Raw genomic sequence first — 50,623 nt, forward strand, 5'->3', positions numbered from 1 at the left:
CACAGACGATATTGAGGCGCAGCGCAGCTTGCGAGCAGCGAACAATATCGTTGAGGAAGCGGAATTTAAAAATGGTTAATGCCGGTGATGGCAAAGTTATCTAAAAATGTAAGCAATCGCATTGAAACAGATTGAAATAATGAGTGCGGTCGACGTGATGATAATAGCTACCCAACTTTTGTCGTTAACAAAACTGCAGTTTGTCGAAACATCTTCTACCTGATTTCCCAGTTGATTGAGTTGCTTTTTGGCATGACTGATGGCTTCAGATATCCCACCTGTTATTTCATTTTTTATCGCGCAGCGGATCTCAAGTTTGGCTTCATCCAGTTGATTGTTGAGTATATTTCGGTGCTTAACGTTAATTTCTGTATAACTTTTTTCTGCCTCTTCTAATCCGACAATCAACTTTTCCAATGAGGCTTCAATCTTTGTCGGCAATTCTTCAATTGCGTTAATTAAACATTGGTGTTTATCCTCTAAATCCGAGATGAGCATTTTGTTGATTTCAGCGTTAATTAACGCGAGTGCAAAAACCGGATCGTTTTTGTCATACATCACGCCCGTGGACTCATAGATTTTGATGGCTATTTTTTGTCGCTGTTCATCATTCATTTTTTTGCCTGCTATTTTATGTTCTTAACAAACTACCAGTTGATGGTATCGAGTTGGTGGAAAATAGCATTAAATACTGTTTTTAACCGTTGTTTTTCCATCAGACTAAATGTTGGGGATTGTAATACTTCGGTGAGCGTCAACCGATTGGCATTCATGCGTTTGATATCATCCCCAAAGGTTTGATGATTTCTATGGTGTAGAACAATAATTCCCGCTAACCGGTTTTCATTCTTTTTGTAGACTTTCAATTCTTCGAGTTTTTCACCGGTGGGTAATGATAACGCGCCGAAGTGTTCGTTAAGCCACAAAATAATCGGCGTATTGGTTACCCCTTCTGCAATCGAATTGAAGCCAGTCGCGGTATCAACCAATGTGTCGCCACCCCCAATCACGGTATGAATATAGACTTTTTTCCCGCTCTCTCGCAGTATCTCAAAACCGTCATTTTCAATTAAATAAGCAAGAAGGGGTGAAAAGGTATTTGCACCATTATCAATCACACAGCATTCATCGGATCCAATCAGTTTTTCCATCAACACATCGAAATTTTTTGCGTCGATCACTCTCGACTGGTTCATTAAGGGGATGTGTTCAACCTCAAGCGATTTGTAATGAAGCAGGGTTGTATTTTCCTGGTCGGTATCAAAGGGTTTTACCGCGCCAAATTTTGATTTGAAATATTGCGACAGTGAAGACGATATCAATGATTTTCCGATACCGCCTTTTCCTTGTAGAACAAAATGAATCGAATGATTGTCAAGGGTGTCGGTTTTTTCATTTGTCATTTTTTCAGCTTTTGTGTTCATTATTATTCCTTTGTGAAAAGTTCGTTATCTGATTGCGGATTGTGCTTAAAGGTTTTCTCTTCCGGTATTTGGAAATTTCCAAATCTTTTGGGATTTTTATTTGATATTTCATCCTTAATCAATGGAGATTTTGGGTGTTTTTTGTAACCAGAACGGAAGAGAAGATTTTTAAAATATTGAAGGGTTATTTTTGTATTCTGATTTAAATGCAGATTGATTGCATCAACGATTAATTTGTTGGGGACGCCCTCATTTTTGCAATCGATAATGGTAGATAAATATTTATTAAAGACATGCTGCTTACTTGCGAGCGTATTGACCATCTCAACGGCAAACGGTTTTACTTTCTCTACCAGTTCATCTTTTGTCATCATTCCACCTCGTACTTAATCAATTTAAGTATTATAGGCATGAAAACGTCAGTGCCATCGATTAATTGCTAACCATACGCTATTTTATTGCTATCTTAATGGTAAATAGTTGGTGATATTTTGCTATCAAAACGGTTCTTATTGCTATTATTTAGCTATATAAATGCTGTTTATCTGCTAACTTCATGTCTTGTAGTAAGAAACCAGAGGCACGTCACCGATGTTTACAATGGGCGAAAGCCCACTGTAAAATCGACCGTGCCAAAGGGTCCCCTTTGAAACCCCAGACAAAATCTAGTTAATTTTTCTGTCAGAAAAATGGCGACGATCAGGCCACCTCTGGCCCGTCATAATCGGCGTCCGATTGCGGTGTTTCGGTTTCATTTTCATGGTGTCTATCGATAGGAGTGGCTTGCCAAATGCGGCGTTCACCGGATTTGTTCACCGACTTGCCATCGGCTTGCGTTTCTGTCCACTTAACCGGGGTAACGCCTTTATCTTCAAGCCGAATTGGCTCATTCGTTTCAAGGCCCGCAACGGCATCTTCCAGCCCAACACCCCACAAGGTCTTGACGCTGCCATCATCAAGTTGCAATTTAACAAAATAACTGTCATTGCGTTTTTCTTCCGGTTTGCTCATGTCGGGTTTAAATTTAAAGGGGCTGCGCCGTGTTCAACCAGATAGCCTTCAAAACATTCAGCTTGTCTGTTGAGTCTGATTGTGTTGCCTTTTCTGGCTCATCTGACGCTGCTTTTTGATTCTCGGGCGTTGTTTTTTCTGTATCAGCAGTATTGTTTGGCCGCTCAATCCGTTGACCTGTTTTTTCAATCGCCAGTTCTGCTTTTCTGGCTGCCAGTTGCTGATTCATCCCCTTGTCCGTGAAATGAATATCCAGATTGTTTTTAGCTACCACCTCAATTATTTGGTCTTTAAATTTCTGACTCCCCTTAATCGTTAAGGTGCTGCCAAACTTTTCTTTGGCAAGTGTCAGGGCAACCATGAGTGCTGAATCGGTCATGGCGGCTTTTCTCACCGTGATGGCATTACCCGTATCAACAAACAGGGTGAGATCGGTTTTTTTATCCAGAAAATGTACGTTTTTACTTAGCTTTGCTCGCTTGGTGTAAAGATCGAACGCCGAGATTGTGCGTTTCTCATTATCTGCGCTTTTCTCTCTAATTGCGCCTGTAAATGCCGAATAAACAATTCAAAGCGCGATTTCGCCGGCATGGCCCTGTCATCAGGTACAGCGCCGCTAATTGAATTATCCGGCGTACGGGATGAGGGAATTAATTGACGAACAGTTTTACTGTTCATATCGGGTTTCTCCATTTCAAAAGGTAGATTAGGGTGCCTGATGGCATGATGCGCTTTCAGGCGTTCGAATGTTAATACTGACAGGAATTGACTTTTTTCTTTGCGCGTTAAACGCGCATCCCGCATGATGGTCCGCCGAACAGTGAAAAATTGATTGTCGATGGCATGGATTGCGTAACGATGAGCCGGTTCAATCCGGTTTTCTGTTGCGCGACGTAAAAAATAGGCGGCGACATGGGAAGCATTTTTGTTTGTTTTTGGCATAACCCGACGAACAGATGAAACCACTGTTGATTTTTTCTGACCATTTTTCTGCTGGAACAGACGCTCGCCACGCTGTTGTATCTGTTCAAAGGTGGCGACTGCATGACAATTTAGGGCATAAGGGGGAAGTGTCAGCGAGACGGCGTCGACGCCTCCTATTCCTGCCCTGATTCGATATCCGGCTCGCTCGAGGGATTCGGTGAGACTAGGAATGCGGGTAAACCAGTCTGCATCGGTATATTTTCTTCTCCTTCCTGCCCCTGATAAATCAGATCGCAATCCAGCACTTCGTCCTGATGTTGACTGTCCCACGTGAAAGTGTGCATCACCCGGCAAAAACACCGTATGCTCGGCTGTGAGACCGTGCCGGTGAGCTGCCACATGGCCGCCGGACACACTTTGCAGGCCATCGGCAAATGCGGTAATGCATCCTGTTTGAGTTTCAGCAAGACTTCGCTGGTGATCGTTTTGCCGTTTGGCAGGGTGTAACTCATGCTGCCCCCTATATTTTTCGTAAAAGTCAATTTGCCGTTTCGCCAGTAATAATCGTTTCTCTGCCGGCGTGGCAGACTGGTAAAGTTTGATGAATTTGGATGAGGCTTTACTGACATATTTGATTTCTTTCGCGCGCTGTGGCCAGCACATTAACCGCTCCTGGATAACCTGTTTATCCAGTGAGGTTTTTTTCAGTTCGCGACGGACAATAAAATCATCCTGGAAGATGGTTTCTTTTAAATTGGTAAACTTGGTATCCCCTGGCAATTTAACGGCAATGTATTCGTTCTCTTTGCCTTTATTGCGAATGCGCGTGTCGCCATAATCAGCAACCAGGTTATAAAAATCGTGGCGGGTATGTATCGCTTTATCGACAATCTCAGTGACGAGTCTCTTTTTAAAATCGCGGTTTTTACTCAGAAAATCATCACCTTTGTAACGCGATAGCACCTCCGCGGCATTGGTAGGATTGATGCGCACATGTTCACGTGGGGATTGAAGCTGGTATTTCTGGTTAATGTATTCCTGAAAGGCTTCAAAATAGGAAACATGGGAATCACACCATCCACTAGGATTCATTTCCCTGCCGGATAACAGATTTTTTCGGGGAACCAGAATATGAATATGCGGCTTTCTTTCAATCATTTTGCCGGTCTTTTGGTCGGGCAAAAATTTGATTTTCGGAATATGCGCCTCGGCATAAAAATTGTATTCTTCTTCTTCATAGGCGTACATCAGAAAATCTTTAAACTCTTGTGTGATGGCGAGTAAAGTTTCATTAGCCACATATTCTTCACGAAAAGAAAGAGTAAAAGAGACGTAACGTTCCTGCCCCTTATCGGGGATCTGGCGATAAATCATTTGCGTTAAATCCAGATCCCCATAAAGAATAACGCGATCATCCAATTCCTCGCGCGTCAAATCCCGCCCGTTTTTTTTGCCTTCTTCAAGATATTCCTTACCGCCATCGTTGTAACCTTTTACTCTAATTAACATCGTGCACCCCTGATAACAGCAGTTCCCTGATATCAATCAGCCCGTTATTCACCTGACGGTAAAGGCGTTCAGAGACTTTTTGGGTGAGATGAGCAATATTGACCTGATGGGCGATTTGATTCAGGTTGTTGCTGGCTTTGTTGTAGAGGAACGTGAGGTGTCGTAATTCCTTTGACGGTAAAGATTGCACGGTGAGATTCACGTTAGCCTGTAGAAATACTTCACGAAAAAAAGCCGATTTTGTCATCTGAGATTTGAGCAATTTCTCCTCAAAATGCGCAAAATCTTCCTGAGACAGACGAAAAGCGACCACTTTATCTTTTAATTTGGACATAACAGCATCCTTTGAAAATGAGGCAAAAAAATCGCGAGGGAAAATAAAGGATGAGGAAGGGATTTTTTAATTAGAAAACAACTTAAAATCTTTTCCGACAGGGAACAGTGCGGTTAAATTCAAATCCCACTTTTCCGGTGGGTTTATCTTGCAAAATCAACATCGCATCAAAGGTTTTCCCTGCTTTGCTTTTAAAACCTTTAATTATGCCCGTTTTCCCTTTCTGAATCAGGGTTTCAACCTGTTTAGCGGTGAGCTTTTTTTCTGCTACTGTACCCCAGATTTTAAAGTCACAACCCGTACAGGCAAACAGTTTGGGACGCACCACAATATCCTTACCGCAATTGGGGCAGGGTGTGGTTAATCTTTCTACCTGTCCGCTGTTGGGTTTTACTTCACCTTTGATTTCACCCACGCTGACTGTATTGACGAGTTGGCGCAAGTCGTCGAATAGTGCATTAACAAACTCATCAACGGTTTGATTACCCTGCTCGATATCGCTTTGTTGTGCTGACCAGAGTGCGGTCATATCGGGCAAGGTTGCTGACTCTGGTAGTGCACGGAAAAAGGCCACGCCAGTTTCTGTGGGAAGCAGTTTGCCTTTTTCTTCACGGATGAACTGACGGTTTTTCAGTTTTTCCAGCATATCCGAACGGGTGGCTGGTGTTCCAATGCCGCCGTGCTCATCCTTTTTGTCTTTATCCTTGTCTTTTAGCAGTTTTTTGATTTTTTCATCTTCAACAAAATCCGCTACCCGCACCAGCGCTGCCAGTAGTGTGGCTTCGGTGAATAATGGCGGTGGTGTGGTTTTCTTCTCATTCACCGTGACGGCGTCACAATTACCCCGTTGTCCCGTGCGTAATGCCTGTAGCACCTCAAATGCGCTGTCCGGCATCACCTCATCGCTGACGTCAGACGCGTCACCTTTGAGAAAGGCGCTAAATCCGGCATCCACCGTTTTTGTTGCGCGTGCGCTAAAGGTTTCACCGTCAACCTCAACGACAACTGAGGCTTCCAGATAACGCTTGTTGTGCATGAACTGCACGAGATAATGTTGCGCGATAGCCAGATAAACCAGCCGTTCATGCTCACTGAGGGCGGTTAATACCAGTACATTGGCGGTCGGGATAATCGCGGTATGTGCCGTGACCTTGCCACTGTCAAACGCCTTGCTTTTCTGGCTCGTGACAAGTGAAAGTCCGTTAAAATCGCTAATGCCTTGCAGCGCCTCAAGCACCTGTGGCGCTTCATTAAACTGCTCATCAGACAGATAGGAACAATCAGAACGGTTATAGGTGATGGCTTTGTATTTCTCTCGTAGCTGCTGGGTGATTTCCAGTGTTTTTGCGGCTGTCATTTTGTGCTGACGGTTCATTGTCTGCTGCAATCTCACCAGATTGAACGGAAGTGGCGGCGAGGTTTCTTTCTCCTGTACGCCAGCGGCCTTTATATCGGCATCCTTGCAGCGCAATCTTGCGGCGAGGTCATCAGCATAACGTTTACTGGTAAGACGCTTCTTGTCGTCCTGAGGCGCATTTTCGTTGACCTTCCAGTTGGCTGAAAATTGTTGACCGTTCACCAGAAAATCACCAACCAGTGAGTAGTAAAAGCTTGGCGTGTGCGACTGATTGGCGAGGTAGCGGCGCACTATCAGCCCTAAAATGGGCGTTTGTACCCGTCCTACCGACAAGACACCCCGATATCCGTTTTTGCGTCCCTCGATGGTATAGGCGCGCGTCATGCTCAAGCCGTAAATCAAATCGCCCGCAGCGCGGGCTAAAGCTTTGCGGTAAACCCCTTTAAACTGGTGATTGTCTTTCAGTTGGGCTAGCGCCTTTTTAACGGCAGCGTCGGTGTTATCGTTAATCAGCAAACGTTTAACGGGTTTTTGATTCCCAGCGTACTCAAGTAACTCTTCGACCAGCAATTGCCCCTCATCGTCTGGATCGCCTGCGTGGACAATCACATCTGCCCTTTTGATGAGGTTAATCACCGTTTGGGTATGCCCTTCCTTGCCGGCTATCGGCTCATAGCGCAGCGGGTAAAGCTGCAAGGGTAAATCTTCGGCTTTCCACTGCGCATAAGTGGAATTATACGCTTCTGGCTCAATGGATTTAAGCAAATGCCCATAGCACCAAGTCACAACATTATCGGCGGACTCAAGATAGCCGTCTTTTTTCTGGAAATTGCCCCCTAGCGCTTTGGCAATATCCTTCGCCACAGCGGGCTTTTCTGCTATATATAGGTTCATTTTTTTCTCTCTTATTTGGTTTGTTGGATTTCTTGATTTTCATTTTCGATAAAATCAAGGGAGAAAAATCTTTGTGTCAGTTCGTCGTCAATAAAGCGCAAATCATTTTCATTGCTCGTTAAATACGTGGTTGAAAATAACCTAGCTTTATTGAGCAAATCATTGGTGTTGGTGAAGAAATAAGGTGCTCGTTGATTAATTTCATTAAGAACATGATTAACATTATCGTTTTGTTTTTTAATTGATTTTTCATCAACGCTACAGGCAGAGCTTCTATCTCGGATATCGCGGTGCTCGTGGGTTTCAGCGTATATTCATAAGGCGCAACATTTGCGATGAACGCATCATCAGGAGAAGGGAATCGTTGATTCCCTTAAAAAGGTACTGTAATGCGTTGAGATTCAATTGTGGGTATTGGAAAGAATTCAGTTCTTTCATTGATAAAACCGTCATCACTAACCAAATTATAAATTAGCCGCTGTTGTTCTCGTTGACTTTCTTTCTTATTTTCAAGAATCGGCAACATGCGCGGTTGATTAGTTGCAGGTAGCCAGTTTTCATGGATTTCGCTTTTTCGTGATAAAAACGGGGTGTCATAAAATGCATTCCACATCATGATTTCAGAAGTGATAGCATCAAAATCTGAGTCAAGAATATGAAAGTGTATTTTGTGGGTAGCAATTTCTCCGTTAACCGCCCATCGGGTTATTTGGGTGAAATTGGTTAGTTTTTATCGGTTTCAATAAAAATACCGTTAATAGCCTTACGCCCTTTTTTCCGGCAAGCAATTTGATAACATTTATTTGGGTAGGGTGTACGGGCAACAATATCAACGCCACCCTTTAATGTGAGGTTTAATTCGGGTACAGATACATCAATCAAATCAAGTTGCACATCACTGTAGCGTAAGTAATACCGTGGCGAAAGATGTAGTAGCATTTCAATCATCCTTATCATAGTTAGGCTGGATTCAATTTCGATGGAAAGCTAATCACAAATTCATCAGCATCTCCTTTGCCGAGACTAAAGAGAGGCTTTAGGCGTTCTTCTAACTCAAATTCATTTCTGAAAGCGCGCACATCACGAATAAAGCAGGACATATACAGGTACTTCTCATCTTTGAACATGCCTTGCAAATCCTCTCCATGCAAAAGTACATAATTACTGATGCGGTCGTACAAATCAGGATCTTTTACTGTAATTTCTGCGCCAATATCTGCTATCACTTTATCTGTTTTCAAATAGTCCCATAGGATAACTTCCTGCCAATCCGGGTATTAAAGCGTTCTTTATCGGATTTACTGAATTTTCCATTCATTTTTCAACCTCTCATTTTGCCAAATTGTTTCATGATGTCGCTGACAACAGCCGGATCTGCTGTTGGACATCCGCCAAGAAAATCTCGCCGTTTAACAAAAGTTTTCCATGGACGAAAACCATGCCGACCAAATTTTTTAAGTGAAAAAAATTTACGCACAGCGCCATTGCATTCACTTTGATTGTTACCTTGTAATTTTCCGTACATACACAACACAACGGTACACGGGTCATCAGAATCAATTTTTTCCTGGGCAGAAAGGGGGTAACTGGCTGCAAGTAATAGCCATGCAGCCGATAAAAAGGTTTTTTTCATAACAACTTTCCTATTTGGTTTGTTTGAATTACGCTGATTGCGTATTTGATGCAAAATGCTTATAAGGATGACGAGACATGAAAATATTGAGAAATCTCTATTTACTAATATCTTCTTTGCTATCTCTGTCTTGTAGCGTGTCGGCGCCAAAGGGTGTAAAAGCTGTAGAAAATTTTGATTTGAATCAATATCTCGGGCTCTGGTACGAAATTGCCCGACTAGACAATCGTTTTGAGCGTGGCTTAGAACGGGTTACCGCCAATTACATGCTTAATCCCGACGGGAGCGTGAAAGTCATTAATCGGGGATTTTTGCCCGAGCTGCATCAATGGCGAAAAAGTATAGGTAAAGCAAAATTTATAGGTTCCCCGAAAAAGGGGTCACTGAAAGTTTCTTTCTTCTGGCCGTTCTATGGTGGCTACCATGTGATAGCGCTCCATCCAGAATATCGTTATGCCTTGGTGGCAGGACCAAGTCGAAACTATTTATGGCTGCTTTCACGCACACCCAGGCTCGAGACGGCGGAAACGGAGTCTTTGCTAAATCTTGCCAGAGAACTTAATTTCCCCGTTGATAAATTGATATGGGTGAATCAGGATGCGTAGAATTTTTTAATTAATGCAAATTGCTTCACATTGGAAGTGCACAAAACTCGGCGGGCTACCCGATAAAATCCAGTTTTTATGCTCATCTGGTTTCACATGACAGGCGACATTGCTAAAATATTGCCCCGGCAAGTTAAATCCAGCAATCGCACAGAACTCGTGTGAGCCAATATTTTTAGCACCTGAATTGGTTTTATGATAGGAAACAGGACCCAGTCCAGTCGTTTTGGTCCACCTGCCGGTTTGACAGGAAAGAACTGCCCCTTTAGCATCCCGACTCACTAATCCACTGGTTGGACAGGACGAACCTTCAACGACGACTTTCTCGAGCTGTAAAAAATCTCCGGTTGATAAGCGGCCCTCTGCGCGAACCGTACCGCCTTTTAACTGTCCTCCAGTATAAATACTTTTGTTGTTGACAGCGCGTATCCACTCTTTATCCGTCATATAAAATCCGCCCCCATGTTTGGTATTTATCCAACCTTTATTATCCTGCGTGACCAGCCAGCCACCCTGACTTTTTATATCCCCGTTTGCGGTGACGGTTTTACTAAAAACCCCTTCTTTGGCATTAACAGCATTGGCATTATTAAGATTGTTACCACCCATATCGATATGGGTGTGCATACGGTTTAACTCAGGCTTGTGCTTTACCTGAAAACGATACAGCCGGTCGCTTTCCTGCAACACGCTACCCAATATTTCTGACGATAGGGCTATGGCAATATGTCCAAATCGACAATCAAGGCCAAAATCCTTTGGCTGGCTTATCCAGCCACCGTAAGCCCCGATGGCGAGGTTTCTTTCATCCACAAACCCACCCATACCGTTAATTTGAGCGGCGATACGGCGCATCCCTTTTTCGGTTAGATTTTCACCATTAACACTACAGGTTAATGCCTGCAAGGCGGGAGGTCTTTTCTGGTTGTTTCTGACAATCCCAGTGACGTATTGTTGACCAAAGGGGTTTTTGTCGGAAAAACCTTTCTGGAGATATCCTTTTTTAATGAGCAGGGCATTATTAAGCGTAGATTTTGGTTGTGTTAACAGTTCATCATAATGGTCAGCGATATAGTGCTTCGCAGCTTCATTAAACTCGCTGAAATGGCGAGCGGAAACTATCCACTCCTGTTCTTCCAGAAATTCGCTGTATTTTTCAGCACCCCACAACGCGAGCAAGGCCATAATCACCAGGACGCCGAGAACTTCCAACGCGATAAATCCTCGGTCGATTTCTTTTATTCTGTTTTGATGTATTTTTGACATAGGTGTTCCTCGTAATTATAACGAATCGTTTTTTAAAGTGGACTTAAAGGAGGTAGGAAGGCGGCAACACTTAATTTGCTAAAATAGGATGCTATTTAACATAATGGTGGTTATCGGCACTTGGATTTTAGCTTTCAGGCAAAAATTACCGCGAAAGGCTTAAAAAGACACGTTTTCTCATCGGAAAAATACAATTTTTGAATATAACATTTTGTTAACAATTGACCGTTATTCAAGTTCACGCGATTTTGGGGCCAAAAGGGTTATTTTTGGGCACTTTCTCTGTTCATCCAGAAAAAATACGGAAATCCAGCGCTGACATAAAACCTTGAAAACACACATACCTTAATGTACACTTTTAAAGTGCACAAAAAGGAGGGTTTAACTATGCCTCAAATACCTGTTGAAAATAATGATCGTATGTCGTTACGTATAGCCTCAGAAGAAAAATCGTTGTTAATACGTGCAGCGGCTTTACAACACACCAACTTGACTGAGTTTGTACTCCGCAATGTGCTGTCAGTGGCACGGAAGATTATCGATGAAAATGAGCGGCTGAATCTGACCAGAAGAGACAGTTTGCATGTTATGGAACTTTTAGATAATCCTCCGGCACCTAATGACAAATTGATGGCTGCAGCATTTGCCTTACCTAAAAAATCATGACCCTGCCAATCTGGCACGAGGAGCCAATAGGAAAAAAACATAATCGGGGTGATTTCAACTGTGGAAATGAGGTGTTGAATCAGTTTCTATATCGTCACGCCAGGCAAAATCATGAAAAAGGTGGAGCAAAAACCTATCTTGCTGTTAACGAACACAATGAAAAAATATTGGGCTACTACTGCCTAAGTCCAGCTTCCATTGCTTATGAGGATGTCCCTGAGGTGATTAAACGCGGTCTGGCTCGACATGATGTGCCAGTCTTTCGACTTGGTCGTCTAGCTGTAGACTTTTCAGTTCAGGGGCTCGGGCTAGGCGGTCAGCTATTGCTGGCCGCTGGAAGAAGGTGCTTATTGGTTGCTACTCAGGTTGGTGGAGTTGCCTTAGTGATTGATGCCAAAAATGAACGTGTTGCACAGTGGTATGCCAGTTATGGAGCCATTCCATTATTGGATGCCAAGTCAACCTTAATGTTACCATTTAAAACGCTCCATGCAGCGCTGAGTGCCGCAGGGAAACTTTAAACTACAAGAAATCCCCTATTTGGGGCTCCGGCGTAGAACCCAATTAAGGAGGGTGTGAGCATAAGTTCTATTGCACTGGAATTCAAAACCACACGGCAAACAATTCTGCGAGTTAAAGCCAAAAAATATCTGCTATTTTAAAATAGTCTTAGTGTGCTATATTTTCCGAATTCTGAGGCGATCCCAATTAGAACTAACAAACCTCTTCTTTATTACAAGGAAAAGGTAAATTTATGTTTATAACTGGGTTATAGGATTTTAATCCTATTGTCTTTATTCAGGCTTGAACCCTGGTTTACCGTTTTGAGCCCGCCATTCTTTAATTATTCTTGTAATAGCTTCAGGAGTACTTTCTAAGTCCGATTTGGCATAATATATTAAATCCGAACCATCAGGATGTTCAGTTATTTTTTCAAAATGACTCAGTAGTAAATCTAATTTATCGTCTGTTTCTGCCATATTTTCTTTATAAATATCCCTTATGAACTCCAAAAATTCAGCTTCAGTGTAATCACTAATACTATCTTTCATTATTTTCCTCTATGAATATTGATATGTTGTTTAGGTGTTATCACTCTAAGATTATCTATATCGTAAACAGCCCCATTATCTTTTATATATTTTATATGATGAAGTTCAAAAGAACTTCTTTCCCCAACAGTATCTTTTTTTCTTGATTTTGGAGCCTTACCTACTTGCATTCTATCTCGGTTACCTTTTATAAACTGCCCACTCAACTCCGGATCTTTAGCTACCTCTTGCCAAAAAGTCTTACGGAACTGATCGAAACTGGCAAATTCTTTACCTCTTAATTTATCAGCTATCTGGCTAGGTATTGGCGCGCCAAGTTCGTCTCCTGCTTTATCTAACCAAATTCCAGTTATTGCCTTTCCGTTACCTGTCACCACTCCAGGCAGGTAGCGAGGGTTATTAAACATCACATAAAGGGGTTGATAACCGTTTTCAAGGGGAGGCACGGTGACCGGTGTTTCGACATCAGGCGGAATGAGATTAGGATAAACCCTGACAATGGGGGTTTTGACAGGTTGGTTGTTACCGGTGTTAAGTATTACCACCTGTTGTTTTTCAGGGTGCAGTAATGGTCCCAGTCCTTGAGTACCTGGGGCGTTAATGGGGCTGATTAATATTGTTCTTCCCTGGTTGCCCTGTTCATCAGGTAAGGTAATACCATACAGTCCGGTGGCGGGGTTAATAACGCTTTCTACTACCCAGACCCGCGCCTCCTTGCCACCCTTGCCTATTTCTGTTTCCCAATGACCCGGCTTATAGGTTTCCAGGCTGCCGTTAAGGGAGTTCCACTCATAAATCGTATCCCCTGTGGTATTTGTCCAGCGGGGTTTTTGACTCACGCCATCATCAAGTGGGGTTTTAGCAGGGCTTGCCTGTAAACCTAAATAATCGGTCAGTAATTGTGTGGCCGGCGGCGGATAATACGGGTTATTGGGGGACTTTATGCCTTGATTCGCGGTTAAAAGTTGGTTTAACTCATTTTTAAGTTTAGCTTCAGCAGCCGTTATACGTGCTTGCGCCTGCTGTCTGGAGGTTGTGAACGTTTGCAGTCTTGTTGTCTGTTGGCTTATTTTTTTATTAGTATCCAATAAACGTCGTCCGAGATTTTCATAAGCATCTTTGGTAATAACAATCCCCGGCACGTTGTTAAATGAAGCTTTACTGTTTTCTCTTTTCATTACCTCAGTGGAGTAGGCGCTTATTCCTTTTCCAAGCAAAATATCAACGAGAGATTTATCTTTAATGGCAATTATTCGCTGTGTCTTTGAAAGCTGTTGGGATGATTGTTGATAGGTTAATGGGTATTTTGCGGGATTAGATAACGTCCTACCTTCTGGTGTTGCTTTAAGTTTGTTTAGCGCCGCAAGTTCAGTTTGATATTGTCTGTTAAGGGTCGCGAGCGACTGATTGGCAATTGCTAATCCTTTTTGCGCCTGCTCGATAGTGTTTTGACTGCGCGCGCCATACATAACATACACCGGCTCCATGTTTGCTGCTTCTGGATAAACTAAAATAGCATCCTGAAAAGGGATGGCGCCTGATGCAGAAATTTGGGTGGCGTCTGAAAACGGTGAGCGAACAGAAACGGGCGTCCGAGGTAAGGAAGATACTAAAGGTGGCTGCCCCTCCAGTGAAGATGTTATAGAGGGCGCGGTCACAACCTGAATGCTTGCGGATTGGGCATTCGTCTTTGGCAGAGAATGAACATATAATCCGCTGGCAGCATCTTTTACCGCTGAGATGACTTTAACCGGGGTAGCATTCTGCGGTCTCACTGCCATCACCTCAACCTTATCATTGGACATCACAAGACGACCCCTTACCGGTAAGGCGATTTCACCGGTGGTGGTGGCCTGGTGAAGTTGTTGTTTATCGTTAAGGCCAATTGTTTTTGCAGGGATAGAAAGAGAGAGGAACTGGTCAAGGGTTTTGCCTTGTGCTAAATCACTGCCTTCTCCCGCTTTAGGTGGATAAAGAATAGAGGCTACCACAAACCCTCTTGATACCGCCATCGCGGCAGTGTCCGCTGCCGCACTTAATGGCGCAAGGTTAGCTGCTGCACTTGATAACAGACGAGAAGCCGATGCGTTAAGCGTATTTATCGCATTAGTAAATTGGTTGAGTAACGAAACGCCTGAAGGGTTGGTCAATACCAAACTGCCGGCACCAGCAGAAGACAAAACCGGTGCTATTTGAGCTGAGTTACCGATGATGGCTAATGAATTAGACTTTTTAAGTAAAGTGCGGGCATGATTTTCTTCTTCATTTAACTTCCCCTTCATGAAAGCTTCTTGTTTTATAGCATAATCAAACGCGGGATTACCAAATGTTGGATATAAATTTTCCAGACTGGAAAAACCGCTTAACGGATTTAAGGGGGTTACCGGCGATGCCCTTACCACGATAACGTCATCCGCCCCCCGTTTTACTCTTTTTTTCTGATTATCGACTGTACTGAGTATTCTTTCTTTTTGCCGCTGCTGATGCAATAAATAATCAGGCTGAAACCCGGTATTCCCTCTGCTTTCTTCATCGGATTTTTCTGGGGCTACTTCATAAGATGAGGGGGTGTTAGCAGGATTATTCTCATCCTTTTCTGTTTTGTTTTTGTCTTCATTTAAATAGGATGGATAACTAATCGGCGTGTGGGTTATTTTCATTATTATTTAATCTGTTACTGCTTTGAGAAACATAATAAAAATCTTATAACACAAGTTTTACAGGAAGAACCAGTAATTTAAAGTAACATCGCTATTTAGCGCATAAAACGCGACCACTGAACACAAAAACGGAGCAAAGGGAAGGTAGCGAAAGTCGTCATCCTGCTGCCACCGTTTTGGATACCTTAATCTTCTAACCAGTAAAACAAACCCTGCCAAAAAGACGGCGCCTATAATGACCCAAAGGACAATAGTCAAGGAAAGCCACACCCCCAATCCCGCCATCAGGTAGATATCACCCAAGCCAAACTTTGCGTGGCCATCTTGACGAAAAGTAAGGGTTCGCAGTCCCCACAGCATACCAAAAACACTTAACGCCGACAGTAGGGCGAGTAATACAGTCTCTTGGTATAACAGAAAACGAAAGCTGATGCCGATTAACCCAAACGCCAGCGTGAAACAGCGAGGTAGACAACGACTCGCCGCATCCAGATAGAAAAATAAGGCCAAAAACGCGTAAAATATTAACGAAAACAGGGTATGCGTTATAGTGGGACAACCGAGTGCAGACATAAAAGACAGTAGCGTAAAAACACCCCCTATCACCGGAAGGAAATTACCGAGGGTTGAAAGGGGTTGCTCCTGATATTTGTCGAGAAAGTGTTTTGCGGTGACAACGGCGGCGCCCTGCAGGAAAATACTTAAAAGAAGGAATGGCATCACTGAACGTACCTTTGGTAAATCAATTTTGCATAGCGTAGACGTTTGTGTTGGCTTCGTGGGTGAAAGCCGGCATTGTATGAGCCAAGACAGTGCCAGTTAACCCCACATCGTTGAAGATGTTGTGCCAGTATCCACGCGCCAATTTTCACGTTAAGACAAGGTTTGCTGAGCAAATCCTGATAGTCTGTGATGATGCCCAGCTTTTTAAGCTTTGGGATATGCACCGAATTCACCTGCATTAGCCCGTAATCCACGCTCAATACACGTCCCTGCTTGTCGCGATTGTGATTGACAGCTTTCGCAGACAGACTGCTTTCCTGCTGGGCAATCACCTTGAGCAGTTTTGGGTCAATTTGATATAACGCGCCTGCTTCATTAAAACAAAATGCCTGTGCCGTCCTGCTTAAACATATTGCAAGCCAAAAGGTCATCATTTTCACGATATCTACTCCCTGAATGCAGAAAAAGTAACCCCACCCCTTCTGCATTAAAAGGCGTTAAAAAGTTTAAAAGAGGAAGATTGCGTTAATTATTCGATTTAAAAATAAGGGTATTGACGCCGTTTGAGCCATTATCGGGTTTGCACTGGGTGGCGGCTTTCTCTGCGGTCACCACGCCAACATTGTTGCTGCCAGAGATAGAGACCTCGTTTAACAGTGTGCTGCTACTGAGTTTTGTTGCCATCTGTAGTGGTCAAGTAAATTTAGCTTGGACATCATTAATAATAATGATTATTATTAACATTAATGATAAATAATAGTATGGAGATAAGAATGAAACCCGTTTATTACACGGTTATCTTAGGATTTTTGCTGTTTTCTATAAAGATATTTTCTCAAGAATACCCTCTTGGTAAGCCTATTATCAAAGAAGGGATGGAAATTCAAGGTGTTTATCTTCAACCTATCACTATGGACACACCGAAAGTAAATCATGCTATGTCTCACCTCTCTGCAGACAAAGCTGATATTCATTTAGAAGCAGATATCCACGCCGTTGAAGAGAACCCAAATGGTTTTGCTGAAGGTGATTGGATTCCTTATCTAAGTATAGAATATACTATTACTAAACTCGGTGTGAAACAACAATCGCAATCAGGAATATTTATGCCAATGGTGGCTAGTGATGGTCCACACTACGGTGAAAATATCAAATTATATGGCCCCGGTAAATATCGTGTTACCTACAGAATTTACTCACCTTCTTACAATAAACAAGTCACATTTGGTCGTCATATCGATAAAGAAACTGGAGTGGCGCCTTGGTTTAAACCGTTTGAAGTTTCGTGGGATTTTCAATATGCGGGTATAGGTCGTAAAGGTAGTTATTAATACTAAAAAATAAGTTTTAATCGATTCGACAGGTTATATACCACAAAAAAACTCTTTCTGCTGATTAATTATTTAAGTTAATATAATGAAAACACTATTAAGTTTTTTCTTATTGGTCTTTTATGTATTACCACCGACCCGCGTTTTTGCTGCTGAAAAATTTACTGTTGAATTAGAAATGAAAAATGGTGATCTAATTCCTCGCATGTTAAAAGTGCCGTCAAGAACAATTATTCGGATCAAAATAACCAATACAGGGACTGAACCCTCTGAATTTGAAAGTGTTCAATTGCGTAAAGAAAAAGTGTTAGCGCCAGGGGCAAGTTCAGTCTTGGTAATTGCACCCCTTAAACCTGGTACTTATACCTTTTTTGATGATTTTCACCTCTCTTTCCCAAAAGGTGAGATAACTGCTATAGAATAGGATAAGTATATGGGGCAGGTTCTTTTTGTTGTTTGGCGTGAAAGCTTTGAAGCGCTATTAGTTATTGGTATCATTTATACTTGGGTTAAACGGCATCCTGACGCAGATAACGGAATTAAGTTTCTCTGGATCGGGGTTTTCCTCGGGATAGCTGTTTCAATATTATTAGCTTTAGTATTATATGGAGTGTTCAATGTTCTTAGTGATACAAGTCAATCGCTATTTATGGTCCTTATGGAGGTTTTTGCTTGTATTTTAATCATCCAAATGGTCTATTGGATGAACAATCAAGGCAGTTCAATTAAGTCTGAAATCGAATCAAGTATTAAAAATAAAATCGATCGTCATAATTGGTGGGGTGTCACATTAATTATCACAATTGCGATTGCTCGAGAAGGCAGTGAAATTGTAGTTTTCCTTTCTAGTTTTATTATGTCACTTACATCAACTACCGCGTCAGGATTCTTTTTTGAGGTAGCAGGCGGGATATTAATTGCAAGTTTAACTTTATATGCCTTCTTACTGACCAACCGTTTTATGTCTTGGCATATTTTCTTTAAAGTCACTGGTGTTATTTTGTTATTCCTTTCCCTATCACTACTACTGAAAGGGGTCGAAGAAGGTGTAAATTTATTAATTGTGTTTGATTACTCTATACCTGAATTTTTAATTTATCCAGCATGGAATACCAGTGCACTACTAGATGAATCAGGGATTATAGGCAATTTTATATCCTCATTTTTTGCCTACCGTTCACAACCTATTTGGCTGAGTGTAATCACTTTTATTTTTTATTGGATCTTTGTGGTTACGTTGTTTTTATGGAATAGAAAATATGGGTAGTTTTGTTAATCAAGCTCTAATGATTATTTGTAGTTTCATGTCGTTTTATGGAATTCCAACATCAGCATCTGTAAAAGAACTACGATCCCCAGAACAGACAGGTAAAGATATAATTATTGCTAAAGGAAATATTCCTACCCCTAAAAAATACCATTTAGCCATCGAAACATATTTGGATTTTGTTTCTACAGAAACTAATAACATGATTTTAGAATTGGAATTTTTAGAAAAAAAACTAAAAACAGGCGAAGTGAAGAAAGCAGAACAAGCATATATTCAAGCTCATCAACATTATGAAGCAATACGCCCAATTGTTATTTTATTTGGTAATACTGATCGTACGATTAATGCCAGGGAAGATTATTTTCTTCATGGTGTTAAGGACTATCGTTTTATGGGTTTTCATTTAGTTGAATATCAGCTCTTTGATCGTAAAAACATTAAAGCGGCTTTAGAAGCCACAGATAAATTATTAATAAAATCCCGAGATCTTAAAAAAAGGATCTCTGCAGACAATATTGACATTATTAATTTAGTGCAAGCATCCGTCTATTTTATTGAAATGATTCTTGAAACAAAATTAGCGGGTAAAGAAAATATTTATAGCCTCTCTGATCTAAATGATGTTGCCGCTAACTTACGTGGTTCTAAAGAAGTGGTTTCAGTGCTTACACCATTTATTATGAAAAAAACACTAAGACAAATTTTGCATAATTTTGAGAAAAGTAACAATATTCTCTCAAATTATCAACTTTCTAAGGGGAGGTATAAACCATACAGTCAATTAAGCACTAAAGACAAAATGACTCTTTACTCAATCCTCTCACAACAAGCCGAATTGCTTGCTGTATTGAGAACCCAATTAGATGTAAATGTATACCATAAATATTGAGGCAAAAATACCATGCAGATTAAGCATAATTATAAATATACTTCATTTAATTTTTCAAGGCGAAATGCGCTAAAAACCTTAGCATTTGGGAGCGTTGCTTTTGCTTCACCAACATTGGCTTTAAAACAAAGTAAAGAAAACTGTCATTCGTCTTATGATAAAGCTATCCCATTTAAAGGGTTTCATCAGTCTGGGGTTTTAACACCTGAACAAAAAAATTCATCCTTCATTGCTTTTAAAGTTACTGCAAGCACACTGGAAGAGTTACAAAGTCTATTTAAAATACTAACTCAGCGGATTAATTATTTAACACAAGTACAAAAATTAACTACAAATCAGAATGATAAGATCCCACCGATTGATTCTGGCATCCTGGGATCTTATTTAAAACCTGACTCATTGACGGTCACGATTTCCCTTGGTAACAGCCTATTTGATTCTCATTTTGGTCTAAAAAAAATCAAGCCAAATTTTCTTACAGATATGACTAGTTTCCCAAATGATCGACTGAAATCAGAGTGGTGTGGGGGTGATGTGTTACTACAAATTTGTGCAAATAGCCAAGAAAGCGTAATTTATGCACTCCGGGATATTTTACGACACACTTCAGCATACCTGTTCCCATTGTGGAAAATTGATGGTTTCCTACCTTCGCGTAATATTGATCAACATTTAACCCCTATTAATTTATTTGGTTTCAAAGATGGCACAGGTAATGCACCAAATGATGATGATGAATTAATGGATAAGATGGTTTGGGTGACAGAAGGGGATAGTGAACCACTTTGGTGTAAAGGCGGATCATACCAAGCAGTGCGTCTTATACGTTTTAATCTTGAATTTTGGGACAGAACACCGCTTGAAGATCAAGAAAACCATTTTGGCCGTCATAAAGAAACGGGGGCTCCAATTGGTAAAAAGCAGGAAATGGAGTCACCCGGATTTGAAAAAGACCCACATGGTGATCGGATTTTATTTGACTCTCACATGCGTCGTGCAGAACCTAGAAATCCTGAACGCTATACCGCAAAGTTAAGGCGTCGTAGCTATAGCTACTCATTGGGTATTAACGGAAATGGTTTACTAGATATGGGACTGATCTTTGTTTCTTATCAAAAAAACTTAAAAACAGGTTTTATTAATACTCAAAAACGTCTCAATGGTGAACCCCTTGAGAGATACATAAAACCATTTGGTGGTGGCTACTATTTTGTGTTACCAGGTATACAGCATGACCAAAATTTTTTTGCACAATCGATGTTTGAAGCATTAAAATTTTATCCATAAATTCCGCTTATGTTCAATGTTAATTTTAAGATCAATATTTAATGGTCAACTAATTCCGTACAAGTTATAAGCGGTATTTTTTAGCTCAATGTATTTTTAATGCAGTGTTAAATATCTTATAGTCGAATGGCAGTAACAATAATTGTAAAACTGAATGTAATCCTCAATTTCATTTATCACAGTATGATTTTAATAAATTATAAGTGATTCAGTCTTTATGTTTTAAGACTCTTGAAAAATCTCTCCATTACTTAGTCTATCCGAACAAAGGTACGTCAGGTCCTACAGAATAAAACTTAGGATTTAGCACAGTAAAACGTGTAGTTTGCGGGAAAATGCAGGGAACTACATTAACGGGTTCTACGCCGGAACCCAAGATTTTTCCGTTATCCCAGCTTCAGCCATTTTCTCAGGATATTTCTATCCATTGGAATATTGCTGAGAAGCCATTCGTGGCTAATGTGGTCGAACATCCTTTAATGTCACCTTCTAGCACTCATTTAGCAGATACCGCTCTCTTAAAGTTTTTGTATACTTATGCGATCGCGTCTGCCGTGCGTCTACAGGGAGAAAGCCGTAGCTGCTTTGGTCAGCACAGGTTTCCGAAACTGGTTCGAGAGCTAGCAGCCATAAGCCTTGCACAGCCCTATCAAGCATAACAGGGATGCCGAAAGGGCGTTTACCTACGTTACTTTTTGGAATCATTATCCAGCTAAGCGAAAGGGGTTTGTACCCTTTACCCTAATGCGCCGTAAAGCCCCGTCGTTTAGGGCGGGGATATAAGGCAAAAAGCCAGAAGGGTTTTAAAGATCAATCAGGCGTCTCCTGTTTTTCGATATATTGTTTGATTATTGAAAGAGGAGCCCCACCACAACTGGCTGCAATATAGCTCGGACTTCATAAAACACCTTTGTAGTAATAACGACTAGCAATATCAGGGCGATCACGACGTAGAAGTCGACTTGATACCCCTTTGAGACTATTCACTAAATTTGATACGGATAGTTTTGGCGGATAGTTAATCAACAAATGAACGTGATCTCGCTCCCCGTGCATTTCAACGTGCTTAACATCAAAATCAGCACATACGCTGGTAAAGTAGCCTTGTAGCTTTTCAATAGCGTCCTGATCAAATATCTTTCGTCGGTATTTAGCAACAAACACTAAGTGGATGTGTATCAGGAAAACACAGTGTCTACCACGGCGAATATCAGTTCCTTTTTTCATAGACCAGAGTATAATGTAACACATGAAACTTCTACAAGCCTTTAAATTCCAGTTAAGGCCAAATGGCCAACAAGAGCGTGATATGCGACGCTTTGCAGGGGCTTGTCGTTTTGTTTTTAATCGGGCTTTAGCGCTACAGAATGAAAATCACGAAATAGGGAATAAGTATATTCCTTACACAAAAATAACCTCGTGGCTCATTGAGTGGAAATCAGATCCTGAAACACAATGGCTGAAAGAGTCTACCTCACAGCCTTTGCAGCAGTCACTGAAAGATCTGGAACGTGCCTACAAAAATTTTTTCCAAAAACGTGCGGCTTTTCCCCGTTTCAAAAAGAGGGGAGTTAGCGATACTTTTCGCTACCCGCAAGGCGTGAAACTCGATCAGGGAAAAAGTCGTCTATTTTTGCCTAAGTTAGGATGGATTCGCTATCGCAATAGCCGTGAAGTAATCGGCGCGCTGATTGTCAGTGTTTTGCTCAAAAGTAGAGACCCGACAATAGGCAAAAGTTCTTGACATGGTGAACTTTTCTATACGAAATGGATGTACACATCCTACTACATATCCGAAATTAATTTCATTTACTTTCGTACATATTTATTAGTTGGCGTACGAAACCGGTCATTCAAACCCTTATTAAAGGAGAACTTATCTAATTGGGGAGCTGGACAGTTCATTTCCACTAACGATGGGTGGATATGATGACAAAGAGAGTGGATCATACAATTATCTGAAACTGTTTAGAGAGCGGTTATCACTTAATGTTTTTCTTAAAAATTATTTTTTGATATGTTTCTTTATTATTCACTTATTTTTGGTCTACAATGTTCATTCCCATTCTCATCCAAACAGCATATTTTCCCATTTTTTACATAACATTCTGGGTAATAATTATGTGACCATGAGCTCGTTGCGTAGCTTATATTAATAATAACGAAAGAAAGGAACGAAATTTTTTGTATTAAGCTCATAACTATTAACCCTTACATTAAATTAAACTAAAATAATTTACGTTTGAACATTAATATAATTAATAACATAATTTTTAAAATTTGCGAATATTTTTGGAATTTTTTTTAATTATTGATGTGTTAAGTAATTGTTATTATTCAATCACAACTGCTTAAAAAGGCCCCTATTTTGTCCATTTGAAAACAATTAAAAAGGCTCTTACTTATTTAGTTTTCCAAACAGAAAATGGATATATTAATTATAAGTCAAACTCTTTTCATTTGAATTTATATAAATCGTCATCTCACCAAATAGACCATCATTGATATCATTTGATAATTTTTTAATATTTAAAACCAATTTTCTCCCATTCATATTTTTGTAATAATCATCTTCCATGTTATTAATTCTGTTAATCTCCCTGCTAGGATAATATTTGCTTTTATAGACTTCTATATTCATATCTTCTGGAAAATATAATTGACTTACTAATACCTCCTCTTTTTTTTCTAAACACTCAGTGATAGTAAAATGAATATGTGTAGCCCTTCCAGCGTAGAAGCCTGGATAAATAGTAGTAAACCTAACAAAACCAGAGGAATCTGTTAACTGAGAACCTCTTAGAAAATTTTTTTCATCTGTTCTTGGAACACTACCAATATCATCGCTCATTACTTCTAAATTTGGATTGATGAAATCCCAACCTGAGTAGTGTCCTTCTGAGTTACAATGCCATATATTTACACATAAATTTTCAACCGGTTCACAGTTTTTCAAAACATCTACAACTCTGAATTTTATTAATAATGGTATTCCTTCTTGTGAGTCTATTATATGCCTTCTGACTAACGTTAAATTTCTATAATACGGTCCAGGGATTTGCTCAGGTGTTTTTTTACAGAATAGATTATCACCAAGAATATAGTTTTTATTCAAGAAAGCATAAGAATTTTTTATATAAGATGAAATGGATGAAAAACCAATCGCCGTAATGATATATTTTAAAAGTATTCTTCTTGATTTCATAGTATATACTATCCTACTAAAATTAAACTTATTTATGTAACAATAGAATTAAATTTACGTTTATTCAAAAAAAAACATCAAATAACTAGATTTTGATATTTTTTTTAATAAATTCAACCTTCTGAAATTTTATTTTAATTCCATCTAGAATAAATAATTGATAATGTTTTTCTCATTATTTTAATAATTAGATTAAATGAAGATGTTAGTTATTTGCTCTTTTTTTGAGATTAATTATTGATTTATAATAAAATCAAACTTTTTTTAACTTTATAATAATTTTCATAAATGAAAATTATGAGCTAAAAGTAAAATTGAGATTAATTACTATTAATTTTTATTAAGGTGCATCATGAATGTTATAAACAAAAATAATGAATCAACGAATAAAGCTAAAAGTGCAATAGAAAAAACTAAAGATTACTTAAAAGATAAGGTAAGTTCGGCTAAAAATAAATTTCATAAAAGGTAACAGAAAAATTAATATAATTTATATTATTAATTTTAAAAAAATAAATATAAAATCTTTATAATCTTTTTTTCTATTCATTTATTAGGAATTGTTCGGGTAGCTACCTATAATTACTTAGACTGTAGTGCAGAACAACATACAAATGGCGTATATCAGGCACAAATTGCCCACAAATCGTTCGAATAAAATCAACTTCAATCATTTAATAAATGCAAGTCGTATTTATGTTAGGTTAATTTTATAAGTATATAATAGAGTGATATCGAATAACATAAAAAATATTTTATTCTTATTAACTTTTTAAGCTTTTCTTTATTTGCAGAACATTTGCATCTAAACGTCTGTAATAATTGAGAAAATGGAATTTCCCCTGTATCTTCAACTTTAGTTAGTGAACCTACGGAAGCAATGTTATTTGATGCGCAATTTAAAACAAAAGATGGAGAAAACTTGTCGAGTTAATATAAAATAGCAGAAAAATCCTTAAAAAAATTATTATTACTTGGGGTTTGGGGAGCAACGGAACAGCAAACACCGTTAAGCGGGCAATTTAAATAGCCATTAATATACTAATCAACAAATTACAGTTCTTCATTGAAAGCTTTCAGTTCACCCTTACTGACGGATTCCAGCACCGTAAAGGAATAACGCCCTTGCATATTGATATGGCCGCACAGCAATGGGGACAGTTTTTCAACATCTTCATCGTGAACCGGATAACCTTCATGCCTGAGCTGCTGAATTGCGGCATCCATGTAAATCGTGTTCCACAAAACAATAATATTTAGCACCAGACCTAACGATCCTAACTGTTCTTCCTGGCCTTAACGGTAAGCCTGTCTCAGTTCTCCCCGTTTACCATGAAAGATATTTCTGGCCACTGCGTGGCGCCCCTCTCCACGGTTGAGTTGTTGCAATGTTCTTCGCCGTTTGTTTTCATCGTCGAGGTAAGTCAGCATATGGATGGTTTTATCGGCGCGGCCTATTTCGGCTATAGCCTGGGTCAGACTGGTTGGCCTGTCGCCCGTTTGCAGTGTTTTCATGATGGACCTTACGTTCAGTCGTCCAAGTTTGAGGGACGCAATCAGCCGCAGAATATCATCCCAGTGCGGCTCTTTTTTTTTCCAAAAATTCAGGCGATGCGAAGATATCGCGTTAAACGAGCCGTAATCTGCTTTAGGGTCGGTGCGCCAAAATCTGGCTCCCCCCGTGTCCGCGATCCTTGGACAAAAACGATATCCCAGCTGGCGGAAAAGCCCGAAAATAACATCGCTGTAAGCCCCCGTATCGGTCATTATCTGGTATGGCATTTGATCCGTTTGTTGCTCCAGAACGACAGCCAGGATGACCAGGCTATCCCTGAGAGTTCCTGGAACAACGATGTCGTTTATTCCTGAATACTGGTCAGATATCAGGTTGTACCATGTAACCCCACGTCCTTCTTTGAAGTATTTAGGGTTGGGGCCAGCATGTACCGTGCGCACAGGAACAACAAATCGCATGCCATCGGCTGACGCCACCTCACCACCACCCCAGATGTTCGCCAGGGGAACGCCACTTTGTGCTGCGACCAGAATGGCGTTGGCTACCCGAATCGTTTCATCCCTGATGTAATTACTGTCTGTCCATGTCAGACGGTCACGCTTCAGTGCCGCGACATCGTTACGTATAAAGGGTTCTGGACCAGTGTTACAGGCTTCTGCCATCAGCATGGCGCAGATGCTGATATTCAGGTCTGAGACGCGGGAGCTTTGCTCTGATGAATGGGTAAAGGCACCGGTGAAATGTGTCCGGGCAACGATTTCCAGTATCAGTTCAGGCAAATCAACACGTGGCAACATGTCGGCCACCCGCTGCCGCAATGCGATCAGTAATGGTGTTTCTTCAATAGCATCTAAAGAACTCAGGATCAGCTTAGTTTTATCGCCATTCTCCGCAAATCTGACTGCCGGGTTTTCCGGTAGCCGGTCCAGTACATCACGATATGTTGAATCCAGCTCTGTTGCGATGGCCGACAGAGTGGCACCTGGTGCTGATGATAATCCCAGAGAGCGGCAGATTATTGGAAGCAGAACTTCCCACTCCTTACCTTCGATAAGTCTTGCCCGGGGATCTGCATAACGAAAGCTGGGGGTGAAATAAATATCCCGTTTTTTCAGTATAAGCTGAAGTTCCTTGAGTGCGCAAAACGTATAGGCGTGAAAATCAATGCTGCCGTCTTTTCTCACCACATGTTGCTGCCACGGTTTATTGATTATTTCACGTGGTGCATCGTTATCTGTCTTTTTCCTTTTTAAGTTAACTTCAATCCAGCCAAGTGTATTAATTGATGTCTCTGCTGAGGCATTACCTTCAAAATGTATTCCGGACAGTAAATCAGGTAAAAAACGCCGTACCGTTTTGAATTTCGCATCAAGTTCATTGAAATAAACGTTATTGGCCGGACGAATAATTGATGTCACATTATTGACTGCATGCTTCAGTACATCTTCGGGAATAATATTGAAGATATTATCACGAACATCGGTATCAGGTAAGTTTTCGTAAAGGATCATCCGGCATGCTTTTGCCAGTATTTCTGCTGCACGATCCAGATCTTTAAGTGTTCGCTGGCGGTTCCGTTTATCAGCCTGAACCGCTTCATTGAACAGATCCCGGAGTAGTGCTTCAAGTAATTCAAGTACATCATCCTGAGCTGTCGCCTCCATACAGCAGGAGAATACAACAAGCGTAGCCAGTTTTCTTTTTTCTGGTAACCGCTGAAGCGCTGTTATTTTGGCCGTTGAGGCATAACGTGCCAGGCCAGCAATACGGGTATCCGAAACTGGCGTAATTGTTGGTAATGTCACGCCCAGGTTACGTATTGTCTGGAGGCGCCCTATGGCCTGAACCAGTGATGTGGCATTCACTTTAGTGGGTCCATGGTTAGGAAATTGAATCGCACTGAAGGTAAAAAATAAACGCCATCCATTATGGCTAAAAGGCGAAGCATTGAGTTTATGGGGTCTATTATCGGTCGAATTTTCATCAGATAGTGTATTTTTTCATCTGACAATCTAATTTTAGAGACATTTACCCTGCGTTTAGCTGTATAACCATCGTTTTTTTTTCATGTTATGCAGTCTTTCTGACAACAATTCCGTTGCTTTTTTACCCATTTGCGCCCCGGTGAAAAGCAGCCTGTCGCCACACAGAATACATTTGTACGGATCGGTACGCAGAAATCCTTTCATCAGCACAGCAAAACCGGGGTTCTCAGGTTTTTTACGTGCTGTCATCTCTAATGCCTTATACACCTTCGGCAATAACGTGCCTCGTTTACGATTCGACAGAAAACCAGAGTAACGCACCATTTTAAAATGCCTGGCTGGGATATGGCTGATATAGCGCCTAATCATCTCTTCCTGCGGCAGAGTTTGCTGCCGGTGCTGGTCAGTGCGGTAGTCATGGTAATGATGGACAACGGCACCCCCTCGGTAATGCCGCAGTTTTGACGCAGATACCGGTGGGCGTTTAAGGTAGCAGCCGAGGTAACTTAACGCTATGCCATGCCCCTTTCGTTTTTTTAGCAAAATGCACTTTCCAGTAACGTCCGTACTGCGCCCTCAAGTAACGCCGCCAATGCTTTTTGTCACGGATATGGCCAAGACCGGGAAGACGACCAGGATTAATTAAATCATAACTATGACGCAGTAGTCGGATGAGAGCCCCACGCCAGATTTCTTCGACCGCCTTTTTTTTGAAGAACAGCGCTCGCCATACCCCATGTTTACTATCCAAACCCCCGCGGGTGACGGAAACATGAACATGCGGATGTTGATTGAGTTGCCGGCCATAAGTGTGCAAGGCACAGAAAATACCAATTTCGATACCCTGTTCGCTCGCCCACTGCAGCATCGCTCGGGTGGCAGCCCGAAACAGGGTGTTAAGTAGCGGCCAGTTATTGTTAAAAAAAGGCCAAAGGAGATGGGGCATGGTGAAAGTAATGTGTTGCCAGTCGCAGTCGGGTAAAACATGGACTTGCTGTGTTAACCACTGCTCGGTGGCTTTGAAACCACATGAACTGCAAGCTTTTAACTTGCAGCTTTGGCAGAAAAAACGGCTGTGGGAACAATCAGGCGAAGCGCAACAATAGCGCCGGACACCCATGGCACAAGTGCCGCAGGCCAGCATGCGCTCCACAGATAAACGCGTCCACGAACTAACGCTATCGCCGTATTTTTCGAGGAACTTATTCCAACCGTCATCAATGGTAAAAAGCAGTTTGGCAGGGCGTGGGATATACATCTGGCTAAATTACCTTATGGGCATCTTGCCAGAGAAACAGAAATTGTCAGGTCTGTCAGCCCAGTTATCGGTGTGCTTATCCCAGGGTTCGAAGGAGACAAGGATTATCCCTAGCTCCGTATAGGTGATGAATTCATCGGCAGGCAGACTTTCAGTTATTACCCCCTCAATGCAGTCGTATTCAGCGTCATCAGCATGACCTGGGTGTTGCGCAAAACCCCGGATAATCGTGACTAGCGGCGGATAATACTGGTGTCGAGAAAAATTGGGGGCCAAGTCGGACGCAGTGGCGTATGGCTTCTTCTGGGGTGTTATAAAAAAATTCAGTCGGTCTGTCATCATCATTTTCGGGAGGGAGAGAGATCATAAAACGTTTCGGATAAACAGGCGCCGTAGCACGTGAAGTGACGGTCGGTCTTCCTGATTTACCTGGTTTACGCTTTCTGGGAGATTTATTGCGCGCCATCGAGATGAATACCTGAAAAAAATTAATCTACTGCAGAGTATAAAACAGTACTCAACTCATTAACATCCCCGAAGCAGCAAAGCTGCGCCGATCACGCGTTGCGTGCTACGTTCATAGTGACACTAGAGACCGATCATTTGTATCAGAAATTCAGGTCAGAAAAAATATAATTAACATTCAATTTCCTAACCATCAAGAATACCGTTGCTGACATCGTGCAACGACACAGAACTAACTCTTAAAGTGTCTTTCGCCCTCAGCCGGAACCGACCCCAGATGACCGGGATCTTATTATCAGCGAAAAAAGTAATCTCAATCGCATCGGCGCCACGCTGGTGCTGAAAGAAATGAAGCAGGGGACGCCGGTCCGCAAACTATACACGTATACCACGACAAATCCGACCCAACAGGCATAATTTGAATATGATCGGCTGATCCGCGGCTGAAGTACAACTTCCGCCTTACCAAGAACCGGATAAATCTTATCACCAGCTTCGGGCCGCTGATTTGCAACGCCATCGTGTATTAAAACTCGGCGATCCTGTCGCGATTACAGGAACGAATGGAAGCGAAAGGCAATGTCAAAGACCTTGAGGTACTTCCCCGGATATCACTAGTGGCATGTCAGCGCATTTTGGTTAACGGACATTATAATTTCCAGAGTAGTGATGAAATTATGGACCTAGATGCGTTGGTTGCCAGGCTGAAACTGGGCTAACGAAAATCTCGGTGGTTCCGGAGTAGTAACCCTTTAAAAAAGGAAACAATAAATTGAAAAATTATCTTGTATCATATGCTTATGATATATGATGTTATTTTATTCCTTCTGAAAAGAATGCATAAATATAAAGATAGTAACATTGAAATTAGTGAGTAAATCAATATATAAATGTATATATTTACAGGGCTAAAAAAATTAATCAAATAATAATGTAATGAGGGACCATTTATCTCTATAACAAAAAGATTATGAATTAAATATATTCCAAAAACATTTTCGCTAATTTTATTTAAATAACAACTTCTTGAATTTATACTCAAAAAAAAACAAAAAAAACTTAGTGATGATAAAATTAATAGAACATTATAAAACTTGCCATAAAAAATAGATATTCCTAAAACTTTTGAAATATATGATAATAAAAAAAAGGAAACAAATCCTATTAATAATAAAATTTTTTTATTATAATTTTTTCTTTTATTCCAATATATCCACCTAGTAAAAAGTTGATAATACCTTCATTTTGAAAAAATGATAAAAAATTATTAGGAATAATTAAAAAATTATACTCGTAAAGCGTTAATTCATTAACAAATGTTAAATTTGAAATTATCAACATAATTATCAATAATTTTAATATGTTATGTTTATATATAATATTAAAAAAATGACAATAAAAGGAAGATACAATATAAATAGGGATAATTGAGTAAAGAAACCATAGATGAGTTGCCTCCGATTTATGGTTACTAACATTAAAGAAATAATAAAAAAAAATATCACAATTTTTTATATATTTACACACAAAATATTTATCATAAAAATAATATATAGTTAACCAAACTAATAAAACAAATGAAATTTTTTTTGACTTAATTAAAAAATAATTTACCATGTTGGAATTTTTTTTATTGAGCAAAAAATATCCACTACACATGTAAAATAGTGAAACGCCAAGCTGACCCGATTGTCTAAATAAGTTTAATATATAATCATTAGGCATTTTTTCAAAAAAACATAAACAGACATGAGATAAGATAACAAAATATATTGATATTATCTTTAAAAGATCAATTGAAACATTTCTCATATAAAAACCTATACAAATTAGTCTTGAGTTTTATGTAGACTTTATGAATTTCCATATTAGTACACAATGTTAAATTTAGCTTGAAGGTTGATGAAATCAAACTATGGTCAAGTAAATTTGGCCTTTATAAATTTCTATTGATTGAATATTTGATCAGACTGATTTTTTATTTAATTTATCGTTATACAGATGAGGTTTTACATCGCTATAGTAGCGGGTTATATAGGGGTTATCGGGTCGCGCAAGGGAACTTCCCCCTGCGCTCCCACAGAACCGGACGTGACAGTCTCCCGTCATCCGGCTCCTGTCATTGACCGCTCACGCCGCGTACAGATTTCCCAGTGTGCAAACAGGCTGGGCTCAGCGCTTTGTATCCTTCTTAACCATTCATATGCCTGAGCCAGGCTACCGTGTACCCGCTTATATTTGCGGGCGACCCATCTCGCAAGGTGCAGATCTACATGATTGACATCCTCCCCCACCTTCACACTTCGTGACTCAGGAGGGGGATTCCCGTTAGTCGGAGACTATCTGATCGCTCAGAAGCCTGGTTCCTGCTGCTGACGGCATTACTGCACCGTTCACTTCACAGGCTAACACGGCATGTCCTGCCGCTAAAATGTTACGAGCTCCGTTGATATCTGCGTTCTCTGTATACCCGCACTCAAGGCACTCGAATCTACTTTGTGATTGACGATTTTCTTTCGCTGTATGACCACAACATGCACACCGTTGACTTGTATATGCCGGAGGCACAGCTAATACCTGACCACCGCGCCATAGCTGCTTGTACTCAAGCTGACGGCGCATTTCATACCAACCCTGATCCAGTATCGAACGGTTAAGTCCTGATTTTGCCCTGACATTCCGTCCGTGCTGCTCTTGTGTACCTTTTGCCGATTTCGACATGTTACTGACCTTTAAGTCCTCAATGACGATCATCGCGTGGTTTTTGCTGATTTCACTGGTGACTTTGTGAAGGTAGTCTTTGCGGATATTGGTTATATGCGAGTGGAGACGTTGGATTTTTCGCTTCTGTTTTTTCCAGTTATTGCTGAATTTAACTTTACAGCTTAACTGACGCTGGAATTTCGCCAGCTTTTTTTGGTTGGTTTTAAAACTGTTTACAGGTTCAAACACTGTGCCGTCTGACAGCGTGGCGAGTCTGGTTACACCTGCATCCAAACCAATCATTGTTGCTGACGAATGAGGCTGAATGTCCATTTCCAGTTCGACCTGAAACGATATATACCAGTGTCCCGCATGTTGGCTAACGGTTGCGTTTTTAATCTTACCGTACAGCTTTTGCGACTGCCGGAACTTTACCCATACCAAACCTGACGGTAATCTCACTCTGCCATTATCGAGCTGACAATATTTATCAAAATTAACAAAACGAACTGAATCACGCCCGTCATTTTTCCTTTTTAAATACAGGAGCTTTTGCTGCCAGTTTTTTATCAAAGCAGCGTTTCCATGCCCCGTGCAGATCTTTGAGTTTCTGCTGAAGATTATCCGTGTAGGCTTCTTGCAAAAGGAATGTTCCGGCTTTTTTTCCATTCTGTGAGCATCCGATTTAGTTCAAACGCTGACGGTAGTTTACCGCCGGATTCAATAATGCGTTGCGTCTCTGCTAGCCCGTAATTCCAGATAAAACGAGCGCATCCGCACAACTGCCGCAAACGTTGCGACTGTTTTCGGTTGGTTCGAGTCTGAATTTGTAGGCTTTTAGAATTAGCATTATTACTCAGTGTGTAGTAAATTATCTCACTATCTTACCGTATATCCGGTTAATTTCAATGCAAAAATATAAAATCAACCGTTCAAGACATGCAGCGTTTCTTTTACATGTTCACCTTGTCTTTGTGACTAAGTACCGAAAGAAAGTACTCAGTGGCTTGCACTACAAAGCATTTCATCAGTATGCAGGTGAAGTGTGTCGCGACTTTGGGGCTGATTTAAAGGAAAGTAACGGAGAGTCCGATCACGTTCATATGCTGATCGAGTACCCGCCCACAGTGCAGTTGTCAGTACTAGTAAACTCGCTGAAAGCGGTAACGTCTCGTCGTCTGCGTAATGAGTTTCTAGACTTGCGTGGGGCTTACGGCAAGCCAGTGTTGTGGTCTCGATCATACTTTGCAGGTTCGTGCGGGGGAGCACCGCTGGAAGTTGTTAAGCAATACATTCAAAATCAGCGTGGCTGATCATTCTTCGGGCTTTTCAAGCCCGACCAAATTCCCCTCCCACCTTATGTCGGTGGGAGTACCCTTTGGAGGTTAAGATGGCTATACAGTTCATTGATGAACGATAAAAACGCCCATAGTACTTAACCCAACCCCTTAGCATGGGGTTTAGCCAACGGGCAATGATTTCCAGCGACAACGGGGTTTTGTGACTCAGATCCCAGGCCCGTACCGTTAGCCGGATTGTCTTTGCAGCTCTGGCGCTCATTGTTGGCAGGAAATTCACCGACAACTATCCTTCTTTCTAGAAGGACTTTCTCGGCCTGAACGTATAGCCAAGAAAGTTGAAGCTGATTTCAGGATATGTCTCTGTTCTTTCCCTGTCCTTGCAGTAGACGACTTTCGTTTTCTTCGGGCTCATTTCCAGCTTACACTCAGCCAGACGTTTTCTGAACCTACCACGCAGCATCATTGCCTGGGTATAACTCTTGCAGTGGATGAATATATCATCAGCGTATCGCTCAAACCGGACGACGGGGAACTCCCGAAACATCCACATATCGAATGCATAATGCAGGAACAGGTTAGAAAGTAACGGACTAATGACACCTCCCTGAGGCGTTCCCTTGTCCCTTATCTGAACCGTTCCGTCCGGCATTCGCACCGACGCGGTTAGCCATCGCTCAATATAGAGTTGCACCCATCTACAATCCGTATGCCTGCGCACCGCTATCATCAGGAGTTCATGATCGATGTTGTCGAAGAAACCCTTAATGTCCACGTCCAGCACCCAGTCAGTGCGCCAGCATCGATGCCGGGCCATTCTCAGGGCGTCATGCGCAGATTTGTGCGGGCGGTAGCCATAAAAGTCATCGTGGAACAGAGGTTCGAGAACCGGCTCCAGCATGCCTTTGACTATCATCTGAGCGATGCGATCCGAGAATGTGGGTATCTCCAACGTTCTCGTTCCGCCCGTCGCTTTGGGTATCTCAACACGCCGGACCGCTGGCGGCATATAGCTGCCCGAGGACATTCGATTCCAGATTTTGTATAAGTTCCCCGCGAGGTTCTTATCAAATTCCTCAATCAACTGTTCGTCAACGCCAGAGCCGCCTTTGTTGGCTTTTAATTTCATGTACGCGCTCCAGACTGCCTGTCTGGATATCGCAAACGGTTTGGACTGGCTTACAGGCTCCTCCCGCTTATGCGGTTGACCTGCAATACAGTCCTAATGACTGACCCCCTTCGCTCCACACCCATTACAGGCGTTTCATCACTACTCCGGAACCATCTGCCCCTGTGCCACGCATTTGTACTCAGGCGCTTGCAGGTTTTCTACTCGACGCTGCTCCCTTCGCATCGGGACGACAGGTTCCCACGTTCCATGCCAGAGCATGTGTTGTGCTCATGCTGTCTATATGCCGGATGCCGACCAGCCAGTAACCAGATAACCGCTGGACTCATCACGCACCGCTTAGAAAGCGCGCTTTTGACATCATCTTGTTCCTTTCGACACTGCATCTACAGTTCACTCTCGTTCATCTTCACAAAACATACATGACGCATCTGACTGGGCCTTTTCCCTGACGCTCACTACCACCGCTCTTAACAGCAGCACCTCAGGATAGTTTGAAGGCTGCGTCTGGACACCGCCTCCGAGGGGTAGACCCTTATCTCTCGCACAGCATTGCACCCTTATTTGCCACAGGGTGCATTCGTGGCACACCTACGCCGGTATCCGTTATTGCACTTGTAGTGGTCTAATAAAACTGTAGAGATTTATAGCTTATAATTAAGCAAAATCTTATAGGTATAAATATGACCCGAAAAGTAAAAGTAACCTTTAGCGGAAAGCAAAAGCTGGAATATGCAAAACTCATGGTTGAAGGTGGATATAGCAATATCTAAGTTGAAAAAATATCCGGTGCGGGTAAATCTGCCGTATCACGATGGAAGCAACAATATCTTGCCGAGTTAAATGGGAATACGCCTGTAAAATCAAAAGCGTTAACACCCGAGCAACAGCGCATACAAGAATTAGAAGTTCAACTTAAGCGTGCTCAGAGGGATAATGACATATTAAAAAAAGCCGCGGCTTACTTCATCCTCGACAATCAAAACTCAAAATCGTGAAGCAACTGAAAATCATGTACCCCAATTTTACGGTCACTGAGTTATGCCATCTTTTTGAAGTAAGCAGCAGTAGTTTTTATTATGAAACGAAAATACCGACAGTTGAAAATGAAAGACTGTGTGGCGAAATCAAACGTATTTTTTATACATCGGGTCAAATTTATGGCAAAAGACGTATTCAAGCCGAGTTAAAGGGTTTAGGGCACCAAATTGGCACTTATAAAATATCGAACATCATGAAATTAAATCAATTAGTTGCAATTAGACCAACGAAAAAGCACTACTATCACTCATCGGGTAACGAACATCGATATGCCCCTAATTTGCTTAAACGACAATTTTCCCCTGAACAGCATAATCACTATTATGTCGGGGATATCACGTATATTAGACATCACTATGGGTGGAGCTATTTAGCCTGTGTGTTGGATTTAGCCACCAAAGAAATTATTGGTTATGCCTTATCAACAAAACCGGATTCGAAATTAGTGAAAGAAGCCTTAGATAACGCAATTGAACGGCAATTAACGGATACGACAAGTTTGATGTTTCATTCAGATCAAGGTTGCCAATATTCATCGGAGGAGTTTAGGGCGCACCTCTTTGAACGGAAAATAACTCAAAGCATGAGTCGGCAAGGTAATTGCCTCGATAATGCCGTGATGGAAAGATTTTTTAGGAGTTTAAAGACAGAAAGACTTAACCGTTTATCGTTTATGAATCATCAATCTGTTGTCTGTGAAGTTGAAAATTATATTCAGTTTTACAATTATTATCGTCGCCATTCAACGATTGGTTATTTAACGCCACATCAAAAATATCATGAACTAAAAAATGCCGCTTAGATCTTCTACAGAATTTGTTGACCATTACAACTGTTTACGCCATCGCTTTTGGTAAAGTATTAATTTGAGTGCACATTCGGATCTAAATGGAGACTGGTAAATATCTTTGGCCCAGGGAGCTGAAAGCTTGGGGTATCATTTTCCCCTCAGCAGGAACCGAACCTTTAAGGCGGGAAGGATGTCAATGTCCATAATTTTCGATTAAAGAATAAAGTAAACCCTTGTCATAAATCAAACTATGTATATTTATAATTTCATATTTTGTGCAAGATGGTTTCTTTTTAAGAAAAATATCTCTTTTGGATAAATGACTATTACTATTTACGCCAAAACATGTAAAAGATAAAGGCACCTCTGGTTGCGTGCCATTCACAACCACAGATCTTATTCCTGTTGGAATATCAATCATATTATAGGGCATCAGATTACTAGTATCTGAATTATATTGATGATTATAGACCGTTTCTTCCTGCCTCCATCTTTCAGCCCAAAATACATCAGATAACAAAGGGGATCCTGAATGTATTCCATATTGATTAAGCATCGCACCTGTAAGTACTGCATATTCTACGATACGATCAGATGAAAAACCATTAACTGCAACGATTTCTTCCATCCCTGTGTAATCCCTGAGTAAGCGCTCTAATCTATTACGCCGCTGAGAATTTAATGGCGCATTATCTCTGGCTATCCGTAGAGAACCTTGAACATCATAAAAATTATTATTTGGCCTAACTGTATAAATATAAGTCAAATAATCTTCATCAAATGGAAATTCACTATTAGGTCTCGCAAGAGACGCGGCATGTTGTACTACAGAAGCAATAGAGCTTGAAGTAGAAACAAAAGCACTAGTTTGTTCTTCTAAAGATTCTCCTTCAAAATGATGTGTAAGATCATAATCGACAGTTTCGCTGTGCCATGGCCACATTCCACCACTCAGTAAAATTTCATAAATATTTCTATTATCTGTACGATAAACAACAGAATGTACCTCTATTGCATATGATTGTGTTTGTATTAACCATGTGATAAATAATACAAATAATAATTTCATAATTCTATCTCAAAATTAATTAATAATTTCAATACCGATAAGTTCATCCTGTGGGCCGATATTACTTCTTACACATACATTTACGTGTACTTTTATTAAAAAAGCGACTTTAGACAATTCATATATACTTGGATTATCCTTATGAATAGAATAATGATAACCATTACTCAATTTGACTGTTTGCTTAAATCCATCAGCAACATAGATTCCGTTAATACTTACTATTTTTTGTTTTTCATGAAGGCTATTTCCTTGCCATTTTGTGCAGGCCTGAGAAAAACCAACTCCAGCTGAAACTTGATAAGAAAGTAATATTGAAATAAGTAAAATAATAACCTTTGTCATTTGCTCCTCCTATCTAGGCAATAAACCTATATTAAAAATATGATGAACATAATCTTTATTTGTCAACAACGCAATCACTTAACCTCATTTAAATAATGTTGTAACTAACAAGTTCACAATACTAAGTTTTTTTAACCCCCATACTCTTTTTCTTTGATTTTTTGGTTTTTTTCTTCCTCATGATGATATGAAATATTTATCTCATCATTTTCTTTTTCAAGTTTCGTTGGTTCTTCTCCAAGTTGAATATCCAGCATCTTTTCTTTATCATTTAAGCGTATTGATTCGAAAATGAAATCTTTATTATCATCGATTTTTTCTAACTTATCTTCTTGAGGGAATTTAGGTGACGCTTCATTATCCGGTTTATTTAGTTCAAACTGAATTGTATTATCTTTTATATCGTTTTTTATCGATTCATCGAATTCTTTTAGCGAATACCGATTGATCTCATTCTCCTCGCTGGTTTTGTTTAAGAAGAGAGGAACTTCGCCTGTTCTATCCTGATTTTCGTTAATTTTTTCTGATTTTGTTTGTTGAGCTAGGGGTCAGCTTGGAAAACGGAAAATATCCTACGCTAAGCTTATTTTTTGTACCGACCTATATTAACTGCACGCAACGGACGGTATTTACCTGAGCCCAACTTTAGATTATTCCGCCAGATATAATCACCACTTAGATTGATATGCTCCCAACCTAGAGGGGATAAATGAGAAATTAATGCCTCATGAATCTGAATTCCTTTTCGTTTTAAAGATTCGATAGCTCTTTCTATATATACGGTATTCCACAACGTAATCGCCGCTGTTAACAATGTTAACCCACAGGCACGATAGCTTTGATTTTCCAGACCTCGATCTCTGATTTCGCCTAACCGGTGCATAAAAATGGCTCGTGCTAGGGCATTGCGAGCTTCACCCTTATTTAAACCTGCTTGCACTCGACGACGTAGCTCAGGATCGCAAAACCAATCCAGCATAAACAGCGTTCGTTCGATACGACCGATTTCCCGTAATGCTTTTGCCAGACCATTTTGTTTGGGATAACTCGCCAATTTTTTTAACATTAGCGACGCAGTGACTGTTCCCTGTTTAATCGAGGTTGCCAGCCGAAGTACCTCATGCCAATGTTTTTCAATTTCCCGGATATCCAGACTCGTCGAGGATATCAGCGACTGTAGCCCCGGGTATTGTTTTGCTTTCCCTTTGATAAATAGTTTCTTTTCAGGAAGATCCCTGATCCGAGGGCAGAATGCAAATCCCAATAAATGCATAAGTGCGAAGACATGCTCAGTGAAACCAGCTGTATCGGTATAATGCTCTGTAATTTCCAATTCACTTTCGTGATACAACAAGCCATCAAGTACATGGGTAGAATCTCTTACTCTGCTAATGACTTGAGTATAAAATGGGCTGTATTGATCTGAGATATGAGTATAAATCTGCACACCAGGCTCTGGGCCGTATTTTAGATTTACATGTCCTGCATATCGACCATGACTTCCAACCCGAAAATTTTGCCCGTCAGATGATGACGTTGTACCATTTCCCACACGGCTGCCAGCGGGCTCTTTTTTTGGTATTCACCAGCTCAGCAAGTGCAGCTGAATAAGTTTCATCTCTGATGTACCAAGCTTGAATACCTTCGAGTGATGATTTTGTTGTTCCTGGGCAGGACTGAGCCATTTTCGTTATCCCCAAATTGATACCATCTGCAAGGATAGTCGTCAGTAACAACTTTTTGTTTTTGGGTCTGACGTGATTATTTTTGAGGTGAGTAAAGTGGTGGGTAAATCCACTCCAACCGTCCACTTCATCTAATATTTCAGTGATTTTTGGGCGAGGTAACATGGCATAAACGAGGTCAGCAAAAGGAGAAACGTCTGAAGGAACGCTGTCATCAAGTGGCGTTACTTTTACACCATTTTCTGATATATCAACATCATGCAAATCTCCCGCAATCGCCATCGCATTCACTTCTTCCAGACGTGATGATAACAGCGCCATACGTGAGCTAAGGTATTTTTGGCAATCTGTTGGAATGGCGAGTGGTAACTGAGTCTCTTTGAGTAATTTTTCAAAATCAGCGGAAGGAATAAGATAATCGTCAAAATTCTGGTAGCGTCGCGACCCCTTTACCCAGATATCACCCGATCTTAATGCGCCTTTTAGCTCATTAAGGACACAAAACTCATAGTATTTTCGGTCAATCCCCGAGGGGGTTATGACCAATTTTTTCCAGTTTTCAGGGATAAAATTTATGGGCGCGGATGGCGGCACCTTTCGGAGTTGTTTTCGGTATATTTCTTTAAGGGTCTCAAGCGCTTCACTAAGTGACAGCGCTGTAGGAGTTGCCTTGAATTGCAATGCTGATAACATACGGGGGGCATATTTACGCAACGTACTGTATTTTTCGGTGATCAGATTAAGAGGCTCAAAATTATCCTTTCGGGCTAAAAACTGTGTTTCTTCCAGACTGGCGACAAATTCTGGCCAAGGAAGTACGCCTTCTATTGCAGTCCAAGGATCATCCCCTGATTCTCGTGCATTTAGCAGAGCCTGCCCAACGGTAAGATATTGCTTTAACTTACTCTGAATGAGTTTTCCTGTTTTTTGAAGTCGTTCGGCCTGTGTACGCTTTGCTCTACTGAATAAACTGCCCAAGATACGTTCATGTAATTCGATAATTTCATCAGTCAGTGTGGCCCTTGCTTCTGAGATAACACAAACCAACATGGCGTAACGACGTGTCTCGGAGAATTTAGCCAGATCCCTGCTATTCATTTTTCTACCTTCTCGAGCCAATTTGAGCAGTCGGTTTTGGTGAACGGAAAGCGAAATACCTTCAGGTAAAGCCAATCCCTCAATAGCATTTAATCTATCAATATGCTGCAACACATTTTTACCATTAATTTTCCCCGGAGGTTGAAGCAGCCAAGCAAGACGGCTTAGTTGTTCATCCCCTGAGATCAACAGATTATCTAAGGCTGTTTTATGTTGTGGTTCCAGTTGCGTTGTCAGTGCTGTAAACACTGCTCTATCCGCAATTGTCGTGGCTTCAGCAAGGGTCCTCTCAACCACATCAATGGAAGGGAAGATAACATTATTATTATGTAGCCAGATGAGCATCTCTTCAGCAAGGATCAAACCTTTGTCGGTTCGCATAGCATGAGGATATAAATGACTAATGCACATTTTTTGCAAAGGCTTACTGAATGGCACTAATTGTAAATAGCGATAGAGCTCGGCAAGGTGCTCCCAACGGGTTTCCTCTCTAGCAGCGTACTTTTGCCATAAATCAGGATTGAGTTTCAATCTCTCTGCCACTCTGGATAGAATACCATCGTGGGAAGCGCATTTTTATCTGGGGTAAAACCCAGCCCTCGTAGATAACAGAGTAAAATTGCAAAGCCTAAACGGTTAGGGGGTCTTCGATGTTTTTTAATGAGAATCAGATCTTGCTCATTTAAAAAACATATTCGTGCGAGCAGGATGTCATCATCAGGTACAACCAGTAAACGTTCTTTTTCATCACTGCTCAGTATTTGTCGTCGTGGCATCAATGCTCTCCCAGAATACGGACATAGCTCGCTCTGATTTTCAAAATATAAGCCTATTAAGAAAATGTTTTCTGTTTAACAATGCGTATAACCGTTCGTTCAGAAACACCACATAACCTCGCAGTATCTCGGATGCTCTGCCTATTATTTACTCGAAGTTCAATGATTTTTTCATGCAATTGATGGTCAGCCTGACGCCCCCTGAATTTACCTACCGCCTTAGCTTTTGCTATACCTTCCTGTTGTCGGCGGCGACGATCCAGATAATCTTTTCTAGCGATAGCAGCCAGCATGTCTAACATCATCCCGTTAATAGCTTTAAGCATAACAAAGGTAAACTCATCGCCAACATTTGACGTCAGAGCTATATGGCTTGTTGGAAGATCCAAACTAACAACAATAAGGTCTTTTTCCTGGATAAGACGTTTTAATTTTTCCCAACCCTTTTCATCTAGGCGTGAAAGACGATCAACCTGTTCAATGAGAATAATGTCACCAGATGCTGCATCATCAAGCAAACGTAAAAGTTCTGGTCGTTGGAGTGAGGCCCCAGATACATTTTCAGTGTACCAACTGGCCATGCGAAACCCTTTTTCTTCAACGAAAGCTTTCATCCTATTTTTAGCTCGGAGAGCGTCCTGTTCTTTTGTTGATGCGCGGAGATAACCATGAATGTACATTTTTCACCCATTGATGACGTTTAAGTGGTGATCATAATGTATATGACAGATAAGTAATGATCTAATAGAAAAATGTCAACCCATTAGCTTGTGACAATGGGGTGTACTCAAATGTCATGCGTGGTTAGGTTTTGAGTTTACAATGATGAGGTGAAAGAGAAGTGGTTAAATAGGTAAAAGAATTTAGACAATATCAATTTGTACATAAAATAGCCTTAGCGTAGGATATTTTCCGTTTTCCAAGCGCACCCCATCAAGCTTCTGTCAACTCCAATCACATCAAAGTGATACATTAATCCTTTAAGGTTTCATCTTTATAGACACCCATGTACCACCATTAAAAAAGAGAATATGCTGCGTTGTCGCTTTTATTAAAATACATTAAAGTGTACTCATGCATCTAATTGAAGCAGAAGTCTATAAACTAAATTGGAATTGAGATCAGGTGACAGACTGAACAGGGTTATCACAACTGGAATCAACATAACGGCCAGCCTCTCAGCTGCCCCATCCATCCCACCATTGAAGATAAGAGCAAATGATATCGGCACAATACCACATGCCGGTCTTTATTCTACGGGGTGATAATCCCGATCTCTAACTTCTCAGAGATATTTTTAGATTACTTACTTTTTTAAAAAAACACATCTAAATATTAAGTGGTTAAGTCTCTAATTTATTAGCTGCACACCTTTTCGGATAAAATCAATCGGAATATATCTATCAAGTCCTGTATGTTTACAGTATTCTATTAGCTGAAAAATACTATGAACATCCGCTTTTTTGTAGATTAACTTAAAATGCCCTTCTACCGTTTTATGCGAAATATCTAACCTTTGTGCTATTTCTTTAGCGGAAAGGCGTTGTTGTGCCCAGAAAATAACTTCAAGTTCTCTTTTGGTAAAGGTATCATTAGGCGCATCAAATTGAATAGTTTTTCTGTTCAATCGGTTCATATAATAAAGCAAAGTAGGTATTTCAATCATCCTACCATAACAAACAGTGCCTATTACTTTATTATTATCATCACAAAGTGGAGTCTTCTCAACAAAACGAGGAACGGGATTATTTAAATTTCCCTCTCCATAACAATGTATTTCTATTGAAGAAATGGTTTTATTTTCTTCAACGGCTTTTTTGTCTGTTTCTATAAATTGTGGCCATAAATCTTGGCAAATATCGACTGGTAGTTCTCTATCTAGCACTCCCTCTATATCATATTTATTGGGTATTTTAAGTGCTTGTTTTAAAGATTTGTTTATATAAATATACCGAGATTCTATATCTTTAATGTGCCAGTGGTTAGTACTTTTTTCGATAAAGGATATTAAAGAGTTACTTGATTTTCCGAATTTTTTATCAGGACTTTCAGGGTTAAACATAATATTTTCTCCAATTCGTTCCTTCTTATAACAATAGTGAATTAAATGATGAAAAACCACCTAAAAATTAGGTGGTTTATGATAAGCCTATCCTTAATAATAAAACTCACACCATTTTTATTTGGACGGGATTAATAATGATAAAAATATCGGATGATGTTTATGCTTTTGATACCACTCCTCTAGAAGCGAAAGCTAACTTTCTGGATGTAACTTTAGTTAGAATGGGTATAACGACTGCTTTATCACAGTTCATGATAGGTATGACGCTCGGGCACAGTATGACTTTTTGGGATGCCATGATTGCTTCATGCCTTGGAAGCTTTATTTTAGAGTTTATCAGTTTGGGACTTGGGTATGCAGGAATGAAAGAGGGACTATCAACCAGTCTATTGTCTCGTTGGTGTGGTTTTGGAAGTATTGGCTCTGTCTTAGTCAGCTTTACGTTGTCGATGAGTTTGATAGGTTGGTTTGGTGTTCAAAATTCTATTTTGGCGAATGGTATATTAAATGCTTTTAACCATGAATTAAGTTTTGAATTAGTAGCTGCCTTTTTAGGGGTATTTTTTACTTTTTTAGTGGCTTCTGGATTTAAGGCGTTAACACTAACAGCAAAAATAGCAGTACCTCTATTTTTTTTGGTTATTTTGTACATATTTTTATCTTTAATTTCTAACGATAGCATTGTTATTCAACACACTACTAGTTTGCACGTTACAAAGTTAAGCATAAGCGAAGCAGCTACAGTCGTTGCGGGGGGATTTATAACTGCATCATTGACAACGCCTGATATTAGTCGTTATTGCAAAAACAAAAGTCATTTATTCTGGATGATAACATTATGCATTATTGTTGGCGAATTTGTTGTAAATGGTATAGCAATATTAATTACTCAGGCATTAAACTCTGCGGATATAGTTGATATATTAACAGTTAATGCGGGTGTTATTGGTTTAATATCACTTATTTTATCAGTTATAAAGGTCAATGATGTTAACTTGTATTCTTCATCTCTAGGATTTTCCAATACCCTTCAGGTTTTAACTGGCAAAAAATTCGATTATTACAAGATAACAATTTTTCTCGGTTTAGCTGGAACAGTATTATCAGTGTCTGGCATCTTAAATCATTTTGTTGATTTCCTTTCAATGCTTGGGGTTATTTTTCCCCCTATCGCTGGTGTGATGCTAGTTGATTACTACATTTTAAAAACGAGTCGAAAAATATTAGACGAAACGAGAGAAAAAGGAATATTGCCGGATGATTCTCAGACTCAAATCATTGGCTGGTCTGCGATTATTGCCTGCATTGTAGGCACACTTGTCGGTGCATTCTTTAGCTTCGGTATCCCTTCTTTAAATTCAATTTCAGTGGCTGGAGTGGCTTATTGGATTTTAATGAAGATGAAAAAAAATTAGCAGTAAAGGGCTGCTTGATATTTTCCAAACAGCCATAAAAATTTATTTATTTAATTTCTTAAGAAAATTAAATAAAAACATCGCCTGCAGTTGATTGTAAGTATTTAAATCATATTTTCTTAAAGCGTTTTTAAAATGCGAATTGATTGTATCAAGGCTCACATTCAACGCGAGCGCGATATCTGTTCTAGTAAAACCAGAGCAAGTCATTACCAAAATCTGTAGTTCTCTTTTTGAAAGCTTTGGCATCAACTCCAAATCATTTGTGACTTCATATTGTTCGTTATTAGAATTTTTAAAACTCATACCCCACCCCCAACGCTATTAAGAATTCTGGCACGCTGACGAGGGGTTAAATTGCGGGACAAACGGGAAAACAATACGATTGTATGTTTTGGTGCTTCACAGACAAGCACTCGGAAGGTACTATTGTTCATAGCTCAACTCCTACTTATGCTAGGTTTTGGGTTAGGTGCTTGTTGGGAGTGAAGATCCCGACAAGTACCACTTACTTAAGTATATAAGTATGAATATACAAGAGCATATACATCATGTGTTATTAATAACTGATTTAGCTAATTTTTTAACTAAATTAATATCATCATTTAAATAACCAACAGCACGTAAAATGCGTGACTTTGATATATTTTTTTGGGGCACAATCTCTTGTATTTTATCGATCATAATAGAAAGCGCATCTTCATCTAAGTTAGTCATACGTAAATTCATTTGCTTACCAGTTGTAATATTTCTCTTTTCTACAACTCGGGTTACACCTTTTGTTATTCTATCACTTCTGCTCACTTAAGAAATCTCCTCAACTCTTTTAATAAGTTCATGTGTCAATAATAAATAATCTTCATGTGGTCTTTCATTAAAAGCATAAAGAGGAGAAGGTCTATGGTTTTCTGTAGCTTGCTTATAAAGCTCACTAACTCTTATTTCTGTTTTAGTTACATAATAACCTGATTTTTTTACATACTCATTAATAGCTCTTTGCATTCTAGTATGAGATTTATTAACTTTTGTCTTTACAAGAGTATATACAATATTTTCTTGTCGTTTTACTTCTTTAGCTACTTGTAGCAAGTCATTAATGCCTTTAATAGCTCTTCGATCCATATCAACAGGAATAACAATGAAATCTGTAATTAATAGAGCATTTTCTATGCTTAAATCAATTGCGGGGCGCAAATCAAACAAAATAAAATCAAATTTAGTATCTAAACGCTTTAGTGCATCTTCTAAAATAGTTAATCTATGCCTAAATCTTTCAGCGCTTCTAGCTTCAACAGCTAATGTTATATCCGCTGGAATAATTGATAAGTTTTTTATTTCATCATTTGAATCAAGAGCTGAGTAGATTATTTTATTAATATCAAATTTTGGGTTTTCAAAAAGATCAGTAACTGTATAATCTTCATCTCCTCTACCTAAATCATCACTAAGATTTCCTTGATGATCTAAATCAATAAGTAATGTTTGATATCCTTGTTGTGCTAGACAACAACCAACAGATATACAACTAGTTGTCTTACCTACTCCACCTTTACTGTTTGCAAAGCTAATAATAAAAGGTTTTTTCATATAAAATCCAACTTTTGTATATACATGAATATATACATTATAGATAATGAAATAGACTATGTCAATAAAAAAGTATATACTATTGTATATACTTTAATATCGATCAATTATTTTTTAAAAGGCTTTTTTTTATTTTATGAACCTCGCGTTTTCCTTTTTCTCTTTTTTGCGACGCGTCAGCTTGAGGAGTATTTTGATTTCGATTTTTAAAAGTCACTTTATCGGTAACTGGATCAAAAAAAACTTCATAATCAGGAAGGTCATTTGTCGTACAAAGATTTTTAACTAGTCGCTTAAATTCTCTTTTATTTGATGAGCTACCTGTTTTTAAATGAAGTTTTTCTAATGAAATTATAAATTCATGCTGATTACCACAGTGCTTTCGAGCAATTTCATACAAACGACGGTCGATAGCTTTACGTATTCGAAAATAATCTGGACTAATTTTTAACATTTTATTTTTACTTAATGCTTGATATAACCAATCAGGAATCATAACTTCAACCATCCCTATATCAAGATTCCCTTTTTTTTCATCGAGAATGCGCCAGCTATCAATTAACCCAAATCCCACTGATTCTTGCTTATCAGAAGAGTAAACAATATTCGTTGTTATTCTTGTACCAGCTAATCTCTCCAAAGATTTTTCAAGCTCTTTATATGTCCTACCACTAATTGTTCTGTTCGTTGTTACAAAAAAATCGTAAGGAGTGAAAGCAATTGTACGACTTATCGGCTGATTATTATTAATAGCCTCTTGTAACTTTGATATTGCATAAATCCAAACGTCTTTATCAAAAACAGTCGCCATTCCATATTCTGCATTAGGTGCGATAACTACTGTTTTACTACCACTCTTATACCTTCTGGTATCTCTATCTCCGCCTTTTAACGCAAAAAACGGATGCTCCATACTTGCTATTTCATCACGAAAACCAGAAAGTTCAACCTCATCAGCAATAAAAAAATCTATCTCATGTTTACGCGGTTTTAATGTTTTCAAATTGTTTTTTCTCGTTTTCGTTGTAAGATCAGTCATAGCCTCAATCCTAGTCTAGTTAGGGTTGCTGGTTAGAGACTAATTGGTGTTAGCTGCATCGATTAGTCTCGTCAAAATCTGTGATTTACACACACATCAATTAACAAAAAAAGAGCAAATAAATCGCTCAAAAAGTTAAAAACTAAACAAAAAAAGCAAAAATACTGTGATTTACACACAATAATAGTGTGATTTACACATAAAGCAAGTTTTTTTATCCATAATTTTATGTGAATAACTAAACAGACGTACTGTGATTTACACACAAAATACTGTGATTTACACACAAAATACTGTGATTTACACACAAAATACTGTGATTTACACACGTCAGTGTATTTTTTTATAATAGTTTTCAAACTATTATAATCATTTTTTCTATCTTAACTTATTTAACTTATACATAACTATCTTTAACCGGAAATTTTTCCCCATTCTCTGTGGATAACTTTTCTGACAAAAGTGGTATAACCACTTCAAGATATTCATTGGCCTTAGATATTTTCATTTGGTTGTTATTTAACCAATAAGTGACCTAATTTCTTTGTAAGCTTGGGTGATATTCCGCTTCCTCGCCCGTTCACTCGCGTTGCTCGGTCACTTGGCTGCGGCGAGCGTTTGGGATTAATTTTTTAAATAGATTTTTAAGTTAATTAACAGTCAACCATTGCACAATTGTGTCACTACCGCTAGCATCACTAGGATTAACGTAATCTATTCATTCAGGTGCAACATGAACAAAACAGAACTCATCAACAAAGTGAGTGAAAAATCAGGATTAGCCAAGAAGGATGCAGAGAAGGTGGTTAATGCCTTCGCAGAAACCATCACGGAGTCTTTGAAATCGGGTAACAGCGTACAGCTCGTTGGCTTTGGGAGTTTTCAGGTTAAACAAAGAGCAGAAAGAAAAGGCCGCAATCCACAAACAGGCAAGGCAATTAAAATTGCTGCTTCGAATATACCGAGTTTTAAAGCAGGTCAAAAGCTAAAAGATGCGGTTAAATGAACAAAACAAATAACGCATTGGGAGTTAAGTCTTTTTTAGTTTTTGATATAATAATCAAAGTTCTTCAAAATTCTTCAATACCTACGATGAAGCAGCCGATTATTGCATTGATAACGGAATTTCAACGTTTTTAGAAGTTGGCGATTTTGAGTACAAAAAATCAGAAGAAATTTCCATAAAACCAAAAAATTTTTATTTTGTTCCTAAAAATTCAGACTCAATATATGTTGTTGATGTTAATGATTTTGAAGAGATTTGCGAAAGCATGACAACCGGAAAAATTTTTATAACAACTAATTCCAATACCATTAATTAAAAAAACACCCCTACCGGAGACCTGATAGGGGGGTGACTTACAAAGCTAGATTAACTCATGTTTGATAAAATCTTCATCACATTTCCACCTTCAAATTTAATCTGTTTTCGCCATAATTCAACTTTAAAATTGTAATAAGTGAACAAATCGGATGAGTTAACATCTGCCTAAATTATTTTTAATTCTTGGATTGCATTATTGCTCAAGGTTATACTGTGTTGATGAAAAAAATACTCTCCCACCATGACCATTTGTTTAAAAAATTTTTAGGTGATATCACCATTGCTCGAGATTTTCTGGAAATTCATTTGCCTGAAAACATAAGAAAATTGTGTGATTTTAAAACACTAGCAATGGAATCAGGGAGTTTTATTGAGCCAACCCTGCGTAGTCACTGCTCTGATATGCTCTATTCTGTGCAAACAACAACAGGAAAAGGGTACATTTACACTTTAATCGAACATCAGAGCCGGCCAGAAAAATTAATGGCATTCAGATTATTGCGCTACAGCGTAGCCGCAATGCATCAACATCTGGAACAGGGAAATGATACTTTGCCCGTGGTGATACCATTACTGTTTTATCAAGGTAAAACGTCGCCGTATCCTTACAGCACGGAATGGATGAATTGCTTTGCTGACCCAGAGCTGGCAAAATCAGTTTATACTCAAGCATTTCCTTTGGTTGACATTACCGCTATCCCTGATGAGGAAATTGTCAAACATAAACGCGTTGCACTGATGGAGTTAGTGATGAAGCATATTCGTGCGCGGGATATGCTAGAATTTAGTCAAGAGATAGCTAGTTTATTAAATCAGTATGTAATACAGCCTGAGTTGTTTAAGGGATTAATGTATTATATTGTAGAACGAGGAAATACTTCTGATGCCACCCAATTTTTGCATCAGATTGCGGAGAAAGCAGATGATTATCGGGAGGTCGTAATGACCATTGCAGAACAGTTACGTCGAGAAGGCGAACATAAGGGTATTCAAAAAGGTATGCAAGAAGGTATTCAGAAAGGCAAGCTGGAAGGCCTTCAGGAAGGTGAAAAACAAGCATCCCTAAAGATTGCACGTCAACTTCTTGAAAAGGGCGTAGAGCGAGACATAGTCAAACTATCAACGGGTCTCACTGATGCTGAATTAAGAAACCTGTTTAAAGACTAAAATGACCGAACGGCAGAAATTAACCCTCAATCGCCCTAAATGGGCTTCTGAAGAAACGACATCCAAATCCTCACCCATGTACCGAAAAAAGGTCTGGGTGAATCCTACGCCCCAAAAACAGGTGAAAAAACCAAAGCTACAAAAGCCTGTTAAGCCTATCACTCAAAAACGAGTCGAAAAGCCTCAACCTGTTGTGAAGGTTAAAATCCCAAAACCGCCTCAACAACCAAAAAAACGGTTGCCGTTAGCGGAGGCGATTTCCCAAATCAGCGCCTTTTGGCCAGACCTGTTTCCTGAACAACAGCTTAAACCGATGAAAATTGGCATCCGGCAAGCTATGTGGCAGGAAGTGAATGAGAAGGGGTTACCGCTCACTAAAAAGCGCTTAAGAGCCTGTTTAGGCAGTATTGGACACCACGCTGATTATCGTGCGCTTATCCAGTTAGGCGCTAGTCGTTATGACAAAGACGGACGGATGGCAGGAGAGGTTACCCAGGCGGATGTTGAGGATAATCTACAGCGTATGGTCAAACTTAATAAATTGCTTCAGCAACCTACTGATGGTTAGGTTATTCTGGCGTTGGGAAAATAACTTTTCAAAAAAACCACATGAAACCTTAATAGTGAAACAAGTTGTTAAATAAATGAAAATTACTCCATTAGAATTAGAAAAAATAATACAAAAAGCCGTAGAACAAGCACTGGTTAAGTCGTTTGTCAGGTATCTTAAATTTACAGTTGGTCTGCCGCTTTTGGTATTTTTGATAGTGGCAATTGTTATTTTTGTCATTGCCAAAATGAATTATTAATAGATATTAGTCCGCTCCC

46 protein-coding genes and 9 pseudogenes are annotated in these 50,623 nt (G+C 39.8%); 18 read left to right on the forward strand and 37 right to left on the reverse strand.

The window, feature by feature from the left end; genetic code table 11:
- Nucleotides 1-96: 96 nt before the first annotated feature.
- The 12 genes from traM to LDL57_RS16970 form a co-directional block, all read right to left on the reverse strand.
- Nucleotides 97-615: a conjugal transfer transcriptional regulator TraM gene (gene traM, locus LDL57_RS16915; RefSeq protein ID WP_225507924.1), complete on the reverse strand. Its 519-nt coding sequence runs from the start codon at nucleotides 613-615 to the stop codon at nucleotides 97-99.
- Nucleotides 616-647: 32 nt separating this feature from the next.
- The gene (locus LDL57_RS16920; RefSeq protein WP_225507772.1) at nucleotides 648-1,424 is read right to left on the reverse strand and encodes a nucleotide-binding protein; all 777 of its coding nucleotides are present in this window, start codon (nucleotides 1,422-1,424) and stop codon (nucleotides 648-650) included.
- Nucleotides 1,425-1,426: 2 nt separating this feature from the next.
- Nucleotides 1,427-1,798 carry a hypothetical protein gene (locus LDL57_RS16925; RefSeq protein ID WP_180558371.1) on the reverse strand — a complete coding sequence of 124 codons (372 nt, stop codon included), beginning with the start codon at nucleotides 1,796-1,798 and terminating at the stop codon, nucleotides 1,427-1,429.
- A gap of 325 nt (nucleotides 1,799-2,123) precedes the next feature.
- Nucleotides 2,124-2,435: a hypothetical protein gene (locus LDL57_RS16930; RefSeq protein WP_225507926.1), complete on the reverse strand. Its 312-nt coding sequence runs from the start codon at nucleotides 2,433-2,435 to the stop codon at nucleotides 2,124-2,126.
- 13 nt (nucleotides 2,436-2,448) lie between these two features.
- Nucleotides 2,449-3,003, reverse strand: a complete 555-nt coding sequence (locus LDL57_RS16935) for an LPD7 domain-containing protein (protein ID WP_310740202.1) — start codon at nucleotides 3,001-3,003, stop codon at nucleotides 2,449-2,451.
- 529 nt (nucleotides 3,004-3,532) lie between these two features.
- Nucleotides 3,533-3,871: a hypothetical protein gene (locus LDL57_RS16945; RefSeq protein ID WP_375141966.1), complete on the reverse strand. Its 339-nt coding sequence runs from the start codon at nucleotides 3,869-3,871 to the stop codon at nucleotides 3,533-3,535.
- A gap of 986 nt (nucleotides 3,872-4,857) precedes the next feature.
- Complete coding sequence (locus LDL57_RS16950) at nucleotides 4,858-5,202, reverse strand: plasmid mobilization protein (protein WP_180558369.1); 345 nt, start codon at nucleotides 5,200-5,202, stop codon at nucleotides 4,858-4,860.
- A gap of 82 nt (nucleotides 5,203-5,284) precedes the next feature.
- Entirely contained in the window at nucleotides 5,285-7,453 is a 2,169-nt protein-coding gene (locus LDL57_RS16955; RefSeq protein ID WP_225507930.1) for a type IA DNA topoisomerase, read from the reverse strand.
- A gap of 373 nt (nucleotides 7,454-7,826) precedes the next feature.
- Nucleotides 7,827-8,162, reverse strand: a complete 336-nt coding sequence (locus LDL57_RS18260) for a DUF6012 family protein (RefSeq protein WP_375141971.1) — start codon at nucleotides 8,160-8,162, stop codon at nucleotides 7,827-7,829.
- Between the two features lie 14 nt (nucleotides 8,163-8,176).
- Entirely contained in the window at nucleotides 8,177-8,392 is a 216-nt protein-coding gene (locus tag LDL57_RS18265; RefSeq protein ID WP_255653935.1) for a DUF6012 family protein, read from the reverse strand.
- Between the two features lie 20 nt (nucleotides 8,393-8,412).
- On the reverse strand, nucleotides 8,413-8,694 hold the full coding sequence (locus LDL57_RS16965; RefSeq protein ID WP_225507931.1) for a hypothetical protein: 282 nt from the start codon (nucleotides 8,692-8,694) through the stop codon (nucleotides 8,413-8,415).
- An 80-nt stretch (nucleotides 8,695-8,774) separates the two neighbouring features.
- Nucleotides 8,775-9,086, reverse strand: coding sequence for a TrbM/KikA/MpfK family conjugal transfer protein (locus LDL57_RS16970; RefSeq protein WP_180559739.1), 312 nt, complete (start codon nucleotides 9,084-9,086; stop codon nucleotides 8,775-8,777).
- A 77-nt stretch (nucleotides 9,087-9,163) separates the two neighbouring features.
- Here LDL57_RS16970 and LDL57_RS16975 point away from each other — a divergent pair, with 77 nt between their 5' ends.
- The gene (locus LDL57_RS16975; protein WP_180559725.1) at nucleotides 9,164-9,691 is read left to right on the forward strand and encodes a lipocalin family protein; all 528 of its coding nucleotides are present in this window, start codon (nucleotides 9,164-9,166) and stop codon (nucleotides 9,689-9,691) included.
- 6 nt (nucleotides 9,692-9,697) lie between these two features.
- Here LDL57_RS16975 and pilV read toward each other — a convergent pair whose 3' ends face one another.
- Nucleotides 9,698-10,957 carry a shufflon system plasmid conjugative transfer pilus tip adhesin PilV gene (gene pilV, locus LDL57_RS16980; protein WP_225507933.1) on the reverse strand — a complete coding sequence of 420 codons (1,260 nt, stop codon included), beginning with the start codon at nucleotides 10,955-10,957 and terminating at the stop codon, nucleotides 9,698-9,700.
- A gap of 387 nt (nucleotides 10,958-11,344) precedes the next feature.
- Between pilV and LDL57_RS16985 the strand changes: the two genes are divergently transcribed.
- From LDL57_RS16985 to LDL57_RS16995, 3 genes and pseudogenes are all read left to right on the forward strand, one after another.
- Nucleotides 11,345-11,623 carry a type II toxin-antitoxin system TacA family antitoxin gene (locus LDL57_RS16985; protein WP_225507762.1) on the forward strand — a complete coding sequence of 93 codons (279 nt, stop codon included), beginning with the start codon at nucleotides 11,345-11,347 and terminating at the stop codon, nucleotides 11,621-11,623.
- Nucleotides 11,620-12,144 carry a GNAT family N-acetyltransferase gene (locus LDL57_RS16990; protein WP_225507760.1) on the forward strand — a complete coding sequence of 175 codons (525 nt, stop codon included), beginning with the start codon at nucleotides 11,620-11,622 and terminating at the stop codon, nucleotides 12,142-12,144. Before LDL57_RS16985 ends, LDL57_RS16990 begins: the two co-directional genes overlap by 4 nt.
- 42 nt (nucleotides 12,145-12,186) lie before the next feature.
- Nucleotides 12,187-12,285 (forward strand): annotated as a pseudogene (locus LDL57_RS16995) (helix-turn-helix domain-containing protein); the annotation flags it as partial.
- 132 nt (nucleotides 12,286-12,417) lie between these two features.
- On the opposite strand, the gene LDL57_RS17000 reads toward LDL57_RS16995, so the two are convergent.
- From LDL57_RS17000 to LDL57_RS17015, 4 genes are all read right to left on the reverse strand, one after another.
- Nucleotides 12,418-12,675: a bacteriocin immunity protein gene (locus LDL57_RS17000; protein ID WP_225507935.1), complete on the reverse strand. Its 258-nt coding sequence runs from the start codon at nucleotides 12,673-12,675 to the stop codon at nucleotides 12,418-12,420.
- A complete protein-coding gene (locus LDL57_RS17005; protein WP_225507937.1) occupies nucleotides 12,675-15,335 on the reverse strand; it encodes a pyocin-S2/colicin E7-DNase domain-containing protein in 2,661 nt (886 codons plus the stop codon). The genes LDL57_RS17000 and LDL57_RS17005 overlap by 1 nt, the downstream gene beginning before the upstream one ends.
- A 57-nt stretch (nucleotides 15,336-15,392) precedes the next feature.
- Nucleotides 15,393-15,908 carry a prepilin peptidase gene (locus LDL57_RS17010; protein ID WP_225507729.1) on the reverse strand — a complete coding sequence of 172 codons (516 nt, stop codon included), beginning with the start codon at nucleotides 15,906-15,908 and terminating at the stop codon, nucleotides 15,393-15,395.
- A 146-nt stretch (nucleotides 15,909-16,054) separates the two neighbouring features.
- On the reverse strand, nucleotides 16,055-16,489 hold the full coding sequence (locus tag LDL57_RS17015) for a lytic transglycosylase domain-containing protein (protein ID WP_225507955.1): 435 nt from the start codon (nucleotides 16,487-16,489) through the stop codon (nucleotides 16,055-16,057).
- A 158-nt stretch (nucleotides 16,490-16,647) separates the two neighbouring features.
- On the opposite strand from LDL57_RS17015, the gene LDL57_RS17020 reads away from it, so the two are divergent.
- The 6 genes from LDL57_RS17020 (at nucleotide 16,648) to efeB (ending at nucleotide 20,835) form a co-directional block, all read left to right on the forward strand.
- Entirely contained in the window at nucleotides 16,648-16,815 is a 168-nt protein-coding gene (locus LDL57_RS17020) for a hypothetical protein (RefSeq protein ID WP_225507939.1), read from the forward strand.
- A 16-nt stretch (nucleotides 16,816-16,831) separates the two neighbouring features.
- Nucleotides 16,832-17,389, forward strand: coding sequence for an iron transporter (locus tag LDL57_RS17025; protein WP_225507941.1), 558 nt, complete (start codon nucleotides 16,832-16,834; stop codon nucleotides 17,387-17,389).
- Between the two features lie 85 nt (nucleotides 17,390-17,474).
- On the forward strand, nucleotides 17,475-17,813 hold the full coding sequence (locus LDL57_RS17030) for a cupredoxin domain-containing protein (RefSeq protein ID WP_225507943.1): 339 nt from the start codon (nucleotides 17,475-17,477) through the stop codon (nucleotides 17,811-17,813).
- A 9-nt stretch (nucleotides 17,814-17,822) separates the two neighbouring features.
- Nucleotides 17,823-18,656 carry an FTR1 family iron permease gene (locus tag LDL57_RS17035; protein ID WP_225507945.1) on the forward strand — a complete coding sequence of 278 codons (834 nt, stop codon included), beginning with the start codon at nucleotides 17,823-17,825 and terminating at the stop codon, nucleotides 18,654-18,656.
- Nucleotides 18,649-19,548, forward strand: coding sequence for an EfeM/EfeO family lipoprotein (locus LDL57_RS17040; protein ID WP_225507947.1), 900 nt, complete (start codon nucleotides 18,649-18,651; stop codon nucleotides 19,546-19,548). Before LDL57_RS17035 ends, LDL57_RS17040 begins: the two co-directional genes overlap by 8 nt.
- A 12-nt stretch (nucleotides 19,549-19,560) precedes the next feature.
- The gene (gene efeB / locus LDL57_RS17045) at nucleotides 19,561-20,835 is read left to right on the forward strand and encodes an iron uptake transporter deferrochelatase/peroxidase subunit (RefSeq protein WP_225507949.1); all 1,275 of its coding nucleotides are present in this window, start codon (nucleotides 19,561-19,563) and stop codon (nucleotides 20,833-20,835) included.
- A gap of 389 nt (nucleotides 20,836-21,224) precedes the next feature.
- Here efeB and LDL57_RS17055 read toward each other — a convergent pair.
- A pseudogene (locus LDL57_RS17055) lies at nucleotides 21,225-21,537 on the reverse strand (reverse transcriptase domain-containing protein); the annotation flags it as partial.
- A 108-nt stretch (nucleotides 21,538-21,645) separates the two neighbouring features.
- Nucleotides 21,646-22,062: pseudogene (gene tnpA / locus LDL57_RS17060) on the reverse strand (IS200/IS605 family transposase).
- Nucleotides 22,063-22,084: 22 nt separating this feature from the next.
- Here tnpA (LDL57_RS17060) and LDL57_RS17065 point away from each other — a divergent pair.
- Nucleotides 22,085-22,525, forward strand: a pseudogene (locus LDL57_RS17065) (RNA-guided endonuclease InsQ/TnpB family protein); the annotation flags it as partial.
- A gap of 744 nt (nucleotides 22,526-23,269) precedes the next feature.
- On the opposite strand, the gene LDL57_RS17070 reads toward LDL57_RS17065, so the two are convergent.
- From LDL57_RS17070 to LDL57_RS18270, 4 genes and pseudogenes are all read right to left on the reverse strand, one after another.
- Nucleotides 23,270-24,040 (reverse strand): intradiol ring-cleavage dioxygenase, encoded by a 771-nt coding sequence (locus LDL57_RS17070; RefSeq protein WP_225507951.1) that lies wholly within the window; start codon nucleotides 24,038-24,040, stop codon nucleotides 23,270-23,272.
- Nucleotides 24,041-25,093: 1,053 nt separating this feature from the next.
- Nucleotides 25,094-27,430: pseudogene (locus LDL57_RS17075) on the reverse strand (Tn3 family transposase); the annotation flags it as partial.
- 165 nt (nucleotides 27,431-27,595) lie between these two features.
- Nucleotides 27,596-28,799: pseudogene (locus tag LDL57_RS17080) on the reverse strand (IS91 family transposase).
- A 1,629-nt stretch (nucleotides 28,800-30,428) separates the two neighbouring features.
- Nucleotides 30,429-31,076 (reverse strand): acyltransferase family protein, encoded by a 648-nt coding sequence (locus LDL57_RS18270; protein ID WP_225507912.1) that lies wholly within the window; start codon nucleotides 31,074-31,076, stop codon nucleotides 30,429-30,431.
- A 343-nt stretch (nucleotides 31,077-31,419) separates the two neighbouring features.
- On the opposite strand from LDL57_RS18270, the gene LDL57_RS17890 reads away from it, so the two are divergent.
- Entirely contained in the window at nucleotides 31,420-31,545 is a 126-nt protein-coding gene (locus LDL57_RS17890) for a hypothetical protein (RefSeq protein WP_255653933.1), read from the forward strand.
- A 47-nt stretch (nucleotides 31,546-31,592) separates the two neighbouring features.
- On the opposite strand, the pseudogene LDL57_RS17090 reads toward LDL57_RS17890, so the two are convergent.
- Nucleotides 31,593-32,817, reverse strand: a pseudogene (locus LDL57_RS17090) (RNA-guided endonuclease InsQ/TnpB family protein).
- Nucleotides 32,818-32,875: 58 nt separating this feature from the next.
- On the opposite strand from LDL57_RS17090, the gene tnpA (LDL57_RS17095) reads away from it, so the two are divergent.
- Nucleotides 32,876-33,280, forward strand: a complete 405-nt coding sequence (gene tnpA / locus LDL57_RS17095) for an IS200/IS605 family transposase (protein WP_225505529.1) — start codon at nucleotides 32,876-32,878, stop codon at nucleotides 33,278-33,280.
- Between the two features lie 16 nt (nucleotides 33,281-33,296).
- Here the strand turns inward: tnpA (LDL57_RS17095) and LDL57_RS17100 are convergent, their stop codons facing one another.
- Together LDL57_RS17100 and ltrA are read right to left on the reverse strand one after the other, a co-directional pair.
- Nucleotides 33,297-33,527: a group II intron maturase-specific domain-containing protein gene (locus tag LDL57_RS17100; protein ID WP_225507914.1), complete on the reverse strand. Its 231-nt coding sequence runs from the start codon at nucleotides 33,525-33,527 to the stop codon at nucleotides 33,297-33,299.
- Nucleotides 33,528-33,563: 36 nt separating this feature from the next.
- Nucleotides 33,564-34,481 (reverse strand): group II intron reverse transcriptase/maturase, encoded by a 918-nt coding sequence (ltrA, locus tag LDL57_RS17105; RefSeq protein WP_310740203.1) that lies wholly within the window; start codon nucleotides 34,479-34,481, stop codon nucleotides 33,564-33,566.
- A gap of 596 nt (nucleotides 34,482-35,077) precedes the next feature.
- On the opposite strand from ltrA, the pseudogene LDL57_RS17110 reads away from it, so the two are divergent.
- A pseudogene (locus LDL57_RS17110) lies at nucleotides 35,078-36,237 on the forward strand (IS3 family transposase).
- A gap of 181 nt (nucleotides 36,238-36,418) precedes the next feature.
- Here LDL57_RS17110 and LDL57_RS17115 read toward each other — a convergent pair.
- The 6 genes and pseudogenes from LDL57_RS17115 to LDL57_RS17135 all read right to left on the reverse strand — a co-directional run bounded on the left by LDL57_RS17115 (nucleotide 36,419) and on the right by LDL57_RS17135 (nucleotide 43,260).
- Nucleotides 36,419-37,294 carry an enterotoxin A family protein gene (locus LDL57_RS17115; RefSeq protein ID WP_225507915.1) on the reverse strand — a complete coding sequence of 292 codons (876 nt, stop codon included), beginning with the start codon at nucleotides 37,292-37,294 and terminating at the stop codon, nucleotides 36,419-36,421.
- A gap of 15 nt (nucleotides 37,295-37,309) precedes the next feature.
- The gene (locus LDL57_RS17120) at nucleotides 37,310-37,639 is read right to left on the reverse strand and encodes a hypothetical protein (protein ID WP_180558302.1); all 330 of its coding nucleotides are present in this window, start codon (nucleotides 37,637-37,639) and stop codon (nucleotides 37,310-37,312) included.
- A gap of 131 nt (nucleotides 37,640-37,770) precedes the next feature.
- Nucleotides 37,771-37,896, reverse strand: coding sequence for a hypothetical protein (locus tag LDL57_RS17895; RefSeq protein WP_255653934.1), 126 nt, complete (start codon nucleotides 37,894-37,896; stop codon nucleotides 37,771-37,773).
- Nucleotides 37,897-38,222: 326 nt separating this feature from the next.
- Nucleotides 38,223-41,198 (reverse strand): annotated as a pseudogene (locus tag LDL57_RS17125) (Tn3 family transposase).
- A 56-nt stretch (nucleotides 41,199-41,254) separates the two neighbouring features.
- Nucleotides 41,255-41,878, reverse strand: coding sequence for a recombinase family protein (locus LDL57_RS17130; protein ID WP_006663401.1), 624 nt, complete (start codon nucleotides 41,876-41,878; stop codon nucleotides 41,255-41,257).
- A gap of 671 nt (nucleotides 41,879-42,549) precedes the next feature.
- A complete protein-coding gene (locus tag LDL57_RS17135; protein ID WP_225507918.1) occupies nucleotides 42,550-43,260 on the reverse strand; it encodes a helix-turn-helix transcriptional regulator in 711 nt (236 codons plus the stop codon).
- Between the two features lie 137 nt (nucleotides 43,261-43,397).
- Here LDL57_RS17135 and LDL57_RS17140 point away from each other — a divergent pair, with 137 nt between their 5' ends.
- Complete coding sequence (locus LDL57_RS17140) at nucleotides 43,398-44,678, forward strand: cytosine permease (RefSeq protein ID WP_180558323.1); 1,281 nt, start codon at nucleotides 43,398-43,400, stop codon at nucleotides 44,676-44,678.
- Between the two features lie 42 nt (nucleotides 44,679-44,720).
- Here the strand turns inward: LDL57_RS17140 and LDL57_RS17145 are convergent, their stop codons facing one another.
- The 5 genes from LDL57_RS17145 to trfA all read right to left on the reverse strand — a co-directional run bounded on the left by LDL57_RS17145 (nucleotide 44,721) and on the right by trfA (nucleotide 47,304).
- Nucleotides 44,721-44,984, reverse strand: a complete 264-nt coding sequence (locus tag LDL57_RS17145) for a helix-turn-helix transcriptional regulator (protein WP_180558322.1) — start codon at nucleotides 44,982-44,984, stop codon at nucleotides 44,721-44,723.
- On the reverse strand, nucleotides 44,981-45,115 hold the full coding sequence (locus tag LDL57_RS17900) for a hypothetical protein (RefSeq protein WP_255498963.1): 135 nt from the start codon (nucleotides 45,113-45,115) through the stop codon (nucleotides 44,981-44,983). The genes LDL57_RS17145 and LDL57_RS17900 overlap by 4 nt, the downstream gene beginning before the upstream one ends.
- 112 nt (nucleotides 45,116-45,227) lie before the next feature.
- Nucleotides 45,228-45,482: a hypothetical protein gene (locus LDL57_RS17150; RefSeq protein ID WP_180558321.1), complete on the reverse strand. Its 255-nt coding sequence runs from the start codon at nucleotides 45,480-45,482 to the stop codon at nucleotides 45,228-45,230.
- Nucleotides 45,483-46,265 (reverse strand): ParA family protein, encoded by a 783-nt coding sequence (locus tag LDL57_RS17155; RefSeq protein WP_180558320.1) that lies wholly within the window; start codon nucleotides 46,263-46,265, stop codon nucleotides 45,483-45,485.
- A gap of 103 nt (nucleotides 46,266-46,368) precedes the next feature.
- Entirely contained in the window at nucleotides 46,369-47,304 is a 936-nt protein-coding gene (trfA, locus tag LDL57_RS17160) for a plasmid replication initiator TrfA (protein ID WP_180558319.1), read from the reverse strand.
- A 733-nt stretch (nucleotides 47,305-48,037) separates the two neighbouring features.
- Here trfA and hbs point away from each other — a divergent pair.
- From hbs to LDL57_RS17175, 3 genes are all read left to right on the forward strand, one after another.
- Nucleotides 48,038-48,310 (forward strand): non-specific DNA-binding protein Hbs, encoded by a 273-nt coding sequence (gene hbs / locus LDL57_RS17165; RefSeq protein ID WP_180558318.1) that lies wholly within the window; start codon nucleotides 48,038-48,040, stop codon nucleotides 48,308-48,310.
- 531 nt (nucleotides 48,311-48,841) lie between these two features.
- Entirely contained in the window at nucleotides 48,842-49,795 is a 954-nt protein-coding gene (locus LDL57_RS17170; protein WP_445661351.1) for an Rpn family recombination-promoting nuclease/putative transposase, read from the forward strand.
- Nucleotide 49,796: 1 nt separating this feature from the next.
- Entirely contained in the window at nucleotides 49,797-50,363 is a 567-nt protein-coding gene (locus tag LDL57_RS17175) for a ProQ/FINO family protein (protein ID WP_225507922.1), read from the forward strand.
- Nucleotides 50,364-50,623 lie beyond the last annotated feature (260 nt).

This window comes from Arsenophonus apicola (assembly GCF_020268605.1).
In the GTDB taxonomy this organism is placed as follows: domain Bacteria; phylum Pseudomonadota; class Gammaproteobacteria; order Enterobacterales; family Enterobacteriaceae; genus Arsenophonus; species Arsenophonus apicola.

Excerpts from the sequence above, each read along its gene's own strand:
- LDL57_RS17145 (WP_180558322.1), bottom strand. The coding sequence starts at position 44,984 with ATGAGTTTTAAAAATTCTAATAACGAACAATATGAAGTCACAAATGAT.
- LDL57_RS17120 (WP_180558302.1), bottom strand. The coding sequence starts at position 37,639 with ATGACAAAGGTTATTATTTTACTTATTTCAATATTACTTTCTTATCAA.
- LDL57_RS16920 (WP_225507772.1), bottom strand. The coding sequence starts at position 1,424 with ATGAACACAAAAGCTGAAAAAATGACAAATGAAAAAACCGACACCCTT.
- LDL57_RS17025 (WP_225507941.1), top strand. The coding sequence starts at position 16,832 with ATGAAACCCGTTTATTACACGGTTATCTTAGGATTTTTGCTGTTTTCT.
- LDL57_RS17895 (WP_255653934.1), bottom strand. The coding sequence starts at position 37,896 with ATGCTGGATATTCAACTTGGAGAAGAACCAACGAAACTTGAAAAAGAA.
- LDL57_RS17070 (WP_225507951.1), bottom strand. The coding sequence starts at position 24,040 with ATGAAATCAAGAAGAATACTTTTAAAATATATCATTACGGCGATTGGT.
- LDL57_RS17115 (WP_225507915.1), bottom strand. The coding sequence starts at position 37,294 with ATGAAATTATTATTTGTATTATTTATCACATGGTTAATACAAACACAA.
- LDL57_RS17005 (WP_225507937.1), bottom strand. The coding sequence starts at position 15,335 with ATGAAAATAACCCACACGCCGATTAGTTATCCATCCTATTTAAATGAA.
- LDL57_RS17100 (WP_225507914.1), bottom strand. The coding sequence starts at position 33,527 with ATGAGCGCCAGAGCTGCAAAGACAATCCGGCTAACGGTACGGGCCTGG.
- tnpA (WP_225505529.1), top strand. The coding sequence starts at position 32,876 with ATGCAAAAATATAAAATCAACCGTTCAAGACATGCAGCGTTTCTTTTA.
- efeB (WP_225507949.1), top strand. The coding sequence starts at position 19,561 with ATGCAGATTAAGCATAATTATAAATATACTTCATTTAATTTTTCAAGG.
- LDL57_RS18265 (WP_255653935.1), bottom strand. The coding sequence starts at position 8,392 with ATGCTACTACATCTTTCGCCACGGTATTACTTACGCTACAGTGATGTG.
- LDL57_RS17010 (WP_225507729.1), bottom strand. The coding sequence starts at position 15,908 with ATGTCTGCACTCGGTTGTCCCACTATAACGCATACCCTGTTTTCGTTA.
- LDL57_RS16955 (WP_225507930.1), bottom strand. The coding sequence starts at position 7,453 with ATGAACCTATATATAGCAGAAAAGCCCGCTGTGGCGAAGGATATTGCC.
- LDL57_RS16945 (WP_375141966.1), bottom strand. The coding sequence starts at position 3,871 with ATGAGTTACACCCTGCCAAACGGCAAAACGATCACCAGCGAAGTCTTG.
- LDL57_RS18270 (WP_225507912.1), bottom strand. The coding sequence starts at position 31,076 with ATGAGAAATGTTTCAATTGATCTTTTAAAGATAATATCAATATATTTT.
- LDL57_RS17135 (WP_225507918.1), bottom strand. The coding sequence starts at position 43,260 with ATGTTTAACCCTGAAAGTCCTGATAAAAAATTCGGAAAATCAAGTAAC.
- traM (WP_225507924.1), bottom strand. The coding sequence starts at position 615 with ATGAATGATGAACAGCGACAAAAAATAGCCATCAAAATCTATGAGTCC.
- LDL57_RS17030 (WP_225507943.1), top strand. The coding sequence starts at position 17,475 with ATGAAAACACTATTAAGTTTTTTCTTATTGGTCTTTTATGTATTACCA.
- LDL57_RS17040 (WP_225507947.1), top strand. The coding sequence starts at position 18,649 with ATGGGTAGTTTTGTTAATCAAGCTCTAATGATTATTTGTAGTTTCATG.
- LDL57_RS17140 (WP_180558323.1), top strand. The coding sequence starts at position 43,398 with ATGATAAAAATATCGGATGATGTTTATGCTTTTGATACCACTCCTCTA.
- LDL57_RS17035 (WP_225507945.1), top strand. The coding sequence starts at position 17,823 with ATGGGGCAGGTTCTTTTTGTTGTTTGGCGTGAAAGCTTTGAAGCGCTA.
- LDL57_RS16925 (WP_180558371.1), bottom strand. The coding sequence starts at position 1,798 with ATGATGACAAAAGATGAACTGGTAGAGAAAGTAAAACCGTTTGCCGTT.
- LDL57_RS16990 (WP_225507760.1), top strand. The coding sequence starts at position 11,620 with ATGACCCTGCCAATCTGGCACGAGGAGCCAATAGGAAAAAAACATAAT.
- pilV (WP_225507933.1), bottom strand. The coding sequence starts at position 10,957 with ATGTCAAAAATACATCAAAACAGAATAAAAGAAATCGACCGAGGATTT.
- LDL57_RS17900 (WP_255498963.1), bottom strand. The coding sequence starts at position 45,115 with ATGAACAATAGTACCTTCCGAGTGCTTGTCTGTGAAGCACCAAAACAT.
- LDL57_RS16975 (WP_180559725.1), top strand. The coding sequence starts at position 9,164 with ATGAAAATATTGAGAAATCTCTATTTACTAATATCTTCTTTGCTATCT.
- LDL57_RS16950 (WP_180558369.1), bottom strand. The coding sequence starts at position 5,202 with ATGTCCAAATTAAAAGATAAAGTGGTCGCTTTTCGTCTGTCTCAGGAA.
- LDL57_RS17015 (WP_225507955.1), bottom strand. The coding sequence starts at position 16,489 with ATGACCTTTTGGCTTGCAATATGTTTAAGCAGGACGGCACAGGCATTT.
- LDL57_RS16985 (WP_225507762.1), top strand. The coding sequence starts at position 11,345 with ATGCCTCAAATACCTGTTGAAAATAATGATCGTATGTCGTTACGTATA.
- hbs (WP_180558318.1), top strand. The coding sequence starts at position 48,038 with ATGAACAAAACAGAACTCATCAACAAAGTGAGTGAAAAATCAGGATTA.
- trfA (WP_180558319.1), bottom strand. The coding sequence starts at position 47,304 with ATGACTGATCTTACAACGAAAACGAGAAAAAACAATTTGAAAACATTA.
- LDL57_RS17175 (WP_225507922.1), top strand. The coding sequence starts at position 49,797 with ATGACCGAACGGCAGAAATTAACCCTCAATCGCCCTAAATGGGCTTCT.
- LDL57_RS16970 (WP_180559739.1), bottom strand. The coding sequence starts at position 9,086 with ATGAAAAAAACCTTTTTATCGGCTGCATGGCTATTACTTGCAGCCAGT.
- LDL57_RS16930 (WP_225507926.1), bottom strand. The coding sequence starts at position 2,435 with ATGAGCAAACCGGAAGAAAAACGCAATGACAGTTATTTTGTTAAATTG.
- LDL57_RS17155 (WP_180558320.1), bottom strand. The coding sequence starts at position 46,265 with ATGAAAAAACCTTTTATTATTAGCTTTGCAAACAGTAAAGGTGGAGTA.
- LDL57_RS17130 (WP_006663401.1), bottom strand. The coding sequence starts at position 41,878 with ATGTACATTCATGGTTATCTCCGCGCATCAACAAAAGAACAGGACGCT.
- LDL57_RS17000 (WP_225507935.1), bottom strand. The coding sequence starts at position 12,675 with ATGAAAGATAGTATTAGTGATTACACTGAAGCTGAATTTTTGGAGTTC.